The 57671-nt window shown below is 37.9% G+C and carries 60 protein-coding genes, 1 tRNA gene, 1 other RNA gene and 1 pseudogene (2 of these 63 running past the window's edge); 8 read left to right on the top strand and 55 right to left on the bottom strand.

Annotation, left to right across the window (positions count from 1 at the left end; all coding sequences use genetic code 11):
- The 11 genes from DQQ01_RS08160 to DQQ01_RS08110 form a co-directional block, all read right to left on the bottom strand.
- Positions 1 to 1488 carry the 5' portion of a SpoIID/LytB domain-containing protein gene (locus DQQ01_RS08160; RefSeq protein WP_242980257.1) on the bottom strand. The gene continues 84 nt to the left of window position 1, outside the view, so 1488 of the gene's 1572 nt are visible here — the first part of the coding sequence; the start codon lies at positions 1486 to 1488; the stop codon falls past the left edge of the window.
- Between the two features lie 40 nt (positions 1489 to 1528).
- Positions 1529 to 2593: an aldose epimerase family protein gene (locus DQQ01_RS08155; protein WP_111919613.1), complete on the bottom strand. Its 1065-nt coding sequence runs from the start codon at positions 2591 to 2593 to the stop codon at positions 1529 to 1531.
- A gap of 95 nt (positions 2594 to 2688) precedes the next feature.
- A non-coding RNA gene (ssrS, locus tag DQQ01_RS08150) (6S RNA) lies at positions 2689 to 2871 on the bottom strand.
- A 79-nt stretch (positions 2872 to 2950) separates the two neighbouring features.
- Positions 2951 to 3730 carry an HD domain-containing protein gene (locus DQQ01_RS08145; RefSeq protein ID WP_111919612.1) on the bottom strand — a complete coding sequence of 260 codons (780 nt, stop codon included), beginning with the start codon at positions 3728 to 3730 and terminating at the stop codon, positions 2951 to 2953.
- A gap of 27 nt (positions 3731 to 3757) precedes the next feature.
- A complete protein-coding gene (thrC, locus tag DQQ01_RS08140) occupies positions 3758 to 5245 on the bottom strand; it encodes a threonine synthase (RefSeq protein WP_111919611.1) in 1488 nt (495 codons plus the stop codon).
- Between the two features lie 14 nt (positions 5246 to 5259).
- Positions 5260 to 6102: a cell wall hydrolase gene (locus DQQ01_RS08135; protein WP_242980256.1), complete on the bottom strand. Its 843-nt coding sequence runs from the start codon at positions 6100 to 6102 to the stop codon at positions 5260 to 5262.
- A 143-nt stretch (positions 6103 to 6245) separates the two neighbouring features.
- Positions 6246 to 7847 carry a 2-isopropylmalate synthase gene (locus tag DQQ01_RS08130; RefSeq protein ID WP_408607860.1) on the bottom strand — a complete coding sequence of 534 codons (1602 nt, stop codon included), beginning with the start codon at positions 7845 to 7847 and terminating at the stop codon, positions 6246 to 6248.
- A gap of 165 nt (positions 7848 to 8012) precedes the next feature.
- Positions 8013 to 8654, bottom strand: coding sequence for a hypothetical protein (locus tag DQQ01_RS08125; RefSeq protein WP_111919609.1), 642 nt, complete (start codon positions 8652 to 8654; stop codon positions 8013 to 8015).
- Between the two features lie 64 nt (positions 8655 to 8718).
- On the bottom strand, positions 8719 to 9384 hold the full coding sequence (locus DQQ01_RS08120; RefSeq protein ID WP_111919608.1) for a hypothetical protein: 666 nt from the start codon (positions 9382 to 9384) through the stop codon (positions 8719 to 8721).
- The gene (locus DQQ01_RS08115; protein WP_111919607.1) at positions 9381 to 10256 is read right to left on the bottom strand and encodes an ABC transporter ATP-binding protein; all 876 of its coding nucleotides are present in this window, start codon (positions 10254 to 10256) and stop codon (positions 9381 to 9383) included. The genes DQQ01_RS08120 and DQQ01_RS08115 overlap by 4 nt, the downstream gene beginning before the upstream one ends.
- A gap of 4 nt (positions 10257 to 10260) precedes the next feature.
- A complete protein-coding gene (locus DQQ01_RS08110; protein ID WP_111919606.1) occupies positions 10261 to 10632 on the bottom strand; it encodes a GntR family transcriptional regulator in 372 nt (123 codons plus the stop codon).
- Positions 10633 to 10802: 170 nt separating this feature from the next.
- Here DQQ01_RS08110 and DQQ01_RS08105 point away from each other — a divergent pair.
- Positions 10803 to 10876 (top strand) — tRNA-Pro (locus DQQ01_RS08105).
- A gap of 127 nt (positions 10877 to 11003) precedes the next feature.
- Here the strand turns inward: DQQ01_RS08105 and leuD are convergent.
- Positions 11004 to 11492, bottom strand: a complete 489-nt coding sequence (leuD, locus tag DQQ01_RS08100) for a 3-isopropylmalate dehydratase small subunit (protein ID WP_111919605.1) — start codon at positions 11490 to 11492, stop codon at positions 11004 to 11006.
- A 13-nt stretch (positions 11493 to 11505) separates the two neighbouring features.
- On the bottom strand, positions 11506 to 12774 hold the full coding sequence (gene leuC, locus DQQ01_RS08095; protein WP_111919604.1) for a 3-isopropylmalate dehydratase large subunit: 1269 nt from the start codon (positions 12772 to 12774) through the stop codon (positions 11506 to 11508).
- A gap of 125 nt (positions 12775 to 12899) precedes the next feature.
- Here leuC and DQQ01_RS08090 point away from each other — a divergent pair, with 125 nt between their 5' ends.
- A complete protein-coding gene (locus DQQ01_RS08090; RefSeq protein ID WP_111919603.1) occupies positions 12900 to 13793 on the top strand; it encodes a LysR family transcriptional regulator in 894 nt (297 codons plus the stop codon).
- 76 nt (positions 13794 to 13869) lie between these two features.
- Here DQQ01_RS08090 and ilvC read toward each other — a convergent pair whose 3' ends face one another.
- The 10 genes from ilvC to DQQ01_RS08040 all read right to left on the bottom strand — a co-directional run bounded on the left by ilvC (position 13870) and on the right by DQQ01_RS08040 (position 21945).
- The gene (gene ilvC / locus DQQ01_RS08085; protein ID WP_111919602.1) at positions 13870 to 14883 is read right to left on the bottom strand and encodes a ketol-acid reductoisomerase; all 1014 of its coding nucleotides are present in this window, start codon (positions 14881 to 14883) and stop codon (positions 13870 to 13872) included.
- A gap of 122 nt (positions 14884 to 15005) precedes the next feature.
- A complete protein-coding gene (gene ilvN, locus DQQ01_RS08080) occupies positions 15006 to 15524 on the bottom strand; it encodes an acetolactate synthase small subunit (RefSeq protein WP_111919601.1) in 519 nt (172 codons plus the stop codon).
- 235 nt (positions 15525 to 15759) lie between these two features.
- Positions 15760 to 16170, bottom strand: coding sequence for an ATP synthase F1 subunit epsilon (gene atpC, locus DQQ01_RS08075; RefSeq protein ID WP_111919600.1), 411 nt, complete (start codon positions 16168 to 16170; stop codon positions 15760 to 15762).
- Between the two features lie 29 nt (positions 16171 to 16199).
- The gene (gene atpD, locus DQQ01_RS08070; protein ID WP_111919599.1) at positions 16200 to 17588 is read right to left on the bottom strand and encodes a F0F1 ATP synthase subunit beta; all 1389 of its coding nucleotides are present in this window, start codon (positions 17586 to 17588) and stop codon (positions 16200 to 16202) included.
- 18 nt (positions 17589 to 17606) lie between these two features.
- Positions 17607 to 18500: an ATP synthase F1 subunit gamma gene (atpG, locus tag DQQ01_RS08065; protein ID WP_111919598.1), complete on the bottom strand. Its 894-nt coding sequence runs from the start codon at positions 18498 to 18500 to the stop codon at positions 17607 to 17609.
- 4 nt (positions 18501 to 18504) lie between these two features.
- Positions 18505 to 20013 (bottom strand): F0F1 ATP synthase subunit alpha, encoded by a 1509-nt coding sequence (gene atpA / locus DQQ01_RS08060; RefSeq protein WP_111919597.1) that lies wholly within the window; start codon positions 20011 to 20013, stop codon positions 18505 to 18507.
- A gap of 5 nt (positions 20014 to 20018) precedes the next feature.
- The gene (atpH, locus tag DQQ01_RS08055) at positions 20019 to 20522 is read right to left on the bottom strand and encodes an ATP synthase F1 subunit delta (RefSeq protein ID WP_111919596.1); all 504 of its coding nucleotides are present in this window, start codon (positions 20520 to 20522) and stop codon (positions 20019 to 20021) included.
- Positions 20503 to 21003, bottom strand: coding sequence for a F0F1 ATP synthase subunit B (gene atpF / locus DQQ01_RS08050; protein ID WP_111919595.1), 501 nt, complete (start codon positions 21001 to 21003; stop codon positions 20503 to 20505). The genes atpH and atpF overlap by 20 nt, the downstream gene beginning before the upstream one ends.
- A gap of 33 nt (positions 21004 to 21036) precedes the next feature.
- Positions 21037 to 21249 carry an ATP synthase F0 subunit C gene (gene atpE / locus DQQ01_RS08045; RefSeq protein WP_111919594.1) on the bottom strand — a complete coding sequence of 71 codons (213 nt, stop codon included), beginning with the start codon at positions 21247 to 21249 and terminating at the stop codon, positions 21037 to 21039.
- A gap of 27 nt (positions 21250 to 21276) precedes the next feature.
- Entirely contained in the window at positions 21277 to 21945 is a 669-nt protein-coding gene (locus DQQ01_RS08040; RefSeq protein ID WP_111919593.1) for a F0F1 ATP synthase subunit A, read from the bottom strand.
- A gap of 537 nt (positions 21946 to 22482) precedes the next feature.
- On the opposite strand from DQQ01_RS08040, the gene DQQ01_RS08035 reads away from it, so the two are divergent.
- Together DQQ01_RS08035 and trxA are read left to right on the top strand one after the other, a co-directional pair.
- Complete coding sequence (locus DQQ01_RS08035; RefSeq protein WP_111919592.1) at positions 22483 to 23394, top strand: NAD(P)/FAD-dependent oxidoreductase; 912 nt, start codon at positions 22483 to 22485, stop codon at positions 23392 to 23394.
- 87 nt (positions 23395 to 23481) lie between these two features.
- Positions 23482 to 23790, top strand: a complete 309-nt coding sequence (gene trxA, locus DQQ01_RS08030) for a thioredoxin (protein ID WP_111919591.1) — start codon at positions 23482 to 23484, stop codon at positions 23788 to 23790.
- A 41-nt stretch (positions 23791 to 23831) separates the two neighbouring features.
- On the opposite strand, the gene DQQ01_RS08025 is transcribed toward trxA, so the two are convergent.
- On the bottom strand, positions 23832 to 24500 hold the full coding sequence (locus DQQ01_RS08025; protein ID WP_111919590.1) for a Crp/Fnr family transcriptional regulator: 669 nt from the start codon (positions 24498 to 24500) through the stop codon (positions 23832 to 23834).
- A gap of 78 nt (positions 24501 to 24578) precedes the next feature.
- Here DQQ01_RS08025 and DQQ01_RS15885 point away from each other — a divergent pair, with 78 nt between their 5' ends.
- Both DQQ01_RS15885 and DQQ01_RS08015 read left to right on the top strand, forming a co-directional pair.
- Positions 24579 to 24860, top strand: coding sequence for a hypothetical protein (locus DQQ01_RS15885; protein WP_162624286.1), 282 nt, complete (start codon positions 24579 to 24581; stop codon positions 24858 to 24860).
- Entirely contained in the window at positions 24775 to 25281 is a 507-nt protein-coding gene (locus tag DQQ01_RS08015; protein WP_111919588.1) for a GDSL-type esterase/lipase family protein, read from the top strand. Before DQQ01_RS15885 ends, DQQ01_RS08015 begins: the two co-directional genes overlap by 86 nt.
- A gap of 83 nt (positions 25282 to 25364) precedes the next feature.
- Here the strand turns inward: DQQ01_RS08015 and DQQ01_RS18120 are convergent.
- The 25 genes and pseudogenes from DQQ01_RS18120 to DQQ01_RS07895 all read right to left on the bottom strand — a co-directional run bounded on the left by DQQ01_RS18120 (position 25365) and on the right by DQQ01_RS07895 (position 47990).
- Positions 25365 to 25839 (bottom strand): annotated as a pseudogene (locus DQQ01_RS18120) (low molecular weight protein-tyrosine-phosphatase).
- Between the two features lie 317 nt (positions 25840 to 26156).
- Entirely contained in the window at positions 26157 to 27359 is a 1203-nt protein-coding gene (locus DQQ01_RS08005) for a site-specific integrase (protein ID WP_111919587.1), read from the bottom strand.
- Positions 27360 to 27441: 82 nt separating this feature from the next.
- A complete protein-coding gene (locus DQQ01_RS08000; RefSeq protein ID WP_111919586.1) occupies positions 27442 to 27648 on the bottom strand; it encodes an excisionase in 207 nt (68 codons plus the stop codon).
- A gap of 301 nt (positions 27649 to 27949) precedes the next feature.
- Positions 27950 to 30943: a DEAD/DEAH box helicase gene (locus tag DQQ01_RS07995; protein WP_111919585.1), complete on the bottom strand. Its 2994-nt coding sequence runs from the start codon at positions 30941 to 30943 to the stop codon at positions 27950 to 27952.
- Positions 30943 to 31917, bottom strand: coding sequence for a hypothetical protein (locus DQQ01_RS07990; RefSeq protein WP_111919584.1), 975 nt, complete (start codon positions 31915 to 31917; stop codon positions 30943 to 30945). The genes DQQ01_RS07995 and DQQ01_RS07990 overlap by 1 nt, the downstream gene beginning before the upstream one ends.
- Before the next feature lie 89 nt (positions 31918 to 32006).
- Positions 32007 to 34082, bottom strand: a complete 2076-nt coding sequence (locus tag DQQ01_RS07985) for a PcfJ domain-containing protein (RefSeq protein WP_162624285.1) — start codon at positions 34080 to 34082, stop codon at positions 32007 to 32009.
- Positions 34063 to 34404, bottom strand: a complete 342-nt coding sequence (locus DQQ01_RS07980) for a hypothetical protein (RefSeq protein WP_111919582.1) — start codon at positions 34402 to 34404, stop codon at positions 34063 to 34065. Before DQQ01_RS07980 ends, DQQ01_RS07985 begins: the two co-directional genes overlap by 20 nt.
- Positions 34401 to 34724, bottom strand: a complete 324-nt coding sequence (locus tag DQQ01_RS07975; protein ID WP_021740638.1) for a hypothetical protein — start codon at positions 34722 to 34724, stop codon at positions 34401 to 34403. Before DQQ01_RS07975 ends, DQQ01_RS07980 begins: the two co-directional genes overlap by 4 nt.
- A 28-nt stretch (positions 34725 to 34752) precedes the next feature.
- Positions 34753 to 35862, bottom strand: coding sequence for a DNA polymerase III subunit beta (gene dnaN, locus DQQ01_RS07970; protein ID WP_111919581.1), 1110 nt, complete (start codon positions 35860 to 35862; stop codon positions 34753 to 34755).
- Between the two features lie 284 nt (positions 35863 to 36146).
- Complete coding sequence (locus DQQ01_RS07965; protein ID WP_111919580.1) at positions 36147 to 36860, bottom strand: hypothetical protein; 714 nt, start codon at positions 36858 to 36860, stop codon at positions 36147 to 36149.
- 151 nt (positions 36861 to 37011) lie between these two features.
- Positions 37012 to 37515, bottom strand: a complete 504-nt coding sequence (locus tag DQQ01_RS07960; protein ID WP_111919579.1) for a hypothetical protein — start codon at positions 37513 to 37515, stop codon at positions 37012 to 37014.
- A 15-nt stretch (positions 37516 to 37530) separates the two neighbouring features.
- Positions 37531 to 39687, bottom strand: a complete 2157-nt coding sequence (locus DQQ01_RS07955; protein ID WP_111919578.1) for a PcfJ domain-containing protein — start codon at positions 39685 to 39687, stop codon at positions 37531 to 37533.
- Positions 39688 to 40227: a DUF7666 domain-containing protein gene (locus DQQ01_RS07950; protein WP_111919577.1), complete on the bottom strand. Its 540-nt coding sequence runs from the start codon at positions 40225 to 40227 to the stop codon at positions 39688 to 39690.
- On the bottom strand, positions 40214 to 40708 hold the full coding sequence (locus tag DQQ01_RS07945) for a Cas9 inhibitor AcrIIA9 family protein (RefSeq protein ID WP_207657643.1): 495 nt from the start codon (positions 40706 to 40708) through the stop codon (positions 40214 to 40216). The genes DQQ01_RS07950 and DQQ01_RS07945 overlap by 14 nt, the downstream gene beginning before the upstream one ends.
- Complete coding sequence (locus DQQ01_RS15880; RefSeq protein ID WP_162624282.1) at positions 40677 to 40880, bottom strand: hypothetical protein; 204 nt, start codon at positions 40878 to 40880, stop codon at positions 40677 to 40679. Before DQQ01_RS15880 ends, DQQ01_RS07945 begins: the two co-directional genes overlap by 32 nt.
- A 45-nt stretch (positions 40881 to 40925) precedes the next feature.
- Positions 40926 to 41312 carry a hypothetical protein gene (locus DQQ01_RS07940; protein WP_071144003.1) on the bottom strand — a complete coding sequence of 129 codons (387 nt, stop codon included), beginning with the start codon at positions 41310 to 41312 and terminating at the stop codon, positions 40926 to 40928.
- Positions 41313 to 41330: 18 nt separating this feature from the next.
- Complete coding sequence (locus DQQ01_RS07935) at positions 41331 to 41930, bottom strand: hypothetical protein (RefSeq protein ID WP_111919575.1); 600 nt, start codon at positions 41928 to 41930, stop codon at positions 41331 to 41333.
- A gap of 65 nt (positions 41931 to 41995) precedes the next feature.
- Positions 41996 to 42238, bottom strand: coding sequence for a hypothetical protein (locus DQQ01_RS07930; RefSeq protein WP_111919574.1), 243 nt, complete (start codon positions 42236 to 42238; stop codon positions 41996 to 41998).
- A gap of 13 nt (positions 42239 to 42251) precedes the next feature.
- Entirely contained in the window at positions 42252 to 43358 is a 1107-nt protein-coding gene (locus tag DQQ01_RS07925) for a DNA methyltransferase (protein WP_242980699.1), read from the bottom strand.
- Between the two features lie 342 nt (positions 43359 to 43700).
- Entirely contained in the window at positions 43701 to 44228 is a 528-nt protein-coding gene (locus DQQ01_RS07920) for an ATP-binding cassette domain-containing protein (protein ID WP_111919573.1), read from the bottom strand.
- Entirely contained in the window at positions 44182 to 44820 is a 639-nt protein-coding gene (locus DQQ01_RS16915) for an ABC transporter transmembrane domain-containing protein (protein ID WP_278278183.1), read from the bottom strand. The genes DQQ01_RS07920 and DQQ01_RS16915 overlap by 47 nt, the downstream gene beginning before the upstream one ends.
- Before the next feature lie 25 nt (positions 44821 to 44845).
- Positions 44846 to 45307: an ABC transporter transmembrane domain-containing protein gene (locus tag DQQ01_RS16910; protein WP_111919571.1), complete on the bottom strand. Its 462-nt coding sequence runs from the start codon at positions 45305 to 45307 to the stop codon at positions 44846 to 44848.
- A gap of 286 nt (positions 45308 to 45593) precedes the next feature.
- Positions 45594 to 46391, bottom strand: coding sequence for a hypothetical protein (locus tag DQQ01_RS07905; RefSeq protein WP_111919570.1), 798 nt, complete (start codon positions 46389 to 46391; stop codon positions 45594 to 45596).
- A 44-nt stretch (positions 46392 to 46435) separates the two neighbouring features.
- Complete coding sequence (locus tag DQQ01_RS07900) at positions 46436 to 47446, bottom strand: radical SAM protein (RefSeq protein ID WP_111919569.1); 1011 nt, start codon at positions 47444 to 47446, stop codon at positions 46436 to 46438.
- Positions 47439 to 47990, bottom strand: coding sequence for a hypothetical protein (locus tag DQQ01_RS07895; RefSeq protein WP_111919568.1), 552 nt, complete (start codon positions 47988 to 47990; stop codon positions 47439 to 47441). Before DQQ01_RS07895 ends, DQQ01_RS07900 begins: the two co-directional genes overlap by 8 nt.
- 276 nt (positions 47991 to 48266) lie before the next feature.
- Between DQQ01_RS07895 and DQQ01_RS07890 the strand changes: the two genes are divergently transcribed.
- Together DQQ01_RS07890 and DQQ01_RS07885 are read left to right on the top strand one after the other, a co-directional pair.
- Positions 48267 to 49010 carry a LytR/AlgR family response regulator transcription factor gene (locus DQQ01_RS07890; protein ID WP_111919567.1) on the top strand — a complete coding sequence of 248 codons (744 nt, stop codon included), beginning with the start codon at positions 48267 to 48269 and terminating at the stop codon, positions 49008 to 49010.
- Positions 48998 to 50062: a Spo0B domain-containing protein gene (locus DQQ01_RS07885; protein WP_111919566.1), complete on the top strand. Its 1065-nt coding sequence runs from the start codon at positions 48998 to 49000 to the stop codon at positions 50060 to 50062. The genes DQQ01_RS07890 and DQQ01_RS07885 overlap by 13 nt, the downstream gene beginning before the upstream one ends.
- Positions 50063 to 50458: 396 nt before the next feature.
- On the opposite strand, the gene DQQ01_RS07880 is transcribed toward DQQ01_RS07885, so the two are convergent.
- From DQQ01_RS07880 to DQQ01_RS07850, 6 genes are all read right to left on the bottom strand, one after another.
- On the bottom strand, positions 50459 to 50773 hold the full coding sequence (locus DQQ01_RS07880; protein ID WP_111919565.1) for an LPD28 domain-containing protein: 315 nt from the start codon (positions 50771 to 50773) through the stop codon (positions 50459 to 50461).
- Between the two features lie 27 nt (positions 50774 to 50800).
- Positions 50801 to 51769: a hypothetical protein gene (locus DQQ01_RS07875; protein WP_111919564.1), complete on the bottom strand. Its 969-nt coding sequence runs from the start codon at positions 51767 to 51769 to the stop codon at positions 50801 to 50803.
- Between the two features lie 34 nt (positions 51770 to 51803).
- Positions 51804 to 51986: a hypothetical protein gene (locus DQQ01_RS07870; RefSeq protein ID WP_111919563.1), complete on the bottom strand. Its 183-nt coding sequence runs from the start codon at positions 51984 to 51986 to the stop codon at positions 51804 to 51806.
- 283 nt (positions 51987 to 52269) lie between these two features.
- Positions 52270 to 53316, bottom strand: a complete 1047-nt coding sequence (locus tag DQQ01_RS16470) for an Rpn family recombination-promoting nuclease/putative transposase (RefSeq protein ID WP_242980697.1) — start codon at positions 53314 to 53316, stop codon at positions 52270 to 52272.
- Positions 53276 to 55705: a hypothetical protein gene (locus DQQ01_RS07855; protein WP_162624279.1), complete on the bottom strand. Its 2430-nt coding sequence runs from the start codon at positions 55703 to 55705 to the stop codon at positions 53276 to 53278. The genes DQQ01_RS16470 and DQQ01_RS07855 overlap by 41 nt, the downstream gene beginning before the upstream one ends.
- Positions 55668 to 57671 carry the 3' portion of a hypothetical protein gene (locus DQQ01_RS07850; protein WP_111919561.1) on the bottom strand. 159 nt of this gene lie beyond the right edge of the window, so 2004 of the gene's 2163 nt are visible here — the last part of the coding sequence; the start codon falls outside the window, past its right edge — the gene reads right to left on this strand; it ends in the stop codon at positions 55668 to 55670. The genes DQQ01_RS07855 and DQQ01_RS07850 overlap by 38 nt, the downstream gene beginning before the upstream one ends.

Genomic DNA, 57671 nt, shown 5'->3' with positions numbered 1-57671 from the left:
TTTTCCAGATTTCGCCATGCCTCTGGCGCCGTTCTGACTCATGCCCACTCCGTGCCCATAGCCTCCCCCTTCTATTCGCCAGCCTAAAAGCGTGTTGTCTGTGCCGCGTTCCTCCTTCATGTCAAAATAGGCGCTAGGCAAAAGAGCGCTCCCTTTTACTTCAGAGCCGTCCTGGCGAACAATCGTTTCGCCCACAGGAGCCAGAAGGGTACGTATGTCATATTCACTGCTGTAGACTTTTACCCCTTTATCTGTATACACAGCCAGCCTCTGTACAGCTTCTCCTTCTCCCTTTTCCTGTATTTCCAGTTTTTCCACTGTCTGAACCCCCGGATAGGTCTGCTGTATATGTTCCAGAATGGATTCTCTTTTCACAGAAACTGTCCACTGATACCAGGGTTCTTCTGCATCATAACTACATTCCACACTTTGAAGATAAGAAGAAGGGGCTGATGCTTCCCAGACCTCGTCTGTACTGGTTTTCCCATGAGAAGTAGAAAAATAATAGGCACAGATAGGAGCGCCGTTATTCAATAAAATTTTTCCTGCCGTATCTCTTACTGCCCTACTGCTGCTCTCTGCTTCCGGGCTGTTCTGGTATACCTGAAATCCCACACTATCATCTACCTGTGCCCCTAAATCCGCCAGCTTGCTTTCCTGCATCTGCACACTGGCATACGTTCTGGCACAGACTGCCTGGGCTTTTAATGCCTCTTCCGGATAAGACGCCGGCATTTCGCTTGGAACTACCCCGCAGAGATAATTCTCCAGGGGCAGGGTATTTACCAGACGAAGTCCCTCCTTGTCCCTGTATACGGTAAGACTGCCGCGATACAGAGGATTTCCCTGCCCCCTGTTCAGGGACAGCACCTGAATCCGGCAGTCCGCCTCTAACGGCATCAGGCTTAGACTGCCTTTTGCAAGCTCCGGGCTGTCTGCCTGAAGATTCAAAGTTTCCCGGTCTGCCATTTGCCGCTTTTCTGCTCCCTGCAACTCATAAGCTCCCTGCACCTTCAAGGAAACTTTTTCATGATAATAGCTTTTATATCCGTCTGTCATAAGCAACACCTGAATCACAGGTCCTGATCCGTAGGATTCCTGGTTCTTATCTGTCTGCGTTTCTGATACTGCTTCCACAGCTTTTGTTGCAGAAACCTCACCTTTTTTTGGCTCTTCTTCGTTTTTTTTATCTGTAATATCCGTTTGATCCATTTTTTCTTCTGCATTTTCAAACCTTGGAGGCTGAAATTTCACACCTGCGCTTGCCCATTCATTCTCCTTTTTGGCATACTCCTTCAGGACTTCTTTTCTGGCATCTGCCTTTCTCTCTCCCGCCTTTCCTGCACACCACACAATCAAAATCCCTGCCAGAGCTGCTGCAATAATCAGGAGCTTCCATTTTAATTTTTCTTTCCAATTCATAATTATAATATATGCCCGGATTTTCTTTTCCATACACAAAGAAGCTGTTCCGGAAAAAGCCTGCAAAATATGCTCTGCTTTCCACGAAACAGCTTTCTTCTATCACTTATTTTTCTGTTGAAAATTTATATACGGTTACCGTGTCATACTTATCTCCTGCTTTTAATACGGAAGTCTGGAAAGACGGCTGGTTGCAGGCGTCTGGATAGTACTGGGTTTCCATACAGAAGCCTCCGCGTTTTTCATAGACGCAGCCTTCCTTACCGCTTTCTTTTTCAATAAAATTGCCGATATAAAACTGCATGCCCGGAAGGTCTGTAAAGACCTCCATCTCAATGCCGGATTCCTGGCAGACAACCTTTGCCGCTTTTTTCAGCTCGCCTTTTTCACGGCAGAGCGCATAGTTATGGTCATAACCTCCCAAAAGCTTCAACTGCTCGAAGTCAGCCTCCACATCCTGTCCGATGGTCTTAGGGCTGGTAAAATCCATAGGGGTTCCCACTACAGAAAGAAGTTCTCCTGTGGGAATGGCTTCACTGTCTTTAACCGGTGTGTATTCCGGTGCGTAAATCTCTACTACATGCTTCAGCATGGCCTCTCTTCCTGCTGCATGTCCTGCCAGATTGAAATAGGAATGGTTTGTCATGTTGACGACTGTATCTGCATCTGCACTTCCCTCATAATGCAGTACAATTTCATTTTCATCTGTCAGCTCATAAGTGACATAACAGGTATAATTGCCTGGAAAGCCCTGATCCCCGTCCGGACTTAAAAGACCAAAAGTTATACTGTTTTTCTCTTCCTTGATTTCTGTAACATTCCATACACGGGTGCGATACCAATTCGGGCCGCTATGTAAATTATTCTTATTGTCATTTACTGCAAGCTGATATTCTTTTCCATTAATGGTAAATTTGGCGTCCTTAATACGGTTTCCGTTTCTTCCCACAACAGCACCAAAATGTCCCGGATTATTGTAATAGCCTTCTGCATCGTCATAACCCAGTACCACATCTCTTCTCACTCCCTGCCTGTCCGGTACCAATACCTTTACCAGCGTTGCCCCAAAATCTGTGACTGCAATACTCATCCGATTTTTATTCGTCATTTCATATAAAAAAACCTCCCGGTTGTCCAGGCTTTTTCCGAATAACTGTTTCTGAATCCCCATACTTCTCTACCTGCTTTCCTGCTGTATTTTCTATAGTTCTCATAGGCTGCATTTTCCTACGAAATGAAAAAAACCCTTTTCAGGGTTCTCTTTTTATTTATCCCAGAGTGCCGTTTCCCATCTTCTGACTCCTAGCTTATGCTAGGTGGGCAACCGCAGCTGCTCTTCTGTCTTCCGCTGCATAATGACGGCCTGACATCTAAGACAGCAATGTAGGAATCCCGTTTAAAGTAATGTAGGTTCAAAATAAATGGGAGCCTCGAACACCCCAGGACTTTTTTCATATTGTTATTATACTCTAGTATATGAAATATTTCAACAAAAATACGAGGAATATCACAGAAAAATTTAACATTTTTATGCTCTGCTTTTCTCCTCCAGATAATCCAGGCACAATTTTCTGATTTCTTCCATGCGTACTCTGGTTTCCTGTTGTGCATATTCCATACGGTCAATATTATGATTAATATAATCATGCTCTTTGATAAAACAAAAGCTGGAAGGAAAATTCAAATCAAAAAGAAACGCAAGATAGGAAATCCACATATCCAGGTGTGTGGTTCTCTCCCCACGTAAAATGCAGCGATGGGCTCTGACAGCCTCCAAAATGTTCTCAGAAACTGTTTCCTGCTCCACAACCTCCTTTGATACATCAAAGTGAGCCTCCAGACTCTCGGTTGCCTTTACTCGGAAATTATCCAGCTTATCTGCATCCCGGATAATTTGACAGTGCAGCAAAATTCTTTTATCTGCAATTTCAGGCAGGGCATATAGAGAATGATATGCAATAGCACTGCGGATTATCTCATCATATTCTTCTGTTTCTATAAATCTGCGAATCATACCCTCTTCAAAAAGCACCTGCACACCGAAATCCGCATGATTCATAATATTATCATCATAGCTGTTGTATTTTTTCAGCTGCTCAAATCTTCCGATATCGTGAAGCAGGGCAATAAGCAGCGCCAGACTTGTATCCTCCTGGGAAAATCCTTCCCGTCTGCAGATATAACCTGCTGCATCAACCACACAAAAAGTATGAATCCGCTTTAATTTGATTTTCTCATCTTGCTGGTCATAGGCTTTCAAGTAATCCCGAAAATTTTTCTTTGCATACTCCAGGTCAATTTTTCCCATATTCTCTCCTCTTTCCGCTGCAAACCATTATACACCTAAAATTTCTTTTACGGTTTCAGGCATCTCCTCTGCTGAAATCACACGGTCATGAAGCACAGGTGCTGTGCGGATTTCCTCGATTGCTGCAGGAATCTGAACAGCTGCGATACGGGAAAGTTCCTCTGCCAGTTCAAAATCAGACATGGTATCATATGTTTTATCAATGGCATGCATAACGCTTCTGGTAAATTTAAAAGGACTTGCAGTAGATGCAATCACCGTCTTTGCGGAATCCTTTGTTTCTGCTTTGTATTTTGCATATACGGCTGCGGCTACGGCTGTATGAGTATCCATCACATATCCGGCTGTTTTATACAGTTCTGAAATTGCGGCTGCAGTTTCTTCCTCTGTGGCATAATTTCCATAAAACTCCTGAAGATTTTTCTGCATGTCTTCTGTAATTTGATACTTTCCGGTTTCGGAAAGTCCATGCATCAGTTCTCTTGTTTTTTCCGGGTCATTTCCCGCAATACGGTAGATCAGTCTTTCCAGATTGCTGGAAATAAGGATATCCATGGACGGGGAAGTGGTAAGGAGAAATTTCCTGTTTCTGTCATAGCAGCCAGTGGAAAAGAAATCATACAACACCTTATTTTCATTGGACGCACAGATAAATTTTCCAAGGGGCAGTCCCATAAGCTTTGCATAGTATGCTGCCAGAATATTTCCGAAGTTTCCGGTAGGAACCACTACATTAATCTGCTCACCCTCACGGATTCTCCCCTGTGCCAGAAGCTGTCCGTAAGCATAGACATAATAGACAACCTGGGGAACCAGACGACCGATATTGATGGAGTTTGCAGAAGAAAACTGAAAACCTGCCTTATCCAGCTGTTCTGCCAGTTCCCTGTCATTAAATATTTTCTTTACGCCGCTTTGTGCATCGTCAAAATTTCCGGTAATTCCCACCACATAGGTATTCTTTCCCTTCTGGGTTATCATCTGTTTTTCCTGCACAGGGCTTACGCCGTTTTTGGGATAAAAGACAATAATTCTGGTACCCGGCACATCTGCAAAACCTGCCATTGCTGCCTTTCCCGTATCTCCTGAAGTCGCAGTCAAAATCACAATCTCATTCTTCACCCGATTTTTTCTTGCCGCTGTTGTCATCAGATGGGGCAGAATCGAAAGCGCCATATCCTTAAAAGCAATAGTTGCTCCGTGAAACAGCTCCAGATAGAACGCGCCGTTTTTCTCAACCAGAGGTGCAATTTTTTCTGTATCGAATTTATCATCATAGGCATTTGCAATGCAGTTTTTCAGTTCTTCCTCTGTAAAATCTGTCAAAAATCGGCTCATAACCTCATAAGCTGTTTCCTGATAAGACATCTCTGCCAGTCTGGAAAGTGGAATATCTAAGGCCGGAATTTTATCCGGCACAAACAGTCCTCCGTCCTCTGAAAGTCCTTTTAAAATTGCCTCTGAGGCTGTATATGCTCTTTTTGTTCCTCTTGTACTTTTGTATAATACCTGCATACTTTAATCCTTTCTTACGGATATGTATAAAAATCATGCACTCCGTATTGAAACAAAAACTTCAAATCCTTTTTAAACCACGCAACATTGCTTTTGTCCGCGTATTCTTCTTCTACAAAAAACAGGGCGCCTTTGGAATAATTTTCTCCGTCAATGGCACGGTTTACTGCCTCTCTGGTTTCCGCCGAAACCGTTACCGTATGGATTCTGCCGTCTGCTGTGGGGGAAAACTGAGGACTTCCTGCTACGTTTTCCCAGACTACTTCTGTGACTGTGGAAGGAAATTCAGGGCTTTTCATACGGTTAAAAATAACATTCGCCACCAGAATCTTTCCCTTCATATCCTCGCCTCCGGCTTCTGCCTCCACAATTTTCAGCAGCGTATTATAATCCTCATCTGACATGGTAAGCTGCTCTTCTGAAATTCCAATGGATTTTTCCCGAAGCAACTCCACTTTTCTGGCTCCCTCCGTACCAAAATCCAAATCTGAAGCCAACTCTCTTGGTCCTATACGCTGTCCGACTAAAACAACCTCAAAAGAAGTTCCAATTCGCTCTGCTTCGTCCTGATTCTGGCTGAGATAAACGCCTTCAATAATGGAATCTAACCCAAAGGTACTGTTTTCCTCTGTTTCCGTCTCTGACTCTTCATCTCCTACGGCAGCATAAACTTCGTAAAATCCTGCGGCGTGTACGCCATGAAAGGAAAAATCCACGGCCGCCACAGCTATGGCTCCTATTACAAAGACCGCCTTCTCCCGTCTGCTTTTTTTTGAGATTTTTACTCTTTCTGCCAGCCTTTTTGTTCTCTCTACAAGGTAATGAAAGCCTGTTAGAATTGCACATATAATGTCCATACTTTTTTCCTTTAGTCTGTCTTTAAGCTCTAATACTGATTTTCTGAAATTATAAAGGACTTCTGCTGATAAAGTCAAGTCGATACCTGTTTTTTAGGCACTATGCACAATTTCATTTCTGTTTTTCGTATAATATTCTCTGTCTACCGATTATTGATGGCAGTGACCAAAGCATCAATGGAAGCGTGAATAATATCTGCGTGAATACCTGCGCCCCATGCCAGCGTTTTGTCCGGCTTCTGGATTCCCACATAGGCAATCGCTCTGGAACTGGAGCTTTTTTCCAGAGCATGCTCCTGATACGTTACCAGTTCAAACTGCAGGTCATATGCCTGCTTCAAAGCATTGCTAACTGCGTCTAAGCGTCCGTTTCCTGATGCATGAGTAGTCACGGTTTTTCCATTAAAGGAAGAAGTTACCTCTGTATCCATACCGTGTTCTGTCTGTGTAAAATGCACTTCACAGACAGAAAGGGGCGTCACTTTGTTTTCAAAAGTTTTCTTAAACAGCTCAAAGATTTCTTCCGGCAGAAGCTCTTTCTGTGTATGGTCGGAAACAGCCTTTGCCGTATAGCCCATAGCTTCCCGCATTTTTGCCGGAAGATTCAGACCAAACCGGGTTTCCAGAATATAACCTACACCACCTTTTCCGGACTGGCTGTTAATACGGATCACATCTGCATCGTAATTTCTTCCCAAATCTGTAGGGTCAATAGGAAGATACGGCACGGTCCAGTGCTCCGGCTTTTTCTCCTCCAGCCAGTGCATGCCTTTAGCAATAGCGTCCTGATGAGAGCCTGAAAAAGCTGCAAAGACCAACGCGCCGCTGTAAGGACTCCTCTCGTTGATTTTCATGCCTGTAAAAGATTCGTACTGCTCACAGATATCTGTCATATGAGTAAAGTCCAGATTTGGTTCTACGCCTTGAGAATACATATTTAATGCCAGTGTCACAATATCTACATTTCCAGTACGCTCTCCGTTTCCGAAAAGGGTTCCCTCAATACGATCGGCACCTGCCAGCAGTCCCATTTCAGAATCTGCCACGCCGCAGCCTCTGTCATTATGAGGGTGTAAAGAAACCACAACGTTTTCTCTGTATTTCAGATTTTTGCACATGTACTCAACCTGGCTTGCATACACATGGGGCATGGAATGTTGTACCGTAACCGGAAGATTGATAATGGCTTTTCTCTCTTTCGTTGGCTTCCAAACCTCCAAAACCGCATTACACACCTCAAGGGCATATTCCGGCTCTGTTCCGGTAAAGCTTTCCGGGCTATACTCAAAGCGGTAGCTCTCTCCTGCTTCCTCAGTAAGCTCCTTTAACAGCTTTGCTCCTTCTACTGCAATCTGCAGAATCTCTTCCTTTGATTTTCTAAATACTTGCTCTCTCTGGGAAAGAGAGGTCGAATTATATACATGCACAATGACGTTTTTTGCGCCTTTTACTGCCTCAAAGGTTTTCTTGATAATATGTTCTCTTGCCTGGGTGAGCACCTGAATGGTGACATCATCAGGAATGAGATTTTCCTCAATCAGTGTACGAAGAAAGGTATATTCTGTTTCAGATGCTGCGGGAAATCCAACCTCAATTTCCTTAAATCCGATTTTCACCAGAAGCTTAAAAAACTCTATCTTCTGTTCCAGATTCATAGGAATCACCAATGCCTGATTTCCATCTCTCAAATCCACACTGCACCACACAGGCGCCTTCTCTACATAGTCCTTCTTTGCCCAGTCCATACACTCTACTGGCGGAAGGAAATACTGTCTTTTGTATTTGCTGCTGTTTTTCACTTTCTAACTCCTCCCATTTTCATAAATAATTTCTTATTACGATACCATTTTAAAGTATAAACGTCAATTATAAATTCCACCAAAATTAGATTTTTCGCTTATTTGACTTTTCTAATTCGCCTGCATTTTTTTGAATTTAAAAATCCAAAATTCACACCCGGCTATTCCTATGAGAATTTTTAACAACTCTGGGATCAGGAAAAATGTTTCAAACAATCCCGGAAAATTAAAGGGAAGAACAACTTCACCTCTGAAAAGTCCCATTCCAAAAAAGAAGAGAATCATCAGCCCTACACCGCCTTTTACGCCAAAGCGGCGGACAACCCAGGCAGCAATGCCCCCTGCTGCAGTAAACAGAACAGACCACGCCGCAAGCTCTAAAAGCGTATCTATTCCGAATCCGGCAGACTTATCTGTTCCATAAAACTTTTGCAGCAAAAGTGCACCGCAGTGTGTCAAAAGAGCGCTCTCCAAAAGCAGAAGAAAAGTTCCCGTAAGATATACCAGGCTGCTGTTTCTTAAAAATTCCTTTCTGGTTCTTCCAAAACCAATTGCCCAGTCAAAGCTCATGTATAAATCCAGTGCAACCCACGAAACTGCCAGGAAACCGGCTAAAATCCAGGGCGCTTTTACAAGAACCTGTCCATCTATACCAGACCCCAAAGGAAACATACTGTCAAAGTAATGATGCAAAAGACACTGCACTGCCAAAACTACCGCAAAGATTGCAAAAATTACGCCTCCCATGGTCATCAGGTCGCACTTTTTTAATTTCTATTCAATCCATTTTCTTTTTTTCATGTTCTCACCCAAACATCTAAATATGTATCTCTGCCTTTCTGAAAAGTTTCCATGCCAAAAGCGTCAAAAGCAACGTACCACCAGCCAAAATTACTGTCCAAAGGCCCAGAAGACCAATGGAAGACTGCATTTGTAAATTCATCGTAATTTCGCCCTTTTTCAAAATTCCTACCACCATATAGGCAACTACAAAGCCCATCATACCACTGACACATACAATGGGAATCAGTATAAGCTGCCGATATCTCAGATGCAGAACTGCCATGCATTCACAAAAACCCAGCGCAAACAGAGAACCCATGAGCAGAAAAAACAATTCCATGAAAAACATTCCGTTTCGCTGTTTTCCTGTCAAAAGAAAAGAAATCAGGCCTGCGCTCAGCATAGTGAGCATTTTTCCTGCCTGCATATTCCAAAAACACTTTTTTCTGGTACAGCCAAAGCTGATTTTCAGAGGTTCTAGGGTTTCATAATAAAAAATCAGAGTCAAAGCGCCTAACAGCCCTGCAATCAAAATTAAAGGCGCATCGCAGTATTTTTCAATTATATTGACTGTTGCTGACCAGGAAACGCCTTTTCCCCTCAAAAGAAAAAGCGCTATCATAGCACCCAGCAGTAAAACTGCACTGCCTATGTTTCCTCCTGCATAAGAGAAACAGGAATATTTCTTTTTTATATTCATACGTTTTCCTCCTCCCTGCAAAGGCTTACAAAAATTTTCTGGAGATTCACAGGCTGTATGGTAATTCCTTCCTTCTGATTCAGGATTTCGCCCTCCTGTAACCGCACCAGTACGCTTTTACTTCTTCCAAGTGTTTTTGGTTTGTATATTTCTTTTCCCTGTATTACTGCGTCTACCGTTTCTGCCCTTCCACTGACATAAACTGTTTCTTCTAAAAGTTCCTGTGTATTTTCTTTCAAAATAATTTTTCCGTGATGCAGGAAAATCACTTCTTCAAAAATATCAGCTGCCTCTTCTATAATGTGTGTGGAAATCACAAAAGTTCTTCCCGTTTCCGTAAATTCTTCCAGCAAAAGCTGATAAAACTGTTCTCTTGCCACCACATCCAGACCAGATACTGGTTCGTCCAAAAATGTGAAATCTGCTTTGCTTGCCAGGGCTGTCACTGCACCCAGCATGGATACCATACCTTTGGAAAGCTTTATGAGTCGCTGTTTTGGTTCCAGATGAAATAGTTTTACCAGACGTTCTGCCATCTCCTTATCCCAGTGAGGCAGATAAGAGGCAGCCATATTTAAGTATTCTTTTACTTTTAAACCGCCGGAATTACTGTTTGCACTGGTGATAATCTCTCTGGCAAAATAAATATGGCTTAAAGCCTCTGCATTTTCCCATATGGGTTCTCCGTCTAAAAGAAGCTGCCCGGAAGATACAGGATTCTGTGCAGACAGAATAGACAAAAGCATTGTCTTTCCTGCACCGTTTCTTCCGATAAGTCCATATATCTTTCCTTTTTCCAGGGTTAAATTGACCCCTTGTAAAACTTCTTTTGCTTTATAATTTTTCTTCAGATTCCTGCATTCGATTTTCATAAACTTAAACCTCCCCAATTTCTGTTGTGATCATGTCAATTAAGTCTTCCTTTGTAATGCCAAGACTTGCTGCCTCTATCAGCATGCCCTGAACATAAGTTTTAAAAAAATTCTCTTTTCTTCTCTTTTGTATGGCTTTCTTTGCCCCTTCTGCCACAAACATGCCGATTCCTCTTTTTTTGTACAAAATTCCCTCGTCCACTAACAAATTTACCCCCTTTGCTGCTGTTGCCGGATTAATGGCATAGAGCTTTGCCAGTTCATTGGTACTTGGTACCCGCTCCTCTTCCAGCAGAATATCTCTCAAAATATCGGTTTCTATCATTTCTTTAATTTGTATATAAATTGATTTTTCCTGACTGAGCAATTCCTGCACAACTTCTCACCTCCTGCCTTTTAAAACTCTCATGCAGTTACTTATATAGTTCATTACTTATATAATTAACCATATTACCGCACAGGCAAAATGTCAAGTTCTATCCTACTTATTTTCACCAAAAAAGTTCTTGATTTTTCCAATGAAATCTGATAGAATATAATTCGTTCCGGGGTATGGCGTAGCTTGGTAGCGCGCACGGCTGGGGGCCGTGAGGTCGCAGGTTCAAATCCTGTTGCCCCGACTAAAGGTATCTGTAAATGCAGATACCTTTTTATGTTACAAAATCCCTCTTAAAAATTCCAGCACAAAAAGGACTGCTGTGTTTCTGTACAGCAATCCCCTTGTTTTATAAATTCTAAAGTTTTTTCTTACTTCTGTCCATTAATATAATTTACCAGACCTTCCGCCTTAATAATTTTCTGCATAAATTCCGGGAACGCCTGTCCCTGAAAAGAAGTCCCCCTGGTCTTATTAGTAATTATACCACTGTCAAAATCCACCTCTACCTCATCTCCGGCTTGAATTCCTTTTGCCGCCTCCGGACACTCCACAATAGGAAGACCGATATTAATAGCATTGCGATAAAAAATTCTGGCAAAGGTTTCTGCAATCACACAGCTTACCCCTGCTGCCTTAATCGCAATCGGAGCATGTTCTCTGGAAGAGCCGCAGCCAAAGTTTTTGTCTGCCACAATGATATCGCCTTTTTTTACTTTTTTTACAAAATCCCTGTCAATATCCTCCATGCAATGCTCTGCCAGTTCTGCCGGGTCTGACGAATTCAGATATCTGGCAGGAATAATCACATCAGTATCTACATTATCTCCATATTTAAAAACACTTCCGCTTGCCTTCATCTTTCTCTCCTCCTTATAACCCTAATTCTTCCGGAACAGAAATTTTCCCTGTCACGGCACTGGCTGCTGCCACTGCAGGGCTTGCCAGATAGACCTCTGATTTTATATGTCCCATGCGGCCTACAAAATTCCGGTTTGTAGTGGAAATACAACGCTCTCCCTCTGCCAGAATCCCCATATAACCACCCAGACACGGACCGCAGGTCGGAGTACTTACCACAGCACCTGCCTCAATAAAGATTTTTAAAAGCCCCTCTTCCATTGCCTGAAGATAAATTTTCTGCGTTGCCGGAATCACAATACAGCGAACGCCCTTTTTCACCTTACGTCCCTTCAAAATTTCCGCAGCACATCTCAGGTCATCAATCCTGCCGTTTGTACAGGAACCAATGACTGACTGGTCAATGGCTACTTCTTCGGAAAGCTCTTCCACCACTCTGGTATTTGAAGGAAGATGAGGAAAGGACACCGTGGATTTCAAGGCACTTAAATCAATGGTGTATTCCTCGTCGTATACAGCATCCTCATCAGCCTCGTATACAGTATATGGGCGCATGGAATGTTCCTTCATGTATTCAATAGCAACATCATCGACCGGGAAAATTCCATTTTTTCCTCCTGCCTCAATTGCCATATTTGCAATGGTAAAACGGTCATCCATAGACAAATTCTGAATGCCCTCCCCCACAAACTCCATAGATTTATAAAGCGCACCGTCTACGCCAATCATACCGATAATGTGTAAAATCACATCTTTTCCGCTGACCCACTTCGCAGGTTTTCCCACCAGATTAAACCTAATGGCAGAAGGAACCTTAAACCATGCTTTTCCGGTTGCCATGCCTGCTGCCATATCCGTGCTTCCCACTCCTGTGGAAAATGCACCCAAAGCGCCATAAGTACAGGTATGGGAATCTGCACCGATAATCACATCGCCTGCAACAGTCAATCCCTTTTCAGGAAGGAGAGCATGCTCAATTCCCATTTCCCCTACATCAAAATAATTGGTAATCTCGTGGCGGCATGCAAATTCCCTCACACATTTGCAGTGTTCTGCTGATTTAATATCCTTATTCGGAATAAAGTGATCCATAACCAAAGCCACCTTGTCCTTATCAAACACGGTATCTACTGTCATTTTATCCATTTCATGAATGGCTACCGGGGAAGTAATATCATTTCCCAGCACCAAATCCAAATTTGCTTCTATTAACTGTCCTGCTTCTACTTTATCTAATCCGGCATGGGCTGCCAGAATTTTTTGTGTCATTGTCATTCCCATATAGCTTTACCTCCTGCTGTTTTTGCTATTGCCATTTTATCATATATTTTGCTATAATAGAAATACATATAAAACATGACAGACATAACTTTAATTTATAAACACAACAGAAAGGATAGACTTTTATGGATCAGAATCTTTCCCTATACAAAGTTTTCTACACGGTTGCAAATACCGGAAACATTTCAAAAGCCGCAGCAGAGCTTTATATCAGCCAGCCTGCCATCAGCAAATCCATTCGTAAACTGGAACAAAATCTGGAGGTCACTCTGTTTTCCCGAAATTCCAGAGGGGTACATCTCACAGAGGAAGGAGAGGTTCTCTATGACTATGTGCAGAAGGCCTTTTATTCCCTTCAGCTTGGAGAAATGCAGCTTAAGAAAATCAATGAACTGGGCATCGGACATTTACGCATTGGTGTATCCACCACCCTCTGCAAATACGTACTTCTGGATTATTTAAAGGACTTTATTGCCGCCCACCCTCATATCCGTATTACTATTGAATGTCAGTCCACCAACCACACGCTCCAGCTTCTGAAAGAAAACAAAATCGACCTGGGGCTTATCGGAAAACCGGAAAGACTGCATCATATTCCTTTTGAAACTCTGGGAGAAATCGAAGATATTTTTGTCAGCACTAACAGCTATCTGGAAAATCTGGCACTGCGAACAGATTCCAAGGAGGATATTTTAAGAACTGCGGCCCTGATGCTTATGGATAAGGAAAACATCACCCGACAGTATATTGATGATTATCTGGCTTTTCATCACATTGAAAACAGCAATGTCCTGGAAGTTTCTGCCATGGATCTGCTTATTGAATTTACCAAAATTGGACTGGGGGTTGCCTGCGTAATCCGCCAGTTCGTGGAAAAAGAACTGCAGGAGGGCACACTGGTAGAAATCCCCCTTCCCGCTCCTATCCACAAACGGGAAATCGGTTTTGTCCATCTGGCAGATACTCAGACCAATCCTGTTATTCAGGAATTTATAGACTTTTGCAAAAAAAATGCTTAAAAACAGAGCTGTCACAGCCCATCTATGGGGTTCTGCGGCAGCTCTGTTCTTTTACACAATTTTCTCAAAAATCCAATCAGTTGTCAATCAGTTTTTCTTTTCCGTTCCAACTGTACAACTTACGAAGTTCTGCACCTACTTCTTCTAACTGATGCTCTGCTTCTCTTCTTCTCATTGCACCAAAGTGCATACAACCGGACTGATTTTCCAGAATCCAGTTCTTTGCAAAGGTACCGTCCTGAATATCTGCCAAAATCTGTTTCATGGCTTTCTTTGTTTCTTCTGTCACAATCTTAGGTCCTGTAATATAATCACCAAATTCTGCTGTATTGGAGATAGAATATCTCATGCCCTTAAAACCGCTTTCGTAAATCAGATCTACAATCAGTTTCATTTCATGGATACATTCAAAGTATGCATTTTCCGGAGCATAACCTGCTTCTACCAGAGTTTCAAACCCTGCCTTCATAAGAGCTGTAACACCACCGCAAAGAACTGCCTGTTCTCCAAAAAGGTCTGTTTCTGTTTCCACTTTGAAAGTAGTTTCCAGAACACCTGCTCTTGCACCGCCTAAAGCTGCTGCATAAGCCAAAGCCTTGTCTTTTGCTTTACCTGTATAATCCTGCTGTACAGCCACTAAACAAGGAGTACCGCGTCCAATCTGATATTCACTTCTTACTGTATGACCTGGTGCTTTTGGAGCAATCATAGTTACATCTACATTTGCGGGAGGTTTAATCTGTCCGAAATGGATTGCAAAACCGTGAGCAAACATCAACATATTGCCTTCTTCCAGGTTCGGCTCAATGGATTCCTTATAGAGCTTTGCCTGCTTCTCGTCATTAATAAGAATCATGATAATATCTGCTTTTTTTGCCGCTTCTGCTGCTGTGTAAACCTCAAATCCCTGCTTTACAGCCTTATCCCAGGATTTAGATCCTTCATACAAGCCTACAATGACGTTACAGCCTGATTCCTTTAAATTTAATGCATGTGCATGACCCTGGCTTCCATAACCGATAATGGCAATGGTTTTCCCCTCTAATAAAGCCATGTTGCAATCTTCCTGATAATAAATTTTTACTGCCATTTTTTCTTCCTCCTGAATTTTTTTATGTATGTCAGAGATAAAATCTCCAATAACCTAAGTTAAATAATCTCGCTACGAGATTTTCCGCCTGCAACGGGTTGTAAACGAATTTTCCTATAAAGTTAAAAATCTTCCTCCTCATCGGAAGGATAAAAAATATCATCTGCCCCTCTGGAAAGACCTGCAATACCGGTTCTTGCCAGTTCGAGAATCTCATAGCCGTCCAGCAGATCAATAAATGCCTCCAGCTTTGATTTGTTTCCTGTAAGCTCGATAATCATGGACTCTTTGCCCACATCAATAATATTGGCTCTGAAAATATCCACAATGGCAGAAACCCCGGCTCTCTGCTCAGGCGTTACCTTTACCTTTACCAGCATCAGCTCTCTGGTTACGCTCTGTCCGTCCTTTAAGACTTTTACGGAAAGTACGTCTTCCAACTTCTCCACCTGTCTGGTAATCTGCTCCAGAATCAGCTCATCTCCCTTGCACACCACTGTCATACGAGTGTAGTTTGGATCCGTGGTAATACCGGCTGACAGACTGTCTATGTTGTATCCCCGGCGGCTGAACAATCCGGAAACCCGGCTCAGTACACCGGCTGTATTTTCAACCAGAATGGACAATATCCTTTTATTCATACAGCACCTTCTTCCATGCTTTTTGGCTAACTTTTGTTGACATTCTACCAACTATTTCCGGCTTTGTCAATGCATACAGGGCGTTATAACTAATTACTATGTAATGCATAATTCAGAGTAATAGCATTCCGTGACAGCGCACTCCCACAAAAAGTAGAAAGATAGAGCCGCACACTGCTTTTGCACGACTCTGTCTTTTCTTATTTCAGATTCTATTTATTCTGCTGTAATCTTCTCAGATTCCTTTATCCCTTGCTGCCTTCATACGAGCCATAGCTCTTGCCAGGGAGGCCTTAGAAACATAATATTCCTGCAGACTCTGTTTCTGGCGAAGCTGCTCTTCTGCACGTTCCTTTGCATCGCGGGCACGTTTTAAGTCAATATCCTCCGGTCTTTCAATACTGTCTGCCAGCACAGTAACACGGTTGTTGATAATCTGTGCAAAACCGCCGCCTACAATGGCTGTATACCAGGTATCGTCCTCTGTCTGAATACGCATTTCTCCCGGAACAATGGCAACCATCATATCTGCATGATGCGCCAGTATGGTGATAGCGCCATCTTTTGCAGGGAGTGAGATAGATTTTCCTCTGCCGTGATAAAAATCCTTATCACTGGCAATGACATTTAAACCAAATGTATTCATATGCCTTCACTCCTTACTGTTTCTCGTTCTCAGGCTTCCTGCTTTGCCTTTTCAATAACCTCATCAATGGTACCTACGTTAAAGAATGCATTTTCCGGATACTCGTCCATTTCTCCATTGACAATCATCTTAAAGCCGCGGATTGTTTCCTTTAAAGGCACATATTTACCTGGAATACCGGTAAAGACTTCTGCCACATGGAAAGGCTGAGAAAGAAATTTCTGTACCTTTCTGGCACGGGCAACAATCTTTTTATCTTCTTCAGAAAGCTCTTCCATACCCAAAATTGCAATAATATCCTGAAGTTCCTTGTATTTCTGCAGGTATTCCTGTACCTTTCTGGCAGTTTCGTAGTGTTCTTCGCCTACTACATCTACTTCCAAAATACGAGAACTGCTCTCCAGAGGATCGACTGCCGGATAAATACCCTGCTCTACAATCTTTCTGGACAGAACCGTGGTAGCGTCCAGATGTGCAAAGGTTGTGGCAGGCGCCGGGTCTGTCAGGTCATCGGCAGGCACATAAACTGCCTGTACAGAAGTAACAGAACCGTTCTTTGTAGACGCAATACGCTCCTGCAGCTCACCCATTTCTGTTGCCAGCGTAGGCTGATAGCCTACTGCGGAAGGCATACGTCCCAGAAGAGCGGACACCTCAGAACCAGCCTGTGTGAAACGGAAAATATTATCAATAAACAGCAACACATTCTGATGCTCTTCATCACGGAAATACTCTGCCATGGTAAGACCTGTTTCTGCTACACGCATACGGGCACCAGGCGGCTCATTCATCTGTCCAAACACCAGAGCTGTTTTTTCCAGAACCCCGGATTCTTTCATTTCTGTCCAGAGATCATTTCCTTCACGGGAACGCTCTCCAACGCCGGTAAAAATAGAATATCCGCCGTGCTCTGTTGCAATATTACTGATAAGTTCCTGAATCAATACGGTTTTGCCCACACCGGCGCCACCGAAAAGCCCGATTTTACCACCCTTTGCATAAGGTGCCAGAAGGTCGATAACCTTAATACCTGTTTCCAGAATCTCTACAACAGGACTCTGTTCTTCAAAGGTTGGCGGATCCCTGTGAATAACCCAATGCTTGACGTTTTCTAACTGCTGGCCTTTATCTATGGTTTCACCCAGAACATTAAAAAGACGTCCCAACGTTTCTTTTCCTACAGGCACGGAAATACCTGCTCCTGTAGCAGTAACCTCCATATCCTTGCAAAGCCCGTCGCTGGAAGCCAGCATAATACAGCGCACGGTACGATTTCCAATATGCTGCGCTACTTCCATAACCAGCTTTCTGCCGTTTAACTCTACAGTCAGAGCGTCTTTGATGCTTGGGAGGTCCTGATTTTCAAATTCTACGTCTACGACAGGTCCCATGACCTGTACAATTTTACCCTTTTCCATTAAAAGGAAACCTCCTTTTTACAGTTTCTTTTTCTGTGCTTTGGCGCCGCTGATAACCTCTGTAATTTCCTGGGTTATGGCAGCTTGCCGCACACGGTTGTATTTTATTGATAAATCCTTCAGCATGTCCCTGGCACTGGAAGTTGCCGCGTCCATGGCCATCATACGGGAATTGTGTTCACTGGCATAGGATTCTACCAGACAGCCGTAAATCATACCGCGCAGGTAGTTTGGTACAATGCTGTTTAACACCTCTTCCGCAGAAGGAACCATTTCGATTTCCTCCTGGTGAATATCTACAAGCTGCTGCAGGGACGTATTGAAGGCTGCTTTTTTCAGCGGCAAAAGCTGCTTCTTTTCAGCTACCATGGTGGCTGCATTTGCCATACGGGTATAGATAATGTGAACCTCGTCCAGTTCACCCTCCAGGTACATGGCAATCATCTTTTCGGAAATCACCCTGGCTCTGTGCATGGTAGGCTTCTGCACCGTAAAACGGAAATTCGTATCCACGTCCACGTCTTTTTTAAAGAAATACTGTCTTCCCACCTCACCCAGAACAAAAAGCTGGGTATGGTGATTTTTTTCCATACATTCTTCTGCGATTTTAAAGACATTGTGGTTATAGGCTCCTGCCAGCCCCTTATCTGCAGAAACGACAATGTATCCGATTTTCTTATCCTCCGGCGCAATTTCCAATCTTTCATCAAAATATTTATGCTCTGTATCATCCATATGACGCAGAACACGTCCTATGGCAGACTGAAGAGAATAAAAATAAGGCTCTGTATCTGCCAGAGTTTTTCTGGCTCTTTTTAATTTTGATGAAGAAATCATGTACATGGCACTGGTAATTTTCATTGTATCCTGGATACTTTTCATACGGCTTTGTATCTCTTTTGCACTTGCCATTTTATCACCTGTTCCTGTCCTTAAATTCCTCTGCTACCTTCAAAATTTTCTTACCAAGTTCCTCGGAAAGCACCTTCTTTCCATTGATTTCCTCTCTGATTTCCGGATATTTGGTATCAAAATATTCCAGCATATCCATCTGGAACTTCTTCACCTCTTTTATCGGAATATCGGTAAGAACCTTATGAGTCACTGCCCACAGGGTAATCACCTGTTCATGAGAAGCAAGAGGTCTGCAAAGAGGCTGCTTTAAAAGCTCCATTAAACATTTTCCATAATCAAGCTGTGCCTTTGTTGCATCATCCAGGTCAGAGGAAAACTGGGTAAATACTTCCATTTCCCGGTACTGTGCCAAATCAATACGCATGCTTCCTGATGCTTTTTTCATTGCCTTTGTCTGTGCCGCACCGCCTACACGGGATACAGAAAGACCTACGTTTACTGCCGGACGCACACCCGCGTTAAATAAATCACTTTCCAGGAAAATCTGTCCGTCTGTAATGGAAATAACGTTGGTAGGAATGTAAGCAGATACATCTCCTGCCTGTGTTTCAATAATAGGCAGCGCTGTAATGGAACCACCTCCTGCCTCCTCGCTCAAACGGCTGGAACGCTCCAGCAGTCTGGAATGAAGATAGAAAACATCGCCGGGATAAGCCTCACGTCCCGGAGAACGCTCTAAAAGCAGGGACAGCGCACGGTAAGCCACTGCATGCTTGGATAAATCATCATATACAATCAGTACGTCTTTACCATGATACATAAAGTATTCTGCAAGAGCTGTACCGGAATATGGTACAATGTACTGCAAAGGCGCACAGTCACTTGCTGTTGCGGAAAATACCGTGGTATATTCCATAGCGCCGTATTTTTCCAAAGTTCCCACCAACTTAGCTACTGTAGAAGCCTTCTGACCAATAGCTACATAGATACAAATCACATTTTTGCCTTTCTGGTTTAAAATTGTATCTACAGCAATAGAAGTTTTACCTGTCTGACGGTCACCGATAATCAACTCACGCTGTCCGCGTCCGATTGGGAACATGGAATCAATGGCAAGAATACCGGTTTCCATTGGCACAGATACAGACTTACGGTCAATAATTCCTGGCGCCTCCTGCTCGATTGGACGGTAGTCCTGGGCCTTGATTTCACCCTTGCCGTCAATAGGAGCGCCCAGAGCATCGACGATTCTTCCGATAAATCCCTCTCCTACAGGAATACCTGCTTTTTTCTTAGTACGGGCAACCTTTGTACCTTCCTTAATACCTGTGTCCTTGCCGAAAATGATAACACCGATTTCATTTCTTTTGATATCCTGCACCATTCCCTTAACACCATTTTCAAAGGTTACAATTTCGCCGTACATGGCATGGTCAATCCCGTAAACAGTCGCAATTCCGTCGCCTACCCAGATGACGTTTCCTACTTCCCGGACGCCAGCTTTGGTATCGAAATTTTCAATTTCTTCTTTCAGAATAGAAATAATTTCTTCTGAATTGATTGAACTCAAACCGTTCACCTCCAGATTAATTTTTGTTGTAATGCATTGATACGGCCTTTTAAGCTGTAATCAAATTCCTGGTCTTTTACCCGAAGGACAAATCCTCCCACCAGGCTTTTCTCTTCTTTTAATGTAAACGCCACTGCCTTTGCTCCGTATTTCTTATTTAAAAATGCCTCGATTCCCTCCAACTGCTCTTTGGACGGCGGAACCACATAGGAAAGCTCTGCGTTTAAAATCTGATTCTGTTCGTTATAATATTCCTGATATGCCTGAAAAATCTCATATAAAAGTTCTGCGTGATGATGTCTGCAAAGAACACAGATAACATCCGCCACCTTTTTCTCAAAAATTCTCTTTATGGCTTTTTCCTTCTGTGAAACGGGCACCACCGGGCTTTCCAGCACAGGGAAAAGCTGTGGTGTCTTTTCAAAAATTTCCTTTGCCTCTTTGATACTCTCCGGAGAAACGGAAAGCCCGTAAAGCACTCTTGCGTAATTAATGGAGGTCTGTGTCATGTGCATCACCTGCTTTTGCTAAAAATTCATCATAGAGCATGCGGTTTCCATTTTCGCTGCTGCCATCTAAAAGCAGCTTTTTTGCCGCTTCCATAGCCAAACCTGCGATTTCCGCTTTTGCACCCTGCATGGCATTTTCTCTTTCCTGCTCTGCAGTATTCTTTGCTGTTTCTATGATTTTTGCTGCCTGCAGATTTGCATTCTTCACAATGCCCTCACTCATCTGCCTTGCGTCTGCCTTCGCATCTTCAATAATCTGTACAGATTCTTCTTTTGCAGAAGAAAGCGCCTGTTCGTACTGCCCTTTTAACTCCTCTGCCTTTTCCTGAACGGTCTTTGCATTGTCAAGCTGGCTTTCAATGAGTGCCTTTCTTTTTTCCATAATTCCCAGAACTGGTCCGATAAGGAATTTTTTCATCAAAAGATAAAGAACAATCAGGTTTATAATCGTCCAGACAAGGTCCCAACCTAATTTCAGCACCTTTCCTGCACCTGCCTTTCTCTCATTGATGAATTATAAGAATAAAATTAACAGACCGATAACGAAACCGTAAATGGCTGTTGCCTCTGCAAGAGCACAGCCTAAAAGAAGGGCTTTACTGATTTTGCTCTCTGCCTCCGGCTGTCTTGCAATAGCCTCTACTGCCTTAGAGGTTGCCATACCGATACCAATACCTGCTCCAATACCTGTTAATACTGCAATAGCTGCTCCGATTGCTGCTGTCATAATTCATTTCTCCTTTTCTTCTTGAATTTACTCTTCTATCTGCTCTTTTATAAAGAGGGACGTTAAAAAAACAAATACATAGGTCTGAATCAGACCGTCAAAAACATCAAAATACAAACTGAACGGAATGGGCAAAATCGCCGGCATTACCGTTTTCAGCAATTCCATAATAACAAAGGAACCAATTACATTACCAAAAAGCCGCATACACAAAGATATGGGACGGATTGCAATTTCCATAATGTTAATTGGTGTAACCAAAGGCATAGGTTCTGCAAAACTTTTTAGAAATCCTTTCATACCTTTTTTATGGAAGCCGGAATAATAAATCAGGAAAAGACTCATAAGTGACAAAGCTGCCGTTACGTTCAAATCCTTAGTAGGGGGCTTAAAGCCAAGCAAACCGATAAGGTTCGCCACTCCGATATAAAGAGCTGTGGAAATCAGATAAGGAATATATCTTCTGCCCTCTTTGCCCAGAATGTCTGTAAAGAAATTATCCAGAAAACTTATAAAAGCTTCCAGCGCCAACTGCTTCTTTCCCGGATTTTCCACTTTCAGATTTCGGACAAACACAATAGCCAGAAGGGTAAGCACCGCCATGATAATCCAGGTAACCACTACAGATTCTCCTATCGGAATCCCGCCGAAGATGGGAATATTGAATACGGTTTCGCAATTTAACTCTTCCGTAATTCTTTCCGCTATGTTATTCGTAGGACATCTCCCCTTTCTGTGTTAATGAATTCTTCACTTTCTCCTTTCCATTTTCTATTGTTGCTGTGGCAATAAAACAGATATGGCACTTGTTTTTGTGTCTTCTTATTAATTGCTTTTAACACATTACTGCTAATTAATTGATTTGTCAATCTTTCCTTTCTTCCCGCAAAATGCCGGAAATTTCGTCATTTTTTCATGTAGTTTTTTAAAGTTTTCTGCTCTTTTTGTAAGATATTCCATGGTTTTTCTATACCGTTTGGTATACACTGGTTCTACCACTTGCTTTTTTCACAATTTCTTTAGAGTTTGATTATAAAATTTTATTATTTTTCACTATTTCTCTATAGATAAAAAAAGAAAACCTGTTTTAATTGTCTAATAAAATTATCTTTCTTTGGTTATTTCTGCGAAGAGCTGTACATTTTCAATATGCATCTGCTGCGCCTCTCTCAAAAGCTTTGCTTCTTCTGCGAATTGTGCTATTCTTAATAATAAAAGGAGGTACAGAGCTTTATGGAACAAACACTGAAAAACCCAGAGCAAAACACGGAGCTGATTATTGCCGGCGCAGGTCCGGCGGGCATATCTGCAGCCCTGTATGCTGTCCGGGCAGGTATCACCCCTCTCATACTCTACAAGGACGGCGGAGCCCTGGAAAAGGCAAAGGAAATTGAAAACTATTACGGTTTTCCTGCACCAATTTCCGGAAAGCAACTTTATGAAAACGGACTGGTACAAATACAGGCACTGTCTGTTCCTGCTCTGCAGGAAGAGCTTTTATCCATAGAATACAACGGAGAGTATCTGGTTCGCACTGCTTTTCATAATTTTCATGCAAAGGCAGTGATTCTGGCAACCGGAACAAAAAGGAATACACTTTCTTTAAAGGAATTGAAAAAATACGAGGAAAACAATATCAGCTACTGCGCCATTTGCGATGGCTTCTTTTACCGCCAAAAGGAAGTGGCTGTTCTGGGGAATGGTCCTTATGCGCTCCATGAGGCAAAAGTTTTAGAGCCTCTGGCAAAAAAGGTTACGATTCTTACAAATGGGAAAAATCCTGAATTTTCTGTTTCCGAGTTGGGGAGCATTTCTATAGAAAAACGAAAAATTGTTTCTGCCAAAGGCGATACCTCTCTCTCTAACCTGGAACTGGAGGATCGCACTCTTTTCCCACTGGACGGACTTTTTGTGGCTCTTGGAACTGCAGACAGCACAGACATTGCCAGAAAACTGGGACTTTTTATGGAAGACAATCACATTTTAATTGAACCGGATACCAGCACAGCCCTTCCCGGACTTTTTGCTGCCGGAGATTGTACAGGAGGTCTTTTGCAGATTTCAAAGGCTGTGTATGAAGGCGCTTTGGCAGGAACTAAGGCTGTAGAATATCTGCAGCAGCAAAAAAGAGAAAAAGAAATGTAAGCTTATCACAGACGAAAGGAATTTTCTGTGGTAAAATAGGAACACAAGATACAAAAGCATTAAAAAGAGGAAAAGGAGATTAAAACTATGGCAATGGAATTTACAACAGAAAATTTTGAACAGGAGGTTTTAAATTCTGATGTTCCTGTTCTGGTAGACTTCTGGGCTACCTGGTGTATGCCCTGCAAAATGCTGGCGCCTGTAATTGAAGAGCTGGCAGAAGAGGCTCACGGTATGTATAAAGTGGGAAAGATTGATGTAGACGCTTCCCCTGCTCTGGCAGGACAGTTTGGTATTATGAATATTCCAACCGTTCTGGTTTTTAAAAACGGACAGGTAGCTGGAAAATCTGTGGGCGCTGTGCCAAAGAGCAAGCTGTTGGAGCTTTTGCAGTAAAACAAAATTTTACAGGAAGGGAAGAAGAACTCTATGGCTCTTTATAAAAGCCGATAGAGTTCTTCTTTTTTCTTCAGGATAATTTCTCCTCGATTTAAAGCAATGCAGCCGTTTTTTGCCAGTTGCTTCAACGTTCGGCTTACTGCTTCTCTTGCGCTTCCTATGATTTTTGCAATTTCTTCATGGGTCATAGTAATGGTGGAAGAACCACTTTTCGATGACTCGTCCAGCAAAAAGGATACTACTCGCTGGGTCAGACTCAGAAAAATCATCTGCTGCAAAGCCTCCACTACATCAGAAAACCGTTTCGCTGTTTCCTTATACATAAAATTATCCATATATACATTTTCTCTGGAAACTGCTGCCAGAAGTCCTGCCGGAATTACAAGAGCAACACAGTCTGTCTGAGCCTCAATTTCCACATCAAAAGTGATTGCAGAAAGAATACAGGAAGCTGCCAGAACACAGCAATCTCCCTCACGCAGCCGGTACATGGTAACTTCTTTCCCTTCATCTGAAAGCAGATAAGTGCGCATGATTCCTTCCAGAATAAAAACAGCGCCCAGACACTCTCTTACACTGGAATAAATACTGTTTCCTGCCTGGTACCGGACAATCCGGGCCTCTCTTAATAATAATTCCTTCTGAATTTTTGTTAAATGCTCCCAGAAGGGTCGTTTCTGCAAAATTTCTTCTTTCTTCTCGTTCATTTTTATCCCTGCCTTGTATTTTTCGCCAATACCTTTTACAATATCTCTATATTACAGCATACACCAAAGGAGTTTTTTATGAAAGCTAAAAATCGAAAAATAAAGTCCCTTTTCCTTTTTTTCGTCCTTTTCCTCATTATTACCTCGCCTGCTCTGCTCATTGCTGTGCAAAAAAGCTTTGCCACCCGAATTGCCTGCGTAGGTGACAGCATTACCTATGGCGCAAAAATAGAGGATCGTTTTATTCATTCCTATCCTGGCGCGCCTGCAGCAAATGCTGGGGAGCCGCTATCTGGTCAAAAATTTCGGTGCCAGCGGATATACGCTTCAAAAAAGCGGCAACTTCCCTTACTGGGATAATCCTGCCTTTCAGGAAAGCGGTGATTTTAACCCGGATATTGTGCTAATTATGCTGGGTACCAATGATACCAAGCCCTATAACTGGACAGGAACAGAAAAGTTTCTGAAAGACTATAAGGAATTGATTTCTCATTACTGTTCCCTTGACAGTAAGCCCCAAATATTCCTTATGACTCCTGCCGCCATTTTTCCGGAAAGCTTTAAGCCTGCCAACCACTATAAAATGCAGACGAATGTGGCAGATACCCTATCCAGCGCCATAAAAGAGCTGGGAGAGCAAAAACAGCTTCCTGTAATTGATGTACATGAATATACAAGAATCCACCCGGAATATTTTCTTCTGGACGGCGTGCACCCGGATTCTCACGGCGCGGAATTGATTGCACAGCTCGCCTGTGAAGCAATACAGCAAAATCGCTAAAGACTGCCGGATAATCCTATGTCCAACTTTTCCGGGTAATCTGCTAAATTTTTTCTGTCTGGTTCAGTTATTCAAAAAAGCTTTTATATCTTTCCCTCTTTTTTCAGGTATTCCATAAAAGCGGTACAGCCTGTGACAATATCACGGTAGGTATCGTCAAATCTTCTGCTGTACCAGGGATCAATAACAGAAGCTAAACTGCCTGCGTATTCCAGCAACATTTTTATTTTTCCACCTTTGTGTCCTGTGATTTTTTCTATGTTGCGGATATTCATGGTGTCCATACCAATCAGATAATCATATTTATCATAATCTGACTTTTTTCAGTTGAACGGCGCGCTTTTCTTCGCAGGATATGCCGTGACGTGCCAACTCCTCCTTTGCAGGAGGATATACCGGATTTCCTATGCCGTTCCAGATTTCTTCTGTGCTGGTGGCGGCAGAGGCAATTTGAAATTCAGATGCAATACCCCGGGATTGCACCATGTCTTTTAAAATGAATTCTGCCATGGGGCTGCGGCAGATATTGCCGTGGCAAACAAATAGTACTTTTATCATACTCTTCAAATCCCTTCATAACCCTGTAAAGCCCTATGTTTTCAAGACTTTACAGAGTTTATATTTTTGTTTGGTCCTTATACAAGTCTTTATAATCCTATGTAAATCTACATATTTTTTTCGCCAAATGATGTAAAATGTGATGTAAATCAATTTCTATTTTTGCATTTTACATCATCGCTTTTTGAACTTGTTTCTATACATATTTACTCAAATTTCTCATATTTATGGGCTTCTTGATAATTATACCATACATTTAATATTAATCCTCAAAAAATCTGATGCAAATTCAAATGATGTAAATTGTTCAAAATACATCAATTGAGCTTCGTAATTCTTTTTACTTCTGCTCTCGCATCCTCAAATTTTAAGTGAGTATATGTATTCAGAGTTACGGATATATCAGAATGTCCCATCAAATACTGTAACGTTTTTGGGTTCATTCCACTCTTAGCCATATTAGAGCAGTAAGTATGACGGCAAACATGCGGTGTAATAATAGGCATCTGTTCCTTATAAATGCGATTGTATTTTTCTCGGATATGTTGAAAATATTTCTCCCAGTGTAATGCAACCATCGGTTTATTATTTTTGTCTAAATATAAAAATCCAAGTTTACCATCTATAACGGGTTCTACCTTTACTTTTTTCCGCATTTCTACTATTTTTTTAAAGCATTCATATACATCGTCAGTCATAGGTATCGTTCTTTCACCCGCTGTAGTCTTTGTATTGATAACCTTATATACCATCTGGCTATTTCTTTGCAACTGATGATCTATAGTAATGGTTCTGTCTCTCAAGTTGATATCTGACAGCGTCAATCCTACAAATTCGCTGATTCTCATTCCTGTATGGAATAAAATATATATCCCTTCATAATAACGCGAAAAATGTTTATCATTCTTGATGAATTCTAAGAATTTTTTTTGCTGCTTTCTTGTTATGGCATCTCGGGTAACGCTATCATTAACAACTACCGTCGCCAACTGAAATTCAAAAGGGTTTTTTAATAAAATATCATCGTCTACTGCCATTTGAAAAGCAGGTCGAACAACTCCACGCACTGAATGTATCGTACTATATCCTCTGCCATCTACCTGCTGAAGCTTGATTAACCATGCTTTTGCATCTGACTTTTTTACCTCATTTATTTTCAGTTGTCCAAAAGGCTCCTTTTTTATGATATTTATTACAAAATTATAGTTATTTCTGGTATTATCTTTAACACCTGTTTTCTGTCCTATATATTTTTGTACTAGCTGTAGAACCGTCATATTCTGCCCTGTAATAATGAGCTCTTGTTCTAATTTTCGCTCAATTTCTTTTATTTTTTCTCTAAGTGAAACATCCTCTCTCTTTCCCGCTGGAACTTTATCTGTTGTTACCAATTTCCAGCTATAGATTACCTTTCTCTCCCCAAATGAATTCGTATACTGGTAAATGTATTGCCCATTTTTCTTTTGGCTTTCTCCTGTTTTCAGAATTCTTCCTTTATTATCTCTTCTCTTTTCGGACATATATTCTCCTTTCATAATCCAAAAAGAGCCTTGAAATGATATTCAAATATTATCATATCAAAGCCCCTTGTTTCAATGACTCTTATAAACTTTCTGCATGTTCTAAAAATTCTTCTAGCTTCTTACGTTTTATTAATCTTTTAGAACCTATCCAAAGAACATATTCACATCCATCTTCGTCTGTTAACTGCCTCAATTTGTTTATTCCTATATTAGTAAAAGCTGCCGCTTCTTCCAAAGTAAGGTTTGCTTTTTCCCAAATTGGAACATTTTGATGTTTCTGGTTCATACATCCTCCTTTCCTATAAATCTCTACTGACAAATCCTCAAAATACAAGAACCAGAAAAACAAGTATTTTTTATATCTGTCATTGCCACGCTAGGGAGACTTTGCGTACTATTGTGCTAAGTTCTACACTAAATATAAACAGACTTTTAAGCCTATTCTGTATTTTCTAATAAACTTTTCAATACTTTCTCAAAATATATATTGTTCTGCTATAAGCAGAGTAAAAGTATCGTAGTTTGAATTTCTTTGAGTAAAAATTCTGCCATAAATTATCATTACGTATGTTTCTTTTTCAAACACTCTAACTAATTTTTTGTTCGCCCCATTGAATCTGAAGTTTTCCTTCCTGATCCACACTGGTTGTCATCAAAAGGGAAAATATCTGGGGATTGATGCCGAATCTTTCATATAGTTCTCCGTTTTCTAGCAATTGATTTTTCATAAACAGGTTAAGTTTCTCCTTCGCCAGTATCATCTTTAGCAGGTTCACTTCAATGGAATTTTCATAAATTAAAAATACCACCTGCTTAAAATTTCTGGACGTATACCGGATAAACCGAAAATAATACTGTTCCATAGCCGCATGATTGTAATGAAGCTCTGGTAGGATAATTTTATCCACATCATCTATATTCATAGATTCTGACAAGCTTTGCTGCGTAGAAAGTAATATCCCATTTTCTGTCTTTCTTAGTTTTTCTACAATCCTCTGCCGCTGCTTGCATGGAACTTTATCCCCTGTGATATAAAAGATCTGCCTTTCTGGAAATGCCTGCTTTAAATATCGGTAATAGGAATCTGCCACTTCTATTCTGCGTACTCCAATCGCAACCTTCTCATACTTCCACATCTGCAAAAGACGGATTGCTTTTTTTACCTTCGTAGGTACTTCATTGCTATCGTATTCGTATGCAAGAGAAGGATCTGCACATATCTTCAGAAGGAGCAGCAGTTGCTGCAAAATCCGAAACATGGAATCCTTTCGTGCATTGCCGTAAGCTGCAAAATACTTCCTGCGGATTTTATCAAACTCTTTTACTGCTATTCGATACACTTCTTTTTCCCTTTCGCTAAAAGAACAGGTTCCCTGGTAAATCTTATAAATTTTCCTTCCTACCACTTCTTCAAAATTTTTTGTTATGACTGTTTTTTCTAATAATTCATCTAAAAATGATGCATTATAAATATCCTGATTTGCCTTCTCCAGACCAAACACTGTAATCTTCTTTGGTAAATAGGAATAAGAAAACAGTTCATACCCTCTTTTATAAGCTGGAAATGGCTGATTCAAAAAGAAGTTCCTATTTTTTTCCATCTGTCCGTTTTTGAATCGGTAGATCCATTCATTCTTTGCCAGATAATGAATAGAGTTGTTATAAAGCAGTTCTAATTGAGGTGCTGCTTCTACCACGTTATTTCTTGTCAGTGTTCCTGTTGCCAGCACTTTATATCTGCATTTTCGAAAAACAGAAAGCATTGCTTTTGTACGTTTTGAACTTCCGTTGGTAATTGCATCACTTTCATCAAAAATCAACATGACTTTCTGACAGCGGATACGTAACAGTTTTTTCATCTCCCTTTTTAATTCCGTAAGCAGATTGATAGTCAAGAGCACAATCTGTCCTCTCTGTACCCTTTTTATGTCCTCCCTCTTCCGAATACGGTAAAAATCAATCTGATAGTCTTCCAATATTTCTTCCCATGTATTATTGATTGCCAGGGCTGTGCCGACAATGAATATATTCCGGACAGGATTATATTTCATTCTGTACTGCGCCATTGCCAGTGTACAAAGGCTTTTTCCAGTTCCCATAGAAAACTGTAGGGCAGCGTATCGTTTCTGCAGCAGTTTATTCACTTCTTTTTTCTGTACAGCATTCAGATATTTGACCTCCCCTGTCATTTGACTTGTTACATGCCAATTTTCCAGATATTCTGCAATTTTGTCATCCTGCTTCATTTTCTCAAAAGATGTTTCCTGCAATGCAAATTCTCGCCGTTTCTTCTTTAAGAACTGCTCAAATCCAGGAACTTCTCTTTTGGATAATACAAAAGAATTGATAGAACCCAAATTCATATCGGTCCCATTTTCCCGATAATCCTTTTCTTTAAATCCATAAGTTGTCTTTACAATCCGGATTTCATTCCTGTATGTCTTATTCGCAGAAGATAAAATCCCCTTTAATTTCCGTAAAACATCTTCCGGCTGTATTTTAATTTTTTCCCACTCCTGCCAGGAAAGTTCCTCCGGTTTCGTCTGCTTCAGGTATTTCTGCAAAATCGCTTCTGCCAGTCCAGCTTTATGAGCGATATTTCGATTTCTTTTGATATCAAACAAAAGTTTCACCGTTTTTTCCTGAAATACCTGTTTCTGCTTTGCCTCTAAATCTGTATTCTGACATTCAAAATAAATATTTGCAGCATTTTTTCTTCGTTCCTGAAGAACCGGTAACACATAAGTTTGATAAATTTCCTGTGGCCGCTTCAGAACTTCCAACTCTGTAGTGTATGGTCTTTCTGTTACATACTGACTCTTTTTCTGCAAAATCATTGCTTTTGTCCGAAAAGATGTCACACCATACTCTTTGAATGCATCTGCCGGCAAAGAAAATTGTACAATCAAATTAAACATGTGATTGATTTCTTCAATATCCCCTTTATTTGAAAAATCATCTGAAAGGAAACTTTCCGAGACCAGCAAAACCAAAAGACCCCCGTTTTTCAGTACCTGATATGCTTTTTTGCAGTAATACATCTGGGAAGATACCGGTGCTTCTTTTGTTCCCCATTCCAGATGAAAGGGCGGATTTCCAAACACAATATCCCCGCTTAAAACAGGGGAATACTGCCGGATATCGCCATATTGCAGGTTTGCCTTCGGGTAGAGGTACTGGGCAATCTTCACCGCTTTCATATCAATTTCTGTTCCATAGATATTACTTTCTGTAGGAAGATAATTAAAAAAATCTCCTTTACCATAAGTCAAATCATAAATTATATCCTTCGGTTCCGGTTTGACGCAGGCAACAAGAAATTCACATATTTCCGCTGGTGTAAAAAACTGTCCCTGCTCTATTTCTTTTTTCGCTTCTGTATAAGCATGAAAATTTTGAAAGTCTTTCCTGTCCAGTCCATGCAGCCCACCATTTCCCATATACACATTAAAAATATCCTCTGGTGTGATCCCATATAGTTCTGTTTCATGATTTTCCACTAGATACAAAATTTTCGCATTCAAGTTTTGTCTTTGCTCCATTGGTATTTGAAGTCCCTTATCTCTTTTGTATTTTCCCATTAGGCCGCCTCCTTATAGCCGAGATACTCTTTGGCAAAAGACAATGCATGTACACCACTGGCAAAAACAATATCCCATCTGCCATTTTTAAAATACTTAAATTTAACAACTTTCTTTCCAAGCGCAGGGTGTTCATCAAAAATCCCTTCTTTCTCCTTTTTCCCGCTATATGAAAAACTTACAAATCTTTCCAGCCAGCCATCATAAATAGAAACCTGTTCTTTACTGGAGTCAAAAAAAGTCAATGCCCGTAAAAGTGCTTTATATTTTTCACTATCCAGACAGATTTCGTATTCTCCCCAAAGATCTGTTTTGCTGCATAACAGGTTTTGAATGGACAGTTTTTTACTTTGCAATTTATATTTTGCATAGGTCACTCCTGCTTTTGCATCTGTTTTAATCTCCTGCTCCACTTTCTCCTGAAAACTAAAACCGCCCAGATAAGAAAAAATATCATCCAAAATCAACGGATACTCAATTCTGGCAAACAAAACTTCATGAAGATTTTCTTCTTTCTGTTTACAGCATTTCTTCCTTTCTTCCCGATAAATTTGCTTCTCTTCTTCTGTTAAAGAAGAAATCCGCTTATGTAATACGGGTTCTGCCAGAGTCTGCAGGGAAATATAGCGTTCATACGAATGTTTCTGTATGGCAAGACCATATTTCCGGTTAAAGAAGGAAATAATGGTTCTGATAAAATGATTATGTACCTTTTCCATCAGTTCTGTTTGTTTCTTTTTATCCATACAAATCAGGTTCTGTTGGTACACCCTGTCTGCATATTTCTGTACCTTTCCATAAAAGGTCAGTTCCTGCTGGTGCAGTGTTTCCATATCTACAAACATACTTAAAAAATGATTTCTGGTACTGTCATATAATTTTTGCTGTATCTGACAAAATTGCTGGTCTTCTTTGGACAGCCTGGTCTTATTTTGGATTTTGACACGTTGTAATTTTTCCAATACATCATTCATATCTCTGTTCCTTTCTCTTCATAAGAAAAGGCAGAAGAATGTTCTAATCCTTCTGCCTGTGTTTCTATTCTCTTAAAATTTTTATATTTCTATGCAGCCTTTTTTTCTTCTTCTCCTTTTAGAAGCCTTAATTTTTCTTCTGCATAATGAACAAATTCTACCATTTCCTGCGGATAACGAATCCGCCCTTTCCCCTGACATTGCACAATCTTCCCTCTTCTCCAGTCAACCGTAAAAAAAGGCTTATCTGGGTCGGTCTTTTTCCGGATAAAATACACATCACATTCCCGATTGGCAATATGAGGGATATAACTTCCTACACAATGTCCTAACGCCTGCCCTTCTTTTCGGATTTCCTGACAATTTTCAGGAACTTTTAAAAGATAATCCTTATCCTGAATTTTGGTATCCAGTAGTTTTATATCTTTCTTTAAAAGTTGGTTCACGGTTCTTCTTTCTTTTGCCTGTTTTCTTCTTTCCATCTTATCTTGTTGTTTTTGATACTCCAGGAAAGTCTTGTCGTGAACATCTTTAAAGTTTTTTGGAAACAGAACGTATCGGCTTTTCAGATCATATTCCAATTTTTCTGCCCACTCAATATAATCTTTCCAGCTTCTTATATACGTCTGATAACATTTCATTTCCACATGACTGATACCAGATACATCACCGGACAACTTATATGCCTTTCCTTTTTCTTCTTTTTCAATCTGCTTTGCCAGATAATTCACAATTTTCCGAATAGATGCATACTGGTTTAATTCCAAGAAATCTCTATTACTCTCAAAAATTTTACAATATGCAAAAATTTCCTGTTCCGACAAATGGATTTTTAGTTTTTCCATTTTCTGTAAAACGCCCCATTCTCTTATCCCCATATTATACTTACTTAGGATAGAGCAATATCGTGAATTTATTCCTAAGAAATGTCTTGTATTCGTTTCCTTTGTTTCTTCCCATTCGTTTGGAAGCTGATATAGGCATTCCAAAGCGATATAAAACATATTCTGCTTCACGAACTGTTCAAGCAATGGGAATTTTAAATATGTCTTCAGATAATATACAACCGGCAGCTCTACAAAACGATTATTTTTGACAAAATAATCTAAGGAGCAATATTCAAATGGTGTTCCTTTAAAAACATTTTTCAAATTATATGGATACACCATTCCAGGCATTTGGGTTATCGTCTGATATGCTTTTATCGTATAATTCAAATGATATCTGTAGTGAAAATACGGATCTATATATTTCTCTTTCCATACATTCTTATGAGCCAAACAGCTATAAACCGGGTAATAAAAATGGAATTTTTCCTGAAATACAGCCCGATAGTCTTCATGATAGGATAATGTATATTCTCCCGTACCATGCGCAGCATAAGATTTTCTAACTTCAAAATGACGTAGTATGATTCTATCTGATGCTTTTTCAATTTTAACTGCTTCTGAATAATCAGAAAAATATCCTGATTTTCCTTTTGCTTTAAAAATTGATTTCCGCTTGCAAATGGGACACACATATTCTTTGTTATGCCTTGGTATAGATCTCTCCAATTGATATTCCGATTTACAATGACTACATGTGCAATCTATCATCTTTCTTCTGGAATACTGATAGAAAATATATTGACTTTCTTTTAACACCTCGTATTCCAGCCATTTTTCAAATCTCCCAGTCACTGGTTTCACACTGCGAAATAGAGACTCTATATCTTTTATCCTTCTTTTTTTTCTTTTTAACGACTTTTCTGCTTTTCTTTTCTGCTGTTCTATTTGTATCAGTTGTATACTGTCTACGGCATCATCTGTACAATGAAAAAACTGTTGAATACTCCTTTTTTCCTTATATGTTCGTATCGCAATCTGAGATATAAATTTCCCCTTTTCAGCTTCCAAGATATCCAAAGTTTTTATAGACCAACGGTTTTCTTTTATAAAATATGTAATAAAGTCTCTATTAGAAAAAAAGATGCGACAGAACGGCTGATATTGCTCCTTTATAATGTTTTCCGCGTCATAAAGATTTAGGATTAAAGTCCGTTTATGTGCTACCGTAGCCTTTTGTACCTTCATCAGATAGTTTTGTCTGCAAAGTTCCATATATTGTTTATCCTTAATACCGGCTTCCACAACAGGTATCTTTTTAAGTAGTGCTTTCTTCATTTTCCTTCTCTCCATTATTATGAAATATATCATCTTCCAAATCTTTTTTTACAGGAATTGCTTCTAAAAAACAGGCTGGTATCTTGAAATATTCTGCAATTTTCTGAAGTTCCCTTTTTAATTCTTCTTCTGCACAAGCCATCTGACATAAGTAAGCAGAAACTTCTGCATTTTTCCAGTATCTTTCAAACTCACAGGACTGAAAAATATCGATATCATCTAAGTTCAAAATTTCCTGTTTCGTCATGCTTTCCGGGCAAAACATCTCCGCATTACGTATATAAATGCTTTTTACCGTAATAATATAATTTTCTCTTTTCATCCTTTACTGTTCCTTCCTTTTTCTTCTACAAGTTCTGCTTTTTCTGCATCAAGAAACTTTTTCGCAGAATCGCGGATTGCCTCTTTTAGTGCCACATCATATTCCATATGATAATCCTCATAATATTTTTGGAATAAAGTGATGCTTCTTTCCTTGTAATCTTCATTTGCTTTCAATTTGCTATACATCTCTTTTGGAAGACAGTCTTCCATATTTTCCAGAACGCTTTCTTTTAAGTACAAATACTTCTGTTCTTCATACGCCTGAAATAATTCCCACTCTGTCAACAGAATTTTCTGCCCATTTCGAACAATTTCCATACCTTCTTATTCACCCTCTTCTCTCACTTTACGCTGCGGCACTAAGGTTGACCGGAAGAACCAGATATACATAACTGTCTTTTTCATCTCTTACAGTACATGGCGTTTTTGCACTCGTAAAATACATGAAGACTTCCTCATCATCAATCACCCGCAGCATCTCCAATAAGAATTTGGGATTAAACCCAATTCGTAATTTCTCTCCCTCTTTTACAACGAACATACTTTCATTCATAGAGCCCATGTTTGATACTGCTTCCAATGACAAAATATTTTCTTCAATATTTAGAATAATTGGCTTTTTTGCATCGTCCTTCAATAACAAACTTGCTCTGTCAATACATTCCTGTAATTCCTTTTTCTGAACTTTGATTTTTGTTCCATAATCTTTTGATAATAACTGCTCCACTTTTAAATATTCTCCCTCAATCAACCGGGAGATTGCTCTGGTATTTTCTATCTCAAACTGAATATGGTTCTCTGTAAAGTAAACTGCAATTTCCTTCTCCGGATCTCCGCCAATAATCTTGATGATTTCTGCCAGTGTTTTTCCTGGAACAATGACCTTTCGCGGTTCATATTCTTTTTTCAGTTTGATTTTTCTAAGTGAAATACGGTGTCCGTCCAGCGCTACAATTTTCAGTTCTTTTCCATTAATTTCCCACAGTTCTCCTGTCATTGCCTTCTTTGAGGAAGTATCTGCTACTGAAAAAATCGTTTGCCGGATTGCCTCTTTTAAGTCAAACTCTGAAATCGTGACATGATTCTTCCGTTCCATATCGGGAATACAGGTGTACTCTTCTGCTGACTTTACAGAAAGATTATACTTCGTCTTCTTACAGCGTACAGTCGCCTGATCTTTTTCCCCTGTTTCCAGTACGACATCTCCCTCTGGAAGTTTTCTTACAATCTCCCCAAATACTTTTGCCTGGATTGCAATACTGCCTTCCTCTTCAATGTTTCCCGGCATTACTGTTTCAATCCCCAATTCCAGGTTATTCCCGGTAAGGGTAATCTCCTCTTTTTCTGCCCGGAGCAAAAGACACTCCAAAATAGAGGTGGTTGCTTTTGCAGGAACTGCCTTTGCTACAGTCTGAACTGCCTTTGCTAAATCTGTCTTTTTACAAATAATTTTCATAAAATAGTTCTCCTTTCATACAACGATAATGTCTGCTTTTAAAAACTGAATTTGTCCTCCTTTCCATTTCTGCATACAAAAAAAGACACAAAAAACCATACGATTCTTCATGTCTTTCTTTCTATTTCTCAGGATATTCCTTAAAATACTGCTTTTGGCTTCTGCCAAAATGAAATACTAACTACAAATTTTTCCATTTGTAAAAATATATTCAACAATATAATAACACAATATATAGTTTTTTACAATCCATTTTTCCTATATATTGTATGTATAATATTCCCTTATAAAAACTTTTTTTGTCCCATGTTCCAAAGGAACTCTTTAATCGTATCCATCTCCTTTTCTTTACATAAAATGCTTTTATTCTGATATAGGTAAATCATCTGCCCAGTCACATCTGTTATAAAATCCTGATTGACAAGATATTCTCCGGAAACGTTCAGAAAAGAGGTCTTTTTTCGTATTGTTTCCAATACTTTCTCTGTCAGTATATAACCCGATTTTTTCTCTCCTTTTTCTGTACAAATATCCCCGGTTTTTAAATCAATATAAACAACTTCGGATAAACACATAGCCCATGCAGAATCCATGCTTTGATCAAACAGGAAAATCGTTTTCTTTGGAAAATACTTTCTGAAAAAATGCTGGTAGATATTTAAACTTTCTACCTGTTCTTTTTCCGTCAAATAATGTGCTGCCTTATATTCATATCCATAAAAAGCCCGATTCGTAGACGTTCCGAAAAAGTAAAGAGAAGTTTTTTGTCCTGTTTCCCGGATATATTTGGCGGCTGTCAGTCCACAATTATCTATCGTATCTTCCAAAAACACGATATCCATAGGACTTTGTTCATTTGCTTTGCGCAAAGCCTTTATCGTAGAATATTCATAAATCGCATATATGTTATCTAGCTGACACGCTTCCTTTCGGATCTTCTTTCGTATATCATCCAAAAGCTTACTTTCTTTCTGGTAAAATATCGCAATTTTCATCATTTGTATTCCCTCCCCTTTTTCTTTTAGAATAGCATGCTCCGGTAAAACCACAAGGTTCTTTGTTTAAATTGCCTTTTTTATTGCGTAATTGGCTGTTCATGGTATTTTTTAGGGGGCATGTCACCGACACACCCCCGCCATCATCAAATTTCTATGCTACAAATGTGAAAAATTTTTCTTCCACATTCACACGACAGACTCTGTCATTTTCCAGTTCACGATACAGTATGGAAAATACTTCCACTACTTCCTGAATGCTCAATCCTTGAATTTCTATGTTTCGAAAAAGCTCTCCCAAACATACATCGGAATCTCTATATGCTTGCCGTACAAGGTTACAGGCATCTTCTATCGTCTTCACCGTAATACAGATTTCTTCCACTATATGCTCACCCTTTCTTTTTACTGCCAGCTCTGTTTTAGGGCCTTTTAGTAAAATGCCCATTTTCAGCATATCCTGTTTCCAGTCCTGATAGAAAGGATATTCCTGTTTATTAACATATTTGCGAAACAGTCTGTATACCCCTCTTTCTGTATACATTCCTTCCAGGTTCTCCTCATAACAACCATACTGGTTTTTCTGCCGGATATGTTTTAATTTCTGCAAATTCTTATCCGGTATATTTTTTGTCACTATTTGATATTCTTTTTCCATATTTCTCCTTTTCTTCTAAGCAGCTGCTTCCTGTTCTGCTTTCAGCACATCTGACAGATACTGGCCCTGATATTTTCCACCTTTCATCACCACATGATCCTTATAAGCAGCAGAAAGCTCCGCAGTCCATAGTGTAACCTGCGTTTTTGTAGGATCTTTTTCCTGGTTCCTTATCTTTTTCAATACATTCTTTTCCCATTTCTTTAAAAATGGTTCTGCCTCTTCATAGTCCTCTCCCGTTCTGTTATAGTCCTTACTTTTTTGTACAATGTTTCCATCTGGTTCAATTTCCATCGTATAAAATTCCTTTTCCAATTCTTCCTGTCTGCGTAAGAAAACAATATAAGAGGTTTTTCTGCTGATCCGGTCAAAATAGCATTCCTGAGTACCTACACAATGATGCAATGCTTTTCCTTCTTTTATAATATCTTCAATCTTTTGAGGAACCAGCACTGCATATTTTTCATCTTTCAGTGACTGATAGATGGGCGTGATTTCCCTACAAACCTTTTCCAGATTTGGAAATTTCCCCCGTAGTTCCTCTGCTCTCTGCTTTGTGTCTATTTCCTGCAGGGCTATTACCGCCTCATCATGCCTTCTTTCTAACTCCCGTGGTCTATAAACGATGGAGTCCTTTAGATTTTCTCCTATTTTTTTTGCCATGGACAGATAATCTCTCCATATCGTCAAAATCTTCTCTACGGGCAGCCCGCTTTCCTTTTCCATTCTTCTTAAATAATGGTAAATCTGCTGTGGCGACATTTGATTTTCAATAAAGGCAACATCTATTGTGGAAATATTATGTTTTTCAAAATAACGAAGTATATCCTCTGAAATCCACTTTTGTGTATTCTTCATCTTTTGCAGCCAGGATAAACCAGCTATTCCGCCGTCCATTTTCACCAACTGCTTTAGCAGGCAACTATTGATTCCCAAAATTTCTATCAGTTTTCTGTGATTTGGAAGTCGGCTCTTTTTATGGATGCTTTGGATCACAAACTTTTTCAATCCCGCCTTTGCAGCTTTCTCAATAGCCGGACAATGATAACGGTATAATAAATACGTTTCCGGTTCTACCATTTTCATGTTCTTTTGAAGTTCGTATAACCCGGAAGTCTTCAAAATTCCCTGGTTCAAAGAAAATAAGGTTCTCTGATATAGCGTGCCTTTATTCCCTTCAAAATCATAATGGTACTCTGCATATAAAGACTCTCTCCACCGATAGGAGCCATCCTTATATTGTCCATAATAATATGCTGTCTGGGAAAAATCTTTTTCTACGATTACCCTTCTGGTTTCAAACCAGCTTATTTCCGGAACAAAGTCACGCTTTTGATGAAATTTTGCATAGACGTTAAACTTCCGAATCACCATTTGATTAGTTCCGAACTTCTGCAACAAATAGGTGCACTCTGCTTTGTGAATAATCCTTTTTTGCATTTTCTTGGATTTATATTGTATTCGCTGTCTACACTTCGGGCAGATACCATATTGATTATGTTTTGGTAAAATCCCCTGCACTCTCGTGTTGCATCTGCTGCAATAGCCTTCTCCTTTTCTTTCCGGTTTGTAGAAAATATAGTGCTGCGTAATGGCCGATTTTCTGCACCACCTTTCCCAATCCTTTGGAAGTAGCGGAATTTGGGACATTACCTGATCCCATTCATTGGTTTCTTGTCTGCGCCTTTCCTCTATCCTATCCCATAAAATATCCGTTTGAAACTCTTCTATAATACTTCTGATAGAACTAACTTTTAAAGGTGTCCATCTGCTACATTCTGTGTCAAAATATTTCCGGAATAATGCCCAATCTCTTTTGGTACAGTGATAAAAACTCCCATAAAAATAGCCCATAATCTTTATAATTGTGGCTGTTCTCCACTTTGCTTCTCTTGGAAGGTACGAAAGATAGGTACGCTCCTTTTTATTTAAGAATACAACTATCTCCGGCTGCACTTGTCCGGCAAGCATTTCTTTTATCCTGAAAAATGAAACTGCCAAAATCTCCCCTTTTTTACAAATCTTTACAGATACTTCATATTCAAACTTCCTCATTTTCATTTTCTTTTGTAATCTCTGTTTTCTGGATTTTTTTTCTTCCTTTTTGGAAAACTTTAACATCTTTTTTGTTGCCTCTAAACAGCCGATTTCCAATAATTCTGTTTTTCTCATTTATTCTTCTGCCTTTCTTCCATCAAAATCATAATAAACATTTGGAACATATTCTTTTCCGTCAATTATGATGACTGAAAAATTAACGATATTTCCCTTAATATCTTCCCTGATGAGAAGAAGGATTGTATCTTTCCTCCCTTTTCCGATGGGATGTTTCCCACGCACCACTGTAAATCCACCCATGGGACTTCCTTTTTCTGTCTGTATGATTTTACTCAGCCTTCTGTGTGGATACTGGAGCATATATGCAACCCCTTCTATTAAAAGTTCCAATAACGTCAGTCTTCTAACAATCCGAAGCTGTGTGCAGGCAATTTTGCTGTCATCGCCCTCTTCCTGGCGTTCTCCGGCAACTTCAACCACACAATACTGCGCTAAATCCGGATTGCTATAGTAAATCAGACAGTCCAGCGGGTTTTCTGCACAATGAAACCCCGTTTTCCTGCAGGCAGCCTTTTCTGTATAATTCCATTCTGCTTCTTTATATTGAAACCCCAAACAACTCAAATTCTTCTGAAACGCTTTATACGCAATCATTTTTTTCCTCCATTTTTTCTCCATCTTCCAGCATATCAAAAAGAGAAATCTGACTGTCTTTTTTGGTCTTGCTTTCCTTTACAGAAGTCTTCACGCCTTTTACAGCAGTTTTTTCTTGTGCTTTTCTTTTTCTTTCCCGTTCTTCCTCTTTCTTTTTTCTTTCTTCCTCAGCATCATCTAATGCATAGTATTCCTCCAACCAATGGTACACTTTTTCTGAACTAACTGCGACTCCTGCACCATTTTGTCCATTTCGATTCTGTTGCAAGTAGTCTTTTGACTCTTCATATACTCTTTGCAGAATGAAATTGATTCCTTTTTCCAAAGATTTATGAGGCAGCAGTATCTGTGCACTAAGGATTTCATTTTCGCAGCGTTCCAAGAGATACTGCCCTAAAGCCACTGTCAGCCCTGGTCCTTCAAACTGATACATTTCTTCCGCAATCTTTTCAGAAGCAGTAGAAAATTTCTTTTCTTCCAACGGCACTTCTGCCAGCCGAAGTCTTTTTCCCTGCAAAAAAATCCTGCATATCATTTTCTGGTATCAGCCTTTCTCTGCAAAGTTCCTGCAAACGTGAAATTTCACCTCTTGCTCTTAAACGGTCTGCAACCATATTCAAATCTTTCGTATTTTCTATCATTGTCTCAAGCATTCTTATTTCCTCCTATAAAATCAGGAAGGGGTTACCCCCTTCCCGTTATGCTGCTCTTTTTAATTCCTCTCTTTTTTCTCTAATTTCCTTGTCCTCTTCCTCAATAATACTGATCATTTGAATCAGGAATTGCTTACACCAAGTATTTCCTTCATACTTCTTTCCTATCTTACCTGCTTCTTCAATGATCTGTTCCCATTCGCTGTCCGCTCTTTGTCCTTTTCCTCTATGTTTCTTATAGAAATCATAAATTTCATGCATTGCCTTATGCATATCAATTTCTACTGTAGTTTCCAAATTAGAAATCAAGGTAATAATAAATTTATGGTTATGGTATTTCTTTAGAAGTCCCTGAATTCCCAACATGGATTTTCCAAGATATACGCCATAAAAGTCACCTACCATACTTGCAATCATTTTTTGATCTGTCACCCTGTTTCCTCCTTTCAATTAACAAATAAATTCTTCTAATGTCATCTGATTTTTCCAACTGGACCGTTTCTTATTTCCGATGCCTTCTACACTGTTACTTGTTCTGGGAAGTTCTTTTATTTTTTGATAAACTTCTGTCAGCATTTTATCCAGTTCATCTTCTTTTGAAAAGATACGCATTCCAAGAATATCTTTCCTTTTTACGCAAATCTCTAATTTCCGGATTCTTCCTACTAAAAGATCCACCTGAAGTTTTCTCCGGTCTGCTCTTCTAAGCCAAGGACGCTTCACAAGTATATATCGGAATTTCTGGCTCTGCGTATATTTCTTTACCAGTCTTTGCGCAGTTCCAAGAATTTCCGTTTCTCCTGCCATATAGTCCTCTTTAACAGTATGCGGAATTTTCTTCTTATACCCGTCATAAGCAGTTGTACCAGAAAAATAGTTCTCGCAAACCTGCAATAATTCCCTTCGGATTTGATTTAGTACTTCTCCGTCTGTGGTTAGGTGTTCTTCTGCTCCAAACTGATATACCTTTTTCCAATCATACAGTTTCTTGTGCCAAACATCTTCTCCTTCTTTTAAAGAATCTGGTCTCTTTTCCTCTATTTGTTCCATAGTATTTACCAACTCCCATCTTCTGAAATGATCGAAAATCCGCCAGTTTATGAAGATACATATCCTCATGTACCTTTCTTTTCTCTGTAAAAATATCCATTCTTTTCCAACTGTTCCAGCCTGTCTAAAATTTCTTTTTCTGAAAAACAATCCCCCTGTTTCTGATGCTTTAATTTTCTGTACATCATTCTTCTGCAAATAGGGTGAGCCGGTCCATAGTCATAAAGATATCTTGCCTCTCTTGCATTCAGGTTGCAAAAGATTGCAATCAGTAACTGATAATATCCTGCCATTGTTTCATCTTTCATGCACACCTCTTTCCTATCGGTACTTTAGCCGAAAAGTTCCTCTTGCTAAAGGCAGAAAACAATCGGCATGTTCATATAAAGTTGCCCGAATTCTCGCCTCATAGTTTTTATTCTTCTTGGCTTTTGGGTGCTCTCTTAATTCCTGATATAGCTGCTTTAGCGTTGCATGTCCATCTAGATGTTCCATTGTCATTCGTAATAAATGAAACCACGTCAGTGCAATAGAATCCTGTTCATGTATCTGGAATGTCCCTTCCTTTCTGATTGAAAATGGTACAAGAAAAATTTCTTCTTTTTGAAAAAGTACCAATGTTTCTGTCACAATAGGAATAAAAGGTTTTCCTGAATATTGTTTCTTATTGGAAGTGCAATGAAACTGGCCCTTTACAATCCAGGACTTCATATTTCCAATATGGAGCATATCTGCTGCAATAGAATGGAAGATGCCTTTCTGCCGGATGTCTCCTACCAGGATTGCCAGATATCCATTGTGTCTTAGGCTAAAATATAGTTTTTTGATCACATAGTTCAGTTTTTCAATATAATCTTCATAGTTTTCACATCTGCTCAAATCATCTTTATGAGGTCTCCCCCACATATTTCCGGAATACCGGATAATATCATGGTACGGAGGATGGAAAAAAATTAAATCTGCACTATGCATTACTTCATCTTTCAATGCATTCCAATTTCCAAGCCCCTTTGGCGGATGCGGGTTTAAATCATATAAGACAGAGGAAATATGCAATTTCTCTGCCACATCTTGGCTGGTTCCGGAACCGCTCATGGGATCCAGAAACAAAAAATCCTTCTTCTTTTCATACTGCCTGCTTTTTTTTACAAACTGAATGAGTTTTGCTACAACCTGTGGGGAACAATTTCCTCTCCACTGATTGTTGCCTCCTTCTGCCCGTTCCGGAAATGCCATAAAAGAAGTCAGATCTTGTCCTACGCAATGTGTAAGTTCCTTTGTCCCTAACGTCTGTACAATTTGTTTCCAATCGGAACCAAATTCTGTGCGTAAAATTTTACTTGCACGCTGTAAATCACTTTCTTGCACACTATCATACTCCTTTCTGCACATACAAAAAACGATACAAAAATCCATTCTGGTTTTCATATCGTTCTCTCTGCTTTTTATTTTTTCTTTCTTCTCCTTTCCAAAAGGCAATAAAAAAAGCATTCAAAGAATATCTTCCTGAATGCTTTTGATATATACACTTTTTAATTTAAGTAAGTATCAATACTTTAAATTTTCATTCTAACCTTATGGTCAGAAAAAAATTGCAATTCTTCTTTATGAAGAATAAAACTGAATTACAAATTCATGGTAGCACAATTAATATTTGAAGTCAATATTAATGTAAAATTTAGAATATCTATTCCATTATTATCAACCATACTTTAATAATCGATATAACATGCCATATATTCTTAAAACTCGTTATTTATCCTAATTTTGTTATAATTGAATTTTATAGTCACATATATGTATCATTCTTTCATCATGTGTAATAATAATTAAAATTTTGTCCTTCCAATTATCTAAAATTAGACTTTCTAATCGATCACAACTATTTTGATCTAAAGATGCTGTAGGTTCATCCATGATTATTATATCTGGATTTCTAACAAGGGTTCTTAAAATAGCAATTTTCTCTTTTTCACCGCCAGATAAATTATTAGATCTTTCTTTAATCTTCATATCTAAATCATAAAATGAGGTATCATCAAACCACTCTTTTATAAGATGTTGTACTAAAGATTTAGGAATATCTAAATCAAGGGCTATATTTTTATATAGGGTATCCTGAAGCATTTCTGGTTCTTGCTCTATCAAGGCAATTCGTTTTTTCCTTAGTTTTTCCATATCATATCTTTTGGCAGATACGCCATTATACTTCAGTACGCCTGTATAATCCTGATATAATCCAGTAAGCACATTACATAGAGTCGTCTTTCCTGTACCATTTTTTCCAACTAATTGCATATGAATTCCCTTTATCAAATTTACATTCTATATCTTTCAAAATAATTTTATTGTTAATTGAAAATCCCAATTTGTGAAGTCGAACTTCAGATATAGTATCTGATAACATTTCACCAAAATGTTCTTCTTCTTGTTCCATGATTCTATTTAATCTATCATAAGCTACCAATGTTTCCTGTTTTTTCTTTCCTAATCCAAAAAAATATCGCACTGCTGTAATTCCCATATTAAAGTATGTATTAATAATTGTAAATTCTCCAATACTTATCCTTCCTTTTATTACCATATTACCACCGATAATAAATACACCTAACTGTCCAATAAACATTATCGCTGTATCTAAACCTGAATAAATATATTGAATCACTTGGAATTTCATTGTTACTTTAAGTAACTGATCAAAAGTTTTCTGAATTGTTTGGTTAAACCAATCCATAATACTGTATATTTTTATAAATTTTATTTTAAGCAATTGTTCATACAAATCTCCAAAATATACATTTTGATTTTTTTTGGTTTCATAACTAGTGGCATATAATTTTTGTTTAAAAAAAATGTAGGAAATCAAATAAATCAACATCAAAAGAAGCATTAGAAAACACATACCCCTGCTTATTCTAAAAAACCAGTAATGCCGGTATAAGAATCTTAAAAAAGTTAATACTTGCGTTACTAAAAAAATCAAAAAAGAAATCAACGACGCTTTTTATATCAACACTTATTTGTTGAGTTATTTGGGATATATTTTTATTACTAAAATATAAAACATTCATTTTCTGCATATGTTGAATATAGCTTTGTCCCATTTCATATAATATTTGCAAATTTACTTTTGTATAAATTCTATTGGACAAAAAACCAATTAAAATATTAGCAATACTAACTATTGCAAATAGGAGGCAAAAAAAGATAATCCCTTGTTGTTTTTTTTCATCAACTAAATAATCAACAAAATTCCCAGATATAATGGGTATTATCAGGGTACATATACTAGACAAAATAATCGCAACAAAGAGAATACATATTGAAATAAAATGCTGATATAAATATTTATTAACTAATCTAAAAATTTTTTTCATAATTACCCCTCTCAGTTGCGAATGGTAGTGTCAACTTCGTATTCTTGAAATCAACTTAAACTCAATGAAATCAATGATTTTAAGTTTTAAAAGTTTTTACATCCCGTTTGTTTGGCTTAGCCCCATCAAAAAAATTTTTATATTAGGAAGTTTACAACTTCCTAATATAAAATTGAAGGAATTTCCTTAAATAAAATTGGTTCATGCCAAAGAAATAGATTCGATTTTTTCATAATATGTTTGATACTACCTTGCTAATCTCTCCATCTACATAGATTCTATATTATTAAGAATAAATTAATATAACTATAATTCCTACAACCAATATTGCAAGTATAGCATATGTCAATGGACAAGAAAAATTTAAAGTAAGACCAAATCCCACTTTTTTAGGTACAAACAATTGCCATTTAGGATAGTTTACTTTGGACAATCCCAAAATATCGCTTTTGATTTTCTCTCCCTTATTATAATTTTGGAAAAATATCAATAAATGTATACACAATTCTACTATAAAAAGAATTGCTATCACCTTTTCATCTAATTGGGTTAAAGCACCACTGTAAAGCATTCCGACAGATAAAGATTGCATTATAGTAAAAACAAAAAATAATGCATCTTTTTTGTCAAATAATATACTAATTTGTGAAGAGCCTATTTCTATTTCTTTTTTTAACATATTGTTCACCGAACAATTGTATATCATACAAAATAGAGTTATTACTGAAATTACTATAATGGGCATAAAACCTTCTGAATCTTTACCAACAATAACTAATGCAACAAAAAGTGTTCCTAGTGGTAATGTGTAAAAATAAGTTGGAATATCCGTATATTTTCTAACAATTTGATAAGCAACAGATTCCTTCTGAAATTGTTTTTGACTTTCTAATGAATATAATAACATCAAAAGAATATGTGTGACAAAAAACACGCCCCAAATTCCTAGCCTAATTTGTAATGAGCCAAAAATACCTATAAGAATTGCTGCACACCCGCCTAGAATTATCAACGGCATATTTTTCTTTTTTAAGGATATTATTATCGTTTGAAGTAAAATCAACCCTATAAGAAACAAATACATTACTGCACCTCCTACTCTACAAAGAAAAAATTTCAAAACACATATTATATGATTTTCGCATTTTTCAATGTTTGTTTTGCCTTAAATCTTTCCAGTACTTCTGTATAACACTTTTTAAAATTATTGTTAATTATTTCTTGGACTCTCTTATTTTGATAAATAAAGGCACAAGCTTGGCAGGTATGCATAAATTTAGGTATCTCTATATTGTTTTCCCACTCTTTTACATAATCCAAAATCTTTTTGGGCCCATCTACATATAGCCATATTTTCAGGAAATCATGAAATTGTTTTTCTAAAATTTCAGATAGATCTTCTCCAAAATTTCCAATTGTCATTTCAGGTATATGCTCTACACTCAATCCACAACATCCAACAATAGTTCTATTAGGAGTTAAACATATAGATTCAAAAAGAGAATCACAACCTTTATATTCTACGTAATCTTCACTATTTTCACTGTATTCAAAAACAGTATCTTTATGATATGACACCCAAATAGCACTAAGTATGCTAACAAATTTCTTGAGTTCCGTATTTTCTATTTCTGCTTGATAACGTGGATCATTAATAAATTTTTCTCTTGTAACATTTGTTTTTTCTCTAGTTTCAATAGAAATGACGACACGCATATTCAGTTTTGCAGCAGCAATTGTAGCATTTAAAATCCTATCCTGAGGAACATACAATTGATGTTCGTCGCCTGTTGAAAGATTTAATTCTTCTAATCCTAATTGATGCAATTCTTTTAATTTTTCATATGCTATTTCTTCACTTGTTGCCCAAAATCCATTCGTGACACATCGTGAATACATACCAAGTTTTTTGGCATATGCTATTCCTCTTTTTAAGTCTTCACCTAATAAGAAACATTCACCACCGCTCCAAATAACACGCCTCATATTCCATTTTTTATGGCACTGTTCCAAAAAACTTACTATTTCTTGATAAGATAATATTTTCTCATTATCAGGCGAGCATTCAAAACAACATTCAGGACAAGCTGCGGTACATTTAAAAGTTGTCAAAACAACAGCCTGTATAGGATTAAGCATTTTTCCCACACCTCTTTTCTGCTTCCATTTGCAACAATTCACAGTATCTGTTTACTACTCTTTCTCCGAATTCTTTGCCACCACATACAACTGCCGCACTAGAGATATTAGATGTTCCAGGCTCCTCTCCTGGTTCGTCTCCCATAACAATTGTTACTGCAAGTGCCCCAATTTCTGCTGCCACTATTAATCCCGCTGCAAGTGCAACTTCCATATAAAGTAAATAATCCGATTCTACTTTCCATTGACCATCTACAATTCGTGTACTTCTTTTTAATATTTCTTCCAAATTAGTATGGTATATATTTTCTAAACAATATTGAATAAAAGTATCACAATCGTTATTTTGTGCTAATTCTTTAGCATAAGTTGAATTAGCAAACTGCACTAATTGTACTTCTACACTTTTTGATTCTGCTTTATTTACATCTTTTTGAATATCTTCCGGATTCATTGTAATAACAAATCTTGTTTGAATCTCTTTTTCGTTACACTCTAAACTAGCTGGTTTACCAAAAATTCTATTTTCTCTTTCGCGATACATATTTTTCCACTCCATTTCATTTTAGATCATTTTGATTTTTTCAAATTAATACTTTTATTTTATTTTGTTATGCAGTAAAATATAAATACTGTATACTTAGATACCCTTGAAATGTGAATAAATCCATTCAAGTAAATTTTCCAATCCATAAGTCATTATTCATTACCTCCTTATAATTTCATTTTATTTATGAATAATGGTATAAACAAGTAATACGGTATAAACGGTAATTCTTTGTAATTATCGGTCAAAGATTTGCATTATGGAGAATATTATATGGACTTAGAAAAATATACTATCGGCATCTGTGACGATGAAATATATTGGCAAAATGAATTGGTAAACTCTTGCAAGTGCGTACAACATAACACACAAGTTCAAATTGATTATGTATTATTTTCTTCGGGAGAAGAACTATTAAAAAACAAACTTCATTTAGACATTCTATTTCTAGATGAAGAAATGCAGAATATTTCCGGTCAAATGATAAGAGATTTTTTAGAAGAGCATAATATAAACACTATGATTGTTTTTGTGACTAGCCATGAAGAAATTTTATATGACTCTTTTGGAAAAAATGTTTACGGATTTTTAAACAAACCTATTGTACTTCAAAAATTGAAAAAAATTATGGATAAGCTTCTAAACAAATTAGGTAGTATGCAATATATTACTGTTCCAGATTCTATTTATGGAGAGCAAAAAATAATTTGTAAAAATATCCTTTATATTCATGCAGAAGGTAATTATGTGAGAATTGTTCTAGAAAATTCAAAAGAGTATTGTATTCGTAAAAATCTAAATGAAATGCGTCAAATTTTACATTATAGATATATTGTTTGTGTTCATAAGTCTTATTTAGTTAATTTGTGTCATTGTTGTAAACTATCTACAACCGCTTCCGTACTTATTCTTAAAACAGGTGTGGAAATTCCAATTGCCAGACGTAGAAAAAAAGAAGTTCAGAAGTTATATCTAGAAATTATAAAGAATAGAGCTGATTTACTATGGGAATCTTAAATACTGAAAAATTTGATATAATAATTGAATTTTTGCTTATGATAGTTTTATTTTCAAACCATCTTACAAAAAAGCGACACAAATACATATTTTGCTTTACAATTGCCCTTCTGTCTTTAACATTCCTTTATTTACTACCAGTACAAGGGGTTCTGGTAATTGTTGATTTGTTTTTGTGTATAATATTTATTTCATTTTTATTGGAGGAAAAATGGTATGAGAAAATCACTTCATTTTTATTGATTTATATTCTTTCTTCCTTAATTTATCAATGTTTTGCTTTAATTATGGATTTAATATTCAAATTTCCAATTTTTAGTGGCATGAATACCTATAAAGAGAAAAACATTACTAAAGTTTTAGTAATATTATTTTTACTTATATTTCTTTGGTTCAAAAATAGGATCCATTATCGTTTCATTTTATCTTTTGTTGAAAAAATTTTCTTATGCTGCTATACAGGAATAATCTGTATTATACTAACAGTTTTTCATTTGAACCAAAACATTATTAATCTTACATTTTTAAATTTATTTTCTATTCTTTGTATAGTATCTGTCGGAATTCTTTTTTCTTATCTTACGGCAGTTTCAAAGAAAAATCTAGATTTAGAAACTCTTTATAAGCAAAAACAATACATAGTTATATTAAAATCTTATTATGATAAGATAAAGGAGAATACATTCGAAATACGTAAGTTACGGCATGATTATCGAAATCATATTAATGTTCTAAAAGGACTATTAAAATCTAATAACACCGAACAGGCATTGAAGTATATACAAAGTATCGAAAATAATGTAACTCATAAAGTTACACGTATCCCTGATGTCGGAAATACTCTTGTGAATGCGCTATTATTACAGAAAATTTTAGAGTTTCCAGATATAGAAATATTATTTAAAGGAACTATTTCAAATGATTTAGGCATTAATGATTATGATCTCTGCACAATTTTAAGTAACTTGCTTGATAACGCTTTAGATACAGTGCTTTACATAATTTTACAACTATTAACTTGTATATGTATCAAGAAGCCACCCTATTGCTAATACGAATAGAAAATTTTTTGACTGCTCCAATAAATATAAATAGTTTTAAAAAAAGTTCAAATCCCAACTCTCCAAATCCCATGGTTTAGGTCTTATAATGTACAGAAACCACTTGAACATTATAAAGGCTCTTTAGAGTATACTCAAGATCATCTTAAACTTATAGCTAATGTTCAATTATTTTTAGAAGAATGAAATCCTAAATCATTCTCCGACACATTGTTATACCACTTTCTACACATCTAAAAATAATAGTAATTATGGAACTCTATTATCGAAAAAATACTATTATTCGCATAAAAAAGAAAAGTGGACTACAAGTTTATGGCGATATGTTCAATAGTCAAGTCAACAAAATAGCCCTGTATATTGTTGACTTGACTGATTTTTTACATTTTATGATTCAACCCATGACTCCAATTGTATTTCTACGTTGCCTGTATACCCCCACTCTTCATCTTCAATATATCTCCTACATTCGTCATCCCTTATGAGCGGAACTTTGGATATTACTGTCCCCCAAAAGTTTACCAAGATGCGAAAGCTTAATTCACATGGAATTCCCATACACTCATCATCATGCCGAACTTCATAACAATAAAAACCTTCTGGAACACTATCCTTTTGAATTCTTCCCGAAGAAAAAAGTGCCAAGGTATCAAAGATCTCTATTTCTTCGTAAGTTTCTTTTCGTGCATCATATCTCTCCATATTATTTGCCTCTTCTTTCTACTGTTTTTACCCATTATGTCTATATTGTTCATTTCGCAAAACCATCTTTAAGTGATTGATAATGTTTGTAACAGAAAGATCACTTTCACAAAGATACCAAGGTGATTTTTGCTGTTCTTCCTGTAAATATCGTTGTATCTCCTCTAGTTTTATTTTCTGTCTGAATAATTCCTTTGTAATTTTACTCACATAAGCAGTTATTTTTGCATACTGTTCAAATTTAAGGCTTTCTTTTCTAAGTTCTAATCGTATTACGTCACACATTTTTTTCTCACTGGAACATTTTTGGAATACCGCAATCCGACTATACGGACCTTGTATGTATGCTCTCCAGATACGCTCCTGCCTTGCCACAATAAACAAGACCTCCTGAGTCCCTCTTTTCCATATTTTTTGATACGCAGGTCTATCATATCTATTCCATACATCTACCAAATGCTCATCTCTGAAAAAGGCAAGGGGGAGTCCTTCTCTTCGCATATACTGCTGAAACTCTTGCTTGCCGAACCCTTCTTCTATTTTCTTCTGTAAAAATTGGAACATGGAAAAATAATTTTTCCACTGATATTCCAACAATTCGCCTGAATATAAAAAATGATCTATCAATTGCTGCATATTTTTCAATAAGTACAGCCATATTTCTGCATCTTCTCTTTTTAGGCAGAAAAGCAATTTTCCATAGTGATACGCTCTCAGTTTCTCTCCCCGGACTACATAAGCATACTCTGAAAAAATGTCCCCTTTATCGGAATGTACTGTCTTTCGGTACCATTCCGGCTTTATGGATCGTATATTCTTTTTATCCATCAAATCTAAATTTTGATATATTCTCTCCATAAGTTTTAATTCCTGTTTTTCTGCAAATGCCCGGATAATCTTTTCTCCATATCCATTGTCTAAATATGCATCTGACATTAAGTAAACTACCTTTTTAATTTTTCCCTTTTCTTCTATCACAAAATATCCGTTTGTCATAATTTCTCCTAAATCGTTTTATTTTTTAACTTTACTATAAATATGTATCCCAATATTGTTTCACCATATTCAATCCAGCCTGGTTTTCAGATGGTATTTTGCTTTCCACCTCTAACCATGCAAGAAACACTCTTCTTTCTTCTTCATACTCCCTGACAACACTTCGAAGTCTTCGGATCTCACGTTGGCAGGATAATACTCTTTCTTCGTCTGTCATATCAGTACCCTATCCCTTTTATGTTCCGTTTCTCTTTTTTCTACACATATACACTCAAATGCATATTTGTTCTCATCACAAAAACTGCAATAATATGGATATTCCTTTTTTAATGCATTATCATTCTCCGGTAGAATTTCTCTTCCGCATTTTTTACATATCAACTTGTTCATATTTTTTCCTTTCATTTCTGGGTACAAAAAAGACACCAAAACTCCTTTGTTTTTGATGCCTTTTTTGTACATACCACTATTCTTTTTACTTCATTTTGGGAAAAACGATATTATTCTTTATCCCTTATTTCTAATACCTCTTCTTCGGAGATATTCAAAAGTTTACAAATCTCTGAAATCGGATAATTATTCTGCAACATGGTAAGAATGACTGCTTCTCTCTCTTTTTCTCTACCTTTCTGTTCGCCTTCTTCTTTCAACTTCTCTAATGCCTCGCACATACTGTTTACCTCCATATTTCTACTCATACGAATCAGTTCCTTTGATCCTGTCATCTGACCGACCACTGTTAATAGATCTGAGCCCATCTCCTTGTTTCCATACTTCTCCTGAATTTTTTCAAAATGCCCGGCAAAGATTTCCCTGGTAATTTCAAAAACACTTTGCACATCTGTATTATTGAACACATACCGGTCTGAATCCCGTACTTCCAAAAGGTTCATTTTGTAATCTGAGAAAATAGCGGCAATTTCTTCCGGCATTTCTACAATCATATCTTTCAGACAATACGGTCCGTCCCATTGTTTTTCACCATAATACACCGTCAATGTAATAACGGGATGAAGCCGGTCATCTTTCCTCATTTTCGATAGAAATTCATCTTCTGTCTTTTTCTCTGGGCTTTCTTTGTATTTGCGTGTAATTTCCCGATATTCCTTCAGGTAACTCATTGCGTCATACACCATATGACGCAGCGGCATGGCATAATGAATATGCTGCTGACTTTCAATTCCAAGAACAACAAATTCCACTCCATAAGCAGTCTTTTTAATCACATCTCTTGTTCTGGATAAGGTTTCCTTATAATCTTTTAATTGAATGACACCAGAAACATCTGTATCCATTTCATGCAATGTCTCTGGCTTAATGACCTCTTTCCCGCCAAACACGACTACATTAAAAAGATCAGCGAACCGTTCATTATTCCGCCAAAAATCTTTAAATATAATATCTGCTTTTGTATGTTCCACGTAAATTCCTCTCTCTTCTGCAATCACTGACTCTCTTGTTACAATTATTATATCAGACATCAAAAGAACTGACAAACGAATTTTCCTATTGTGCTTCCATAAATCCCATTCTTTCACATCTTCCATGCATACAATCTTTCTGAAATATCGGAAAATAGACTGTTGTTTTCAGGTACTTTCCTTCTGAAGCAATCCCATGTTTTCCTCCCAGTGAGTCCAAATATTGCTCGTTTCCCTTCGTGGCTGAAATATAAATATATCTGCTCTCTTTTTGGAACTTTTCCTTTGGTATATCATCAATGTAATCATAACTAAGTAGCAAAGGGATACAGAGATTTTCCGCTTTCTTTCTTACCATATCAAGAAGAAGTTCAAACATCTCCTGTTCCAGTTTTTCCGAAATTCCTTTCACATACGCTCTTTCCAAAAACAGAACCAGTTGCTCTGTCTTCTCTTCCTTATTATCCTTTGTGAAATCTACAAATTCAAATTCTTTGTTCTCCCTTTCCATTTTTTCTTCAGATGCTTTGGTAAGCCTAAGAATTGCCCGAAGGACAATCTTGCCTTGATAAGAAATATATATAATTTTCTTATTACTGTCAAAGCAGGATAACAGACACTTCCGATACATTCCTGTCTTGTAACTTAGACAGGTTTTATCCGGCAGTTCCCCAATTTGCATCACTGGAAGAAAACGGTCTTCTTCCCAGATTTTCCATTCCTTTTTTTGAAGTTGCAGATTTTCTGCCCACAGTTTCATCTGTTTTTCCAAAATTGGAAAAGCAAGTTCTTTTTCCAGATCTGCCTCGTGGTATTTTAAATCTTTAAATTTCCCCATTAGTTCTGCCACTAATAATCTGCGCAACATTTCTGTCTGTCCGGTATCTCCTTTATAAAATTCATACAAAATTTCAGAACCGCCTTGTTCCAGGAATGCCTGGATATTTGCTTCATACTCTCGGATAAACGAATTGGAGAAAGCAAAGGTACTCTTCATCCACTCCCAGTGGGGATCATTTTTTAATAGATCGGCATAGGCAGACTGAAAATTTGAATACGCACTTAATTTTTCTTTATTTACTAGCAAATACCGCAGTTGGAAACTGTTTTTCACTTCTGGAAGAAACCGTACAACTTTTTCCCAGGAAAGAAACAACTTCGGTATATCCGTTCCCTCTAAACCAGAAATATTTCCCAGTTCTTCCTTCATCCACTTAGATAACAGTTTGTGGGACAAAAAAGCAGCAACTGCTTCCAAAGTTTCTTCACTGTTTTCTTTCTCCAAGAGCCTTTTTTTCACCACTTCCTGCATGACTCTCAAACGGTCATCGACCCTTCTATAATTTAGTTTGTGGTATAAGCGGATATATCCCCTGTCAGGGCAGGAAGTAAATAATTTTATTTCCGCAAAAGTATACTCTTTTTGTGTCATATCTGTCTTTTCTATAATAGAGCATTCCTTTATTTTTCTGCATTCCTTTAAATTTTGAAAATTTAATGTATTTAGATTGACATACTCTTCATAAAATGATTTTTCAAATAAAATAGAATTCCACGGAAGTTCAAGAAACAGTTCTGTATTTTCTTCATACAATTTCAAAAAATGTTTTTTCTGATGTTTGACTGCATAAAGAAGTACTGACTCTTGGTAATATTCCAATCGATCCATCGCTTTTATGGCATACCGATAAACCTCCTGTACATACCCTGCTCTTGTATAGAAATTTCCTTGTGAAATCCATCCTTGTCTTACAAATCTGTTTAAATCAAACAATAACTGTTTATTCTCCAGCCATCTTGTTAAAAAACAGGATTGTATATCTTTATGTAAGCGCAGCATAATTTTTCTTAGTAACGGATAAAGTTCTTCTGCATTTTTTACAATCTGTCTGTATGCCTCTTTGCTTAACATCGGCAATGGAAACTCTGTCAAATATTTTAAAAGGTTCAATACATTCGCTTTCCCTAAATCCTGAAAGAAATCTTTCTCTGCAATCACTTCGCAGAAAAAGTCCCCAGAAAAAATCGGTTCTTTCAAAAACATTCGTTCTGAATAACTTAAATCTTGTAACTTTTTATCACCATATGTTTCGAAAAACTCCAGATTTGCATTTAATATACTGCACTCTTTTCCAGACAAATGGCTGGAAAAAAAGTATTGCAGATATATGGCTACATATCTGTCTGAAATTTCTTCTGTTTTTAAAGCTGCTTCCAATTCCTCATAAGAAGAGTCCAGTAGTCTTCCCTCTGCACCACCGATAAAACTTTCTATTCTGTAAGCTGAAATTCCTGCTTTTTGCAGATTTATGATCTTTGAAAGAAATTCCGGATAAACCACCAATTTCTTTCCATACTCAATCGGAAGCTGTTTCAGTATGCTTCTTTTTTCATCTGTATCAATTGCTTTCGTAAAAGGAAGGAGCTCTTGATTAGAAAATCCTAAAATTTCCTGCCAGCCAAGTCCTTCCAGACCCTTAACAATTCCCATGTGTTCCTTCACTGTTGTAAACATCTTCTACCTCCGTCTTTATCAACCATTCTTTTATCGCTGCTACCTCTATTCCTTTCTTTTTTCCTAAGTTTAATAGCAGTTCTAAATATTCCCAAAAGGCTTCTTGTGATAATTTCCACTCTATTTGTTCCAAATACTTCTTCAAAAACCAAACTACTGCTTTTACATAGGCATCTTTCTGATAAGAATAGGAGAGTAAATTGATTTTAGAAAAAAGATCTTCTGCTGTTTTTTCTTCCTGCAATTTCAAAAACTTTTGGTATGCTTCTGCTGTCTGCTTTTCCAGTTCAGCCTCTTTTTTCTGCCTTGCGGCTTCTTCCTGTTCCTTATAAAACCGCTCCCGTTCTTCTTTCCCCATGTATAGCATTCTCAGTTTCTTGCTTCCGGCGCCTTCTATTCCAAGCGCTATAAGTTTTTCCCAAAATTTCTGTGCCTGTTCTTTCGGAAGCCAAATAAGATTTTCCTCTTTTCCCAAAACATTTAAAAGAAAATCAAAGTATTTTTGTGGCTGAAACCGATAAATGGATTCTTCTACCCAGAAAAACAACTGAAGAACCTGGTTTGGTTTCAAATGGGATTTCATAAAATTCATTTCATCGTATTCTCGTCTGTAATAGTATTCCTGAATTCCAACACTTTTCCATAAGAAATTCCGTTTCCCTGCTTTTCTGATTTCTTCCATGGAGCGGTTATCCAAAAGAAGTTTTGCAGTCTGAAATTTTAAATCCGTATCCATTTCTTCGATATAGGAAAGAATATAGCCATACTTCTTTTTTTCCGGTTCTTCCCATTCAGAAATCACTTTTCCTTCTCCCTTTGTAAGCAATTCTTTTATAATCTGTCGGGGATCTAAGAAATTCTTTTCTGCAAATGTTTCAAAAATATTATGATTTTGATAGTTTTCTTCTTGTAGCATCTGTTGGATATAATCCACCTTTGTCAGTCCCCTATACATATTTAGATACTCCCGAAGTTCCTGTTCTGTAAATGTTTCGTTATACAAAGTTTCCCGGATTTGCTTGTCAAAATCTTTTTTTCCCAAGAATAGCAGAATTTCTTTTGCCTGTGTTTTACATAATGGAATAAAAAACCATTTTGGATTTGCCTGTTGTTTTCCTGCATAGGGATAAAGCAACGCATATACTTTGGAATTTTTAACAGTGACCTGATACCTCATAGCTTCTAAAATTCCATTGTATCCTCCAATTTTAATTCCATAAACAAAATGCTCTTTGAGCAGTTCCCCGCAAAACTTGTAAATTTCTTTCGGATATGATTTCTTCTGATTACAGATAAAAGCACAAAAACTTTCCGAAGCCCTCTCCCAAGTAATCTGACTTACTGTTTCTATCCGATCCTCTTTAGCTGCTTTTAGCATCCGCAGGTTTAAATAAAAAATTTCTTCTTTTTGATAACCTGCCTTTTGCATCTGTTGCAATAACTCTGAACGTTCTTTTACATGAGTATGCTGCATCTTTATCAAAAGTTTTAATTTCGAAAATATCTTTTTTCTCTCCTTTTTAATTTCCGTTTCATAGGCTCTGAAAAACCAGATATACATTTCCGTATTTTGAAAAATATTCACTTCTCTTTCTTTTTCGAAGAAGCTGCATACAAGCTCCTTTAAGATTTCCCAAATTTCTTTTTCACCTTTGCCTAAAAATAAGATACACATACATTCTGCAAGTTCTTTGTATGCGTAGTTCTTTATCCTTTCATGATAGAGTTCTTTTTTCTTTTTAGAAGATGTCAGAAAATACATCGCCCCTGCTAGATAAATATCAGTTTCCGCTTCTCGTTCGATCCGTTTCAGAAAGTTTTCATATTGTGCTCCCACATACATTTGTGCTTCATAAAAATCAGACATAGTTACAAGAGCAAATGCCAACGCCCTGCGTATTTGGATACTATCCCCTATCTTTTCTTTATACCGCTCCAGCATCTCACCCGGATACTGAAAGGTATA

Origin of the sequence: Blautia argi, from assembly GCF_003287895.1 — a bacterium.
Lineage (GTDB): Bacteria > Bacillota > Clostridia > Lachnospirales > Lachnospiraceae > Blautia > Blautia argi.
Note: the sequence above shows the minus strand (reverse complement) of the source record. Positions and strands in the feature narration are given on the sequence as shown.

Bases quoted from the DNA above. Each gene is read 5' to 3' on its own strand.
- DQQ01_RS07930 (WP_111919574.1), bottom strand. From the start codon at position 42,238: ATGAAAGATGAAACAATGGCAGGATATTATCAGTTACTGATTGCAATC.
- DQQ01_RS07950 (WP_111919577.1), bottom strand. From the start codon at position 40,227: ATGATTGCGTATAAAGCGTTTCAGAAGAATTTGAGTTGTTTGGGGTTT.
- DQQ01_RS08000 (WP_111919586.1), bottom strand. From the start codon at position 27,648: ATGAACCAGAAACATCAAAATGTTCCAATTTGGGAAAAAGCAAACCTT.
- DQQ01_RS08130 (WP_408607860.1), bottom strand. From the start codon at position 7,847: ATGGACTGGGCAAAGAAGGACTATGTAGAGAAGGCGCCTGTGTGGTGC.
- atpC (WP_111919600.1), bottom strand. From the start codon at position 16,170: ATGAATACATTTGGTTTAAATGTCATTGCCAGTGATAAGGATTTTTAT.
- ilvN (WP_111919601.1), bottom strand. From the start codon at position 15,524: ATGAATAAAAGGATATTGTCCATTCTGGTTGAAAATACAGCCGGTGTA.
- ilvC (WP_111919602.1), bottom strand. From the start codon at position 14,883: ATGGCAGTAAAAATTTATTATCAGGAAGATTGCAACATGGCTTTATTA.
- leuC (WP_111919604.1), bottom strand. From the start codon at position 12,774: ATGGGAATGACAATGACACAAAAAATTCTGGCAGCCCATGCCGGATTA.
- DQQ01_RS08120 (WP_111919608.1), bottom strand. From the start codon at position 9,384: ATGAATATAAAAAAGAAATATTCCTGTTTCTCTTATGCAGGAGGAAAC.
- DQQ01_RS15885 (WP_162624286.1), top strand. From the start codon at position 24,579: ATGAAAGCTAAAAATCGAAAAATAAAGTCCCTTTTCCTTTTTTTCGTC.
- atpE (WP_111919594.1), bottom strand. From the start codon at position 21,249: ATGACAGCAGCAATCGGAGCAGCTATTGCAGTATTAACAGGTATTGGA.
- DQQ01_RS08035 (WP_111919592.1), top strand. From the start codon at position 22,483: ATGGAACAAACACTGAAAAACCCAGAGCAAAACACGGAGCTGATTATT.
- atpH (WP_111919596.1), bottom strand. From the start codon at position 20,522: ATGACACAGACCTCCATTAATTACGCAAGAGTGCTTTACGGGCTTTCC.
- DQQ01_RS15880 (WP_162624282.1), bottom strand. From the start codon at position 40,880: ATGCTTGAGACAATGATAGAAAATACGAAAGATTTGAATATGGTTGCA.
- DQQ01_RS07875 (WP_111919564.1), bottom strand. From the start codon at position 51,769: ATGACAAACGGATATTTTGTGATAGAAGAAAAGGGAAAAATTAAAAAG.
- DQQ01_RS07995 (WP_111919585.1), bottom strand. From the start codon at position 30,943: ATGGGAAAATACAAAAGAGATAAGGGACTTCAAATACCAATGGAGCAA.
- DQQ01_RS07895 (WP_111919568.1), bottom strand. From the start codon at position 47,990: ATGTATCGCGAAAGAGAAAATAGAATTTTTGGTAAACCAGCTAGTTTA.
- DQQ01_RS07880 (WP_111919565.1), bottom strand. From the start codon at position 50,773: ATGGAGAGATATGATGCACGAAAAGAAACTTACGAAGAAATAGAGATC.
- DQQ01_RS07890 (WP_111919567.1), top strand. From the start codon at position 48,267: ATGGACTTAGAAAAATATACTATCGGCATCTGTGACGATGAAATATAT.
- DQQ01_RS08155 (WP_111919613.1), bottom strand. From the start codon at position 2,593: ATGGGGATTCAGAAACAGTTATTCGGAAAAAGCCTGGACAACCGGGAG.
- DQQ01_RS07925 (WP_242980699.1), bottom strand. From the start codon at position 43,358: ATGAAAACCAGAATGGATTTTTGTATCGTTTTTTGTATGTGCAGAAAG.
- DQQ01_RS07985 (WP_162624285.1), bottom strand. From the start codon at position 34,082: ATGAAGAAAGCACTACTTAAAAAGATACCTGTTGTGGAAGCCGGTATT.
- DQQ01_RS08005 (WP_111919587.1), bottom strand. From the start codon at position 27,359: ATGTCCGAAAAGAGAAGAGATAATAAAGGAAGAATTCTGAAAACAGGA.
- DQQ01_RS08115 (WP_111919607.1), bottom strand. From the start codon at position 10,256: ATGAAAATCGAATGCAGGAATCTGAAGAAAAATTATAAAGCAAAAGAA.
- DQQ01_RS08025 (WP_111919590.1), bottom strand. From the start codon at position 24,500: ATGAACGAGAAGAAAGAAGAAATTTTGCAGAAACGACCCTTCTGGGAG.
- DQQ01_RS07990 (WP_111919584.1), bottom strand. From the start codon at position 31,917: ATGAATGATGTATTGGAAAAATTACAACGTGTCAAAATCCAAAATAAG.
- DQQ01_RS07885 (WP_111919566.1), top strand. From the start codon at position 48,998: ATGGGAATCTTAAATACTGAAAAATTTGATATAATAATTGAATTTTTG.
- DQQ01_RS08145 (WP_111919612.1), bottom strand. From the start codon at position 3,730: ATGGGAAAAATTGACCTGGAGTATGCAAAGAAAAATTTTCGGGATTAC.
- atpG (WP_111919598.1), bottom strand. From the start codon at position 18,500: ATGGCAAGTGCAAAAGAGATACAAAGCCGTATGAAAAGTATCCAGGAT.
- DQQ01_RS07980 (WP_111919582.1), bottom strand. From the start codon at position 34,404: ATGAAAAGAGAAAATTATATTATTACGGTAAAAAGCATTTATATACGT.
- DQQ01_RS07920 (WP_111919573.1), bottom strand. From the start codon at position 44,228: ATGCAATTAGTTGGAAAAAATGGTACAGGAAAGACGACTCTATGTAAT.
- DQQ01_RS07870 (WP_111919563.1), bottom strand. From the start codon at position 51,986: ATGACAGACGAAGAAAGAGTATTATCCTGCCAACGTGAGATCCGAAGA.
- DQQ01_RS07955 (WP_111919578.1), bottom strand. From the start codon at position 39,687: ATGAGAAAAACAGAATTATTGGAAATCGGCTGTTTAGAGGCAACAAAA.
- DQQ01_RS07905 (WP_111919570.1), bottom strand. From the start codon at position 46,391: ATGTATTTGTTTCTTATAGGGTTGATTTTACTTCAAACGATAATAATA.
- DQQ01_RS16915 (WP_278278183.1), bottom strand. From the start codon at position 44,820: ATGCTTCTTTTGATGTTGATTTATTTGATTTCCTACATTTTTTTTAAA.
- dnaN (WP_111919581.1), bottom strand. From the start codon at position 35,862: ATGAAAATTATTTGTAAAAAGACAGATTTAGCAAAGGCAGTTCAGACT.
- DQQ01_RS08090 (WP_111919603.1), top strand. From the start codon at position 12,900: ATGGATCAGAATCTTTCCCTATACAAAGTTTTCTACACGGTTGCAAAT.
- DQQ01_RS07965 (WP_111919580.1), bottom strand. From the start codon at position 36,860: ATGATGAAAATTGCGATATTTTACCAGAAAGAAAGTAAGCTTTTGGAT.
- DQQ01_RS08125 (WP_111919609.1), bottom strand. From the start codon at position 8,654: ATGACCATGGGAGGCGTAATTTTTGCAATCTTTGCGGTAGTTTTGGCA.
- DQQ01_RS08135 (WP_242980256.1), bottom strand. From the start codon at position 6,102: ATGGACATTATATGTGCAATTCTAACAGGCTTTCATTACCTTGTAGAG.
- leuD (WP_111919605.1), bottom strand. From the start codon at position 11,492: ATGAAGGCAAGCGGAAGTGTTTTTAAATATGGAGATAATGTAGATACT.
- DQQ01_RS16910 (WP_111919571.1), bottom strand. From the start codon at position 45,307: ATGAAAAAAATTTTTAGATTAGTTAATAAATATTTATATCAGCATTTT.
- thrC (WP_111919611.1), bottom strand. From the start codon at position 5,245: ATGCAGGTATTATACAAAAGTACAAGAGGAACAAAAAGAGCATATACA.
- DQQ01_RS16470 (WP_242980697.1), bottom strand. From the start codon at position 53,316: ATGGAAGATGTGAAAGAATGGGATTTATGGAAGCACAATAGGAAAATT.
- DQQ01_RS08015 (WP_111919588.1), top strand. From the start codon at position 24,775: ATGCTGGGGAGCCGCTATCTGGTCAAAAATTTCGGTGCCAGCGGATAT.
- DQQ01_RS07900 (WP_111919569.1), bottom strand. From the start codon at position 47,446: ATGCTTAATCCTATACAGGCTGTTGTTTTGACAACTTTTAAATGTACC.
- DQQ01_RS07975 (WP_021740638.1), bottom strand. From the start codon at position 34,724: ATGGAAATTGTTCGAAATGGGCAGAAAATTCTGTTGACAGAGTGGGAA.
- atpD (WP_111919599.1), bottom strand. From the start codon at position 17,588: ATGGAAAAGGGTAAAATTGTACAGGTCATGGGACCTGTCGTAGACGTA.
- trxA (WP_111919591.1), top strand. From the start codon at position 23,482: ATGGCAATGGAATTTACAACAGAAAATTTTGAACAGGAGGTTTTAAAT.
- DQQ01_RS07935 (WP_111919575.1), bottom strand. From the start codon at position 41,930: ATGGAACAAATAGAGGAAAAGAGACCAGATTCTTTAAAAGAAGGAGAA.
- DQQ01_RS07960 (WP_111919579.1), bottom strand. From the start codon at position 37,515: ATGGAAAAAGAATATCAAATAGTGACAAAAAATATACCGGATAAGAAT.
- DQQ01_RS07855 (WP_162624279.1), bottom strand. From the start codon at position 55,705: ATGTTTACAACAGTGAAGGAACACATGGGAATTGTTAAGGGTCTGGAA.